At 65.5% G+C, this 56830-nt stretch carries 51 protein-coding genes and 1 riboswitch (1 of these 52 cut by a window edge); of the genes, 30 read left to right on the top strand and 21 right to left on the bottom strand.

Annotated elements, in window-relative coordinates:
• The 9 genes in view from AAHB16_RS26495 to AAHB16_RS26455 are tightly spaced (at most 56 nt apart) and all read left to right on the top strand, a layout consistent with a single transcriptional unit that may run on beyond the window.
• Positions 1–1232: the 3' portion of an ABC transporter substrate-binding protein gene (locus tag AAHB16_RS26495; protein WP_150375329.1), read on the top strand. 376 nt of this gene lie to the left of the window's left edge; only the last 1232 of its 1608 coding nucleotides appear in the window; the start codon falls outside the window, past its left edge; its stop codon occupies positions 1230–1232.
• A 9-nt stretch (positions 1233–1241) separates the two neighbouring features.
• Positions 1242–2216, top strand: a complete 975-nt coding sequence (locus AAHB16_RS26490; protein WP_342052416.1) for an ABC transporter permease — start codon at positions 1242–1244, stop codon at positions 2214–2216.
• Positions 2217–2272: 56 nt separating this feature from the next.
• Positions 2273–3154 (top strand): ABC transporter permease, encoded by an 882-nt coding sequence (locus tag AAHB16_RS26485; RefSeq protein WP_342052434.1) that lies wholly within the window; start codon positions 2273–2275, stop codon positions 3152–3154.
• A gap of 2 nt (positions 3155–3156) precedes the next feature.
• Positions 3157–4194, top strand: coding sequence for an ABC transporter ATP-binding protein (locus AAHB16_RS26480; protein ID WP_342052415.1), 1038 nt, complete (start codon positions 3157–3159; stop codon positions 4192–4194).
• Entirely contained in the window at positions 4191–5204 is a 1014-nt protein-coding gene (locus AAHB16_RS26475) for an ABC transporter ATP-binding protein (RefSeq protein WP_342052414.1), read from the top strand. Before AAHB16_RS26480 ends, AAHB16_RS26475 begins: the two co-directional genes overlap by 4 nt.
• A gap of 22 nt (positions 5205–5226) precedes the next feature.
• A complete protein-coding gene (locus tag AAHB16_RS26470) occupies positions 5227–6897 on the top strand; it encodes an amidohydrolase (protein ID WP_342052413.1) in 1671 nt (556 codons plus the stop codon).
• Complete coding sequence (locus AAHB16_RS26465) at positions 6894–7961, top strand: CobW family GTP-binding protein (protein ID WP_342052412.1); 1068 nt, start codon at positions 6894–6896, stop codon at positions 7959–7961. The genes AAHB16_RS26470 and AAHB16_RS26465 overlap by 4 nt, the downstream gene beginning before the upstream one ends.
• A gap of 35 nt (positions 7962–7996) precedes the next feature.
• Entirely contained in the window at positions 7997–8383 is a 387-nt protein-coding gene (locus tag AAHB16_RS26460; RefSeq protein ID WP_150375322.1) for a nuclear transport factor 2 family protein, read from the top strand.
• A 15-nt stretch (positions 8384–8398) separates the two neighbouring features.
• Positions 8399–9850, top strand: coding sequence for an NAD(P)/FAD-dependent oxidoreductase (locus tag AAHB16_RS26455; protein ID WP_342052411.1), 1452 nt, complete (start codon positions 8399–8401; stop codon positions 9848–9850).
• A 7-nt stretch (positions 9851–9857) separates the two neighbouring features.
• Here AAHB16_RS26455 and AAHB16_RS26450 read toward each other — a convergent pair whose 3' ends face one another.
• A complete protein-coding gene (locus AAHB16_RS26450) occupies positions 9858–11162 on the bottom strand; it encodes an aminotransferase class I/II-fold pyridoxal phosphate-dependent enzyme (protein WP_342052410.1) in 1305 nt (434 codons plus the stop codon).
• 217 nt (positions 11163–11379) lie between these two features.
• Between AAHB16_RS26450 and AAHB16_RS26445 the strand changes: the two genes are divergently transcribed.
• Genes AAHB16_RS26445 through AAHB16_RS26435 form a run of 3 tightly spaced genes read left to right on the top strand, consistent with a single transcriptional unit; the run spans position 11380 to position 13401 of the window.
• Positions 11380–11670, top strand: a complete 291-nt coding sequence (locus AAHB16_RS26445) for a DUF485 domain-containing protein (RefSeq protein ID WP_150375319.1) — start codon at positions 11380–11382, stop codon at positions 11668–11670.
• A gap of 10 nt (positions 11671–11680) precedes the next feature.
• Complete coding sequence (locus tag AAHB16_RS26440; protein ID WP_342052437.1) at positions 11681–11995, top strand: hypothetical protein; 315 nt, start codon at positions 11681–11683, stop codon at positions 11993–11995.
• Positions 11938–13401, top strand: coding sequence for a solute symporter family protein (locus AAHB16_RS26435; RefSeq protein ID WP_342052433.1), 1464 nt, complete (start codon positions 11938–11940; stop codon positions 13399–13401). The genes AAHB16_RS26440 and AAHB16_RS26435 overlap by 58 nt, the downstream gene beginning before the upstream one ends.
• Before the next feature lie 63 nt (positions 13402–13464).
• On the opposite strand, the gene AAHB16_RS26430 is transcribed toward AAHB16_RS26435, so the two are convergent.
• The 5 genes from AAHB16_RS26430 to AAHB16_RS26410 all read right to left on the bottom strand — a co-directional run bounded on the left by AAHB16_RS26430 (position 13465) and on the right by AAHB16_RS26410 (position 21038).
• Positions 13465–14199: a DJ-1/PfpI family protein gene (locus AAHB16_RS26430; RefSeq protein ID WP_342052409.1), complete on the bottom strand. Its 735-nt coding sequence runs from the start codon at positions 14197–14199 to the stop codon at positions 13465–13467.
• 99 nt (positions 14200–14298) lie between these two features.
• Positions 14299–15546 (bottom strand): D-amino acid dehydrogenase, encoded by a 1248-nt coding sequence (locus tag AAHB16_RS26425; protein ID WP_342052408.1) that lies wholly within the window; start codon positions 15544–15546, stop codon positions 14299–14301.
• Positions 15547–15753: 207 nt separating this feature from the next.
• Positions 15754–15858, bottom strand: a riboswitch (glycine riboswitch).
• Between the two features lie 56 nt (positions 15859–15914).
• Positions 15915–18224 (bottom strand): FdhF/YdeP family oxidoreductase, encoded by a 2310-nt coding sequence (locus AAHB16_RS26420; RefSeq protein WP_342052407.1) that lies wholly within the window; start codon positions 18222–18224, stop codon positions 15915–15917.
• 345 nt (positions 18225–18569) lie between these two features.
• Positions 18570–20117 (bottom strand): aminotransferase-like domain-containing protein, encoded by a 1548-nt coding sequence (locus AAHB16_RS26415; protein ID WP_342052406.1) that lies wholly within the window; start codon positions 20115–20117, stop codon positions 18570–18572.
• 240 nt (positions 20118–20357) lie between these two features.
• The gene (locus tag AAHB16_RS26410; RefSeq protein ID WP_342052405.1) at positions 20358–21038 is read right to left on the bottom strand and encodes a type 1 glutamine amidotransferase domain-containing protein; all 681 of its coding nucleotides are present in this window, start codon (positions 21036–21038) and stop codon (positions 20358–20360) included.
• A 171-nt stretch (positions 21039–21209) separates the two neighbouring features.
• Between AAHB16_RS26410 and AAHB16_RS26405 the strand changes: the two genes are divergently transcribed.
• The 5 genes from AAHB16_RS26405 (at position 21210) to AAHB16_RS26385 (ending at position 27601) form a co-directional block, all read left to right on the top strand.
• Positions 21210–21488 (top strand): TFIIB-type zinc ribbon-containing protein, encoded by a 279-nt coding sequence (locus AAHB16_RS26405; RefSeq protein ID WP_150375314.1) that lies wholly within the window; start codon positions 21210–21212, stop codon positions 21486–21488.
• Between the two features lie 43 nt (positions 21489–21531).
• Positions 21532–21873: a cation efflux protein, CzcI family gene (czcI, locus tag AAHB16_RS26400; RefSeq protein WP_342052404.1), complete on the top strand. Its 342-nt coding sequence runs from the start codon at positions 21532–21534 to the stop codon at positions 21871–21873.
• 82 nt (positions 21874–21955) lie between these two features.
• On the top strand, positions 21956–23224 hold the full coding sequence (locus tag AAHB16_RS26395) for a TolC family protein (RefSeq protein WP_342052403.1): 1269 nt from the start codon (positions 21956–21958) through the stop codon (positions 23222–23224).
• Between the two features lie 19 nt (positions 23225–23243).
• Positions 23244–24455 carry an efflux RND transporter periplasmic adaptor subunit gene (locus AAHB16_RS26390; RefSeq protein ID WP_342052402.1) on the top strand — a complete coding sequence of 404 codons (1212 nt, stop codon included), beginning with the start codon at positions 23244–23246 and terminating at the stop codon, positions 24453–24455.
• 14 nt (positions 24456–24469) lie between these two features.
• On the top strand, positions 24470–27601 hold the full coding sequence (locus AAHB16_RS26385; RefSeq protein ID WP_150375310.1) for a CusA/CzcA family heavy metal efflux RND transporter: 3132 nt from the start codon (positions 24470–24472) through the stop codon (positions 27599–27601).
• Positions 27602–27664: 63 nt separating this feature from the next.
• On the opposite strand, the gene AAHB16_RS26380 is transcribed toward AAHB16_RS26385, so the two are convergent.
• Positions 27665–28117 (bottom strand): nuclear transport factor 2 family protein, encoded by a 453-nt coding sequence (locus AAHB16_RS26380; RefSeq protein ID WP_342052401.1) that lies wholly within the window; start codon positions 28115–28117, stop codon positions 27665–27667.
• A 401-nt stretch (positions 28118–28518) separates the two neighbouring features.
• On the opposite strand from AAHB16_RS26380, the gene AAHB16_RS26375 reads away from it, so the two are divergent.
• Positions 28519–30156, top strand: coding sequence for a methyl-accepting chemotaxis protein (locus AAHB16_RS26375; RefSeq protein ID WP_150375309.1), 1638 nt, complete (start codon positions 28519–28521; stop codon positions 30154–30156).
• Between the two features lie 61 nt (positions 30157–30217).
• Here the strand turns inward: AAHB16_RS26375 and AAHB16_RS26370 are convergent, their stop codons facing one another.
• Complete coding sequence (locus AAHB16_RS26370) at positions 30218–31618, bottom strand: carotenoid oxygenase family protein (protein WP_150375308.1); 1401 nt, start codon at positions 31616–31618, stop codon at positions 30218–30220.
• 176 nt (positions 31619–31794) lie between these two features.
• Here AAHB16_RS26370 and AAHB16_RS26365 point away from each other — a divergent pair, with 176 nt between their 5' ends.
• Positions 31795–32877 carry a LysR family transcriptional regulator gene (locus tag AAHB16_RS26365; RefSeq protein WP_342052400.1) on the top strand — a complete coding sequence of 361 codons (1083 nt, stop codon included), beginning with the start codon at positions 31795–31797 and terminating at the stop codon, positions 32875–32877.
• A gap of 3 nt (positions 32878–32880) precedes the next feature.
• Here the strand turns inward: AAHB16_RS26365 and AAHB16_RS26360 are convergent, their stop codons facing one another.
• Both AAHB16_RS26360 and AAHB16_RS26355 read right to left on the bottom strand, forming a co-directional pair.
• Positions 32881–33387 (bottom strand): DUF6630 family protein, encoded by a 507-nt coding sequence (locus AAHB16_RS26360; RefSeq protein WP_150375306.1) that lies wholly within the window; start codon positions 33385–33387, stop codon positions 32881–32883.
• A gap of 96 nt (positions 33388–33483) precedes the next feature.
• Positions 33484–34176, bottom strand: a complete 693-nt coding sequence (locus AAHB16_RS26355) for an ArsR/SmtB family transcription factor (protein ID WP_342052399.1) — start codon at positions 34174–34176, stop codon at positions 33484–33486.
• A gap of 173 nt (positions 34177–34349) precedes the next feature.
• Between AAHB16_RS26355 and AAHB16_RS32805 the strand changes: the two genes are divergently transcribed.
• Positions 34350–34685: a YHYH domain-containing protein gene (locus tag AAHB16_RS32805; RefSeq protein WP_342064772.1), complete on the top strand. Its 336-nt coding sequence runs from the start codon at positions 34350–34352 to the stop codon at positions 34683–34685.
• Here the strand turns inward: AAHB16_RS32805 and AAHB16_RS26350 are convergent.
• Complete coding sequence (locus AAHB16_RS26350; RefSeq protein ID WP_342052398.1) at positions 34682–35344, bottom strand: DUF429 domain-containing protein; 663 nt, start codon at positions 35342–35344, stop codon at positions 34682–34684. The genes AAHB16_RS32805 and AAHB16_RS26350 overlap by 4 nt on opposite strands.
• 164 nt (positions 35345–35508) lie before the next feature.
• Positions 35509–36504 carry a hypothetical protein gene (locus AAHB16_RS26345; RefSeq protein WP_342052397.1) on the bottom strand — a complete coding sequence of 332 codons (996 nt, stop codon included), beginning with the start codon at positions 36502–36504 and terminating at the stop codon, positions 35509–35511.
• A gap of 716 nt (positions 36505–37220) precedes the next feature.
• Here AAHB16_RS26345 and AAHB16_RS26340 point away from each other — a divergent pair.
• From AAHB16_RS26340 to AAHB16_RS26325, 4 genes are all read left to right on the top strand, one after another.
• Positions 37221–37535 carry a helix-turn-helix domain-containing protein gene (locus AAHB16_RS26340; RefSeq protein ID WP_150375301.1) on the top strand — a complete coding sequence of 105 codons (315 nt, stop codon included), beginning with the start codon at positions 37221–37223 and terminating at the stop codon, positions 37533–37535.
• 20 nt (positions 37536–37555) lie between these two features.
• Positions 37556–38809, top strand: a complete 1254-nt coding sequence (locus AAHB16_RS26335; protein WP_342052396.1) for a type II toxin-antitoxin system HipA family toxin — start codon at positions 37556–37558, stop codon at positions 38807–38809.
• 167 nt (positions 38810–38976) lie between these two features.
• Positions 38977–40008: a hypothetical protein gene (locus AAHB16_RS26330; RefSeq protein WP_342052395.1), complete on the top strand. Its 1032-nt coding sequence runs from the start codon at positions 38977–38979 to the stop codon at positions 40006–40008.
• A gap of 10 nt (positions 40009–40018) precedes the next feature.
• Positions 40019–41080: a hypothetical protein gene (locus tag AAHB16_RS26325; protein WP_150375298.1), complete on the top strand. Its 1062-nt coding sequence runs from the start codon at positions 40019–40021 to the stop codon at positions 41078–41080.
• Between the two features lie 15 nt (positions 41081–41095).
• Here AAHB16_RS26325 and AAHB16_RS26320 read toward each other — a convergent pair whose 3' ends face one another.
• Positions 41096–42106 (bottom strand): Bug family tripartite tricarboxylate transporter substrate binding protein, encoded by a 1011-nt coding sequence (locus tag AAHB16_RS26320; protein WP_342052394.1) that lies wholly within the window; start codon positions 42104–42106, stop codon positions 41096–41098.
• Between the two features lie 13 nt (positions 42107–42119).
• Positions 42120–42893: a LamB/YcsF family protein gene (locus AAHB16_RS26315; RefSeq protein WP_342052393.1), complete on the bottom strand. Its 774-nt coding sequence runs from the start codon at positions 42891–42893 to the stop codon at positions 42120–42122.
• Between the two features lie 123 nt (positions 42894–43016).
• Between AAHB16_RS26315 and AAHB16_RS26310 the strand changes: the two genes are divergently transcribed.
• Positions 43017–43946: a LysR family transcriptional regulator gene (locus AAHB16_RS26310; RefSeq protein WP_342052392.1), complete on the top strand. Its 930-nt coding sequence runs from the start codon at positions 43017–43019 to the stop codon at positions 43944–43946.
• Between the two features lie 18 nt (positions 43947–43964).
• Here AAHB16_RS26310 and AAHB16_RS26305 read toward each other — a convergent pair whose 3' ends face one another.
• A complete protein-coding gene (locus AAHB16_RS26305; protein WP_342052391.1) occupies positions 43965–45176 on the bottom strand; it encodes a diaminopropionate ammonia-lyase in 1212 nt (403 codons plus the stop codon).
• Positions 45177–45325: 149 nt separating this feature from the next.
• Here AAHB16_RS26305 and AAHB16_RS26300 point away from each other — a divergent pair, with 149 nt between their 5' ends.
• Both AAHB16_RS26300 and AAHB16_RS26295 read left to right on the top strand, forming a co-directional pair.
• Complete coding sequence (locus tag AAHB16_RS26300) at positions 45326–45787, top strand: Lrp/AsnC family transcriptional regulator (RefSeq protein WP_150375293.1); 462 nt, start codon at positions 45326–45328, stop codon at positions 45785–45787.
• Between the two features lie 90 nt (positions 45788–45877).
• Positions 45878–46792 (top strand): LysR family transcriptional regulator, encoded by a 915-nt coding sequence (locus tag AAHB16_RS26295; RefSeq protein WP_342052390.1) that lies wholly within the window; start codon positions 45878–45880, stop codon positions 46790–46792.
• Positions 46793–46796: 4 nt separating this feature from the next.
• On the opposite strand, the gene AAHB16_RS26290 is transcribed toward AAHB16_RS26295, so the two are convergent.
• Positions 46797–48368, bottom strand: coding sequence for an amidohydrolase family protein (locus AAHB16_RS26290; RefSeq protein WP_342052389.1), 1572 nt, complete (start codon positions 48366–48368; stop codon positions 46797–46799).
• Positions 48369–48608: 240 nt separating this feature from the next.
• On the opposite strand from AAHB16_RS26290, the gene AAHB16_RS26285 reads away from it, so the two are divergent.
• A complete protein-coding gene (locus AAHB16_RS26285) occupies positions 48609–49361 on the top strand; it encodes a 3-oxoacyl-ACP reductase family protein (RefSeq protein WP_150375290.1) in 753 nt (250 codons plus the stop codon).
• Between the two features lie 199 nt (positions 49362–49560).
• A complete protein-coding gene (locus AAHB16_RS26280) occupies positions 49561–51033 on the top strand; it encodes a LamG-like jellyroll fold domain-containing protein (protein ID WP_342052388.1) in 1473 nt (490 codons plus the stop codon).
• A 27-nt stretch (positions 51034–51060) separates the two neighbouring features.
• On the opposite strand, the gene AAHB16_RS26275 is transcribed toward AAHB16_RS26280, so the two are convergent.
• From AAHB16_RS26275 to AAHB16_RS26255, 5 genes are read right to left on the bottom strand one after another with little or no spacing between them, the layout of a single operon-like run.
• Positions 51061–51870 (bottom strand): carbohydrate ABC transporter permease, encoded by an 810-nt coding sequence (locus AAHB16_RS26275; RefSeq protein ID WP_342052387.1) that lies wholly within the window; start codon positions 51868–51870, stop codon positions 51061–51063.
• Entirely contained in the window at positions 51867–52739 is an 873-nt protein-coding gene (locus AAHB16_RS26270; protein WP_150375287.1) for a carbohydrate ABC transporter permease, read from the bottom strand. The genes AAHB16_RS26275 and AAHB16_RS26270 overlap by 4 nt, the downstream gene beginning before the upstream one ends.
• A gap of 4 nt (positions 52740–52743) precedes the next feature.
• Positions 52744–54039 (bottom strand): ABC transporter substrate-binding protein, encoded by a 1296-nt coding sequence (locus AAHB16_RS26265; RefSeq protein WP_342052386.1) that lies wholly within the window; start codon positions 54037–54039, stop codon positions 52744–52746.
• Between the two features lie 47 nt (positions 54040–54086).
• Complete coding sequence (locus AAHB16_RS26260; protein ID WP_342052385.1) at positions 54087–55088, bottom strand: ABC transporter ATP-binding protein; 1002 nt, start codon at positions 55086–55088, stop codon at positions 54087–54089.
• 28 nt (positions 55089–55116) lie between these two features.
• Positions 55117–55884: a DeoR/GlpR family DNA-binding transcription regulator gene (locus AAHB16_RS26255; RefSeq protein ID WP_150375284.1), complete on the bottom strand. Its 768-nt coding sequence runs from the start codon at positions 55882–55884 to the stop codon at positions 55117–55119.
• Between the two features lie 163 nt (positions 55885–56047).
• Between AAHB16_RS26255 and AAHB16_RS26250 the strand changes: the two genes are divergently transcribed.
• Positions 56048–56830, top strand: a 783-nt coding sequence (locus tag AAHB16_RS26250) for a YggS family pyridoxal phosphate-dependent enzyme (protein WP_342052384.1), incomplete at its 3' end; no start/stop codon positions are given.

The following is a 56830-nucleotide window of genomic DNA, read 5'->3' as shown; positions in this document are numbered from 1 at the left end:
TCATGACGATCAAGGCCAAGCATCCGTTCCAGAGCATGCTGGCACCGGTGGAGAAGGTCGAGACGCCGGACCGCTACACGGCCATCATCCGCATGAGCCAGCCGCACCCGGCGATCGTGCTCGCGATGTCGCCCGCGCTGTGTCCGATCATGCCGAAGCATGTCTACGGCGACGGTCGCGATGTCTCGACGCATCCGGCCAACGCGAACGGCGTGGTCGGCTCGGGGCCGTTCAAGCTGGTCGAGTTCGTACCCGGCCAGCGCATCGTGATGCAGAAGTTCGACAAGTTCTTTATCCAGGGCCGCCCCTATCTGGACAAGGTCGTCGTGACGATCAATCCCGACGCGCAGAGCCTTGCGCTGGGCATGGAGCGCGGCGATATCCAGATGATGGCGTTCGCCTCGGTGTCCACGGACCTCAAGCGCATGCAATCCAATCCGAATCTGGTGCTCACGCGCAAGGGCTATGAAGGCATCGGCGGGCTGAACTGGCTGGCGTTCAACCTCGAGAAGAAACCACTCGACGATGTACGCGTCCGTCGCGCCATTGCGAGCGCCATCGACAAGAACTTTATCGTCAAGGCGCTGCATAACGGCTTCTCGACGGTATCGGATGGCCCGATCGTGCGCAGCAGTCCGTTCTACACCGACGATCTGCACCGCTATCCGTTCGACCTCAAGCGTGCCGAAGCATTGCTCGACGAGGCCGGCCTCAAGCGCGGGGCGAACGGCGAGCGCCTGACGCTGACGATCGATTATCTGCCGGGCTCCGACGAGCAGCAGAAGAACGTGGCCGAGTATGTGCGCGCGCAGCTCAAGAAGCTGGGCATCACGGTGCAGGTGCGCGCCTCGGCGGACTTCGCGTCATGGGCCAAGCGCGTGGCCGCGCACGACTTCGACATGACGATGGACAGCGTCTTCAACTGGGGCGATCCGGTCATCGGCGTGGCGCGCACATACATGTCCAGCAACATCAAGCCGATCATCTGGACCAACACGCAGTCGTACCGCAACCCGAAGGTCGACGAGGTGCTCGACACCGCCGCCAGCACGCTGGACGCCACGCGCCGCAAGGCCTACTACGCGACATTCCAGAAGCTCGTCACGGATGACCTGCCCATCGTCTATATCAACGAGATTCCGTACTACACGGTGGCGAACAAGAAGCTCGGCAATGTGCCCGCCTCGATCTGGGGTCCGGCCTCGCCGCTGGACGAGGTCTACTTCAAGTAGGGCGGGATCATGAACGCGTTGCTCAAGTTTGGCCGCAAGGGCTGCCATGCCGTGCTGCTCGTGCTCGCGGTGGTGGTGCTCAACTTCCTGCTCATCCGCATGGCGCCCGGTGACCCCGTCGAAACCATCGCCGGGACGATGGGCGGCATGAGCGATCAGCTGCGCGCGCAGCTGATCGCCGAGTACGGACTCGATCAGCCGTTGTGGAAGCAGCTCGCGGTCTACGTGGGCCGCATCGCGCACGGCGACCTCGGCATGTCGTACTTCTTCAACCTGCCGGTGACGGACCTGATTCTCGACCGCCTGCCGGCGACGCTGCTGCTTGTGGTGGCGTCGGTGGTCGTGGCCTTCGTCCTGGGCACGACACTCGGCGTGCTGGCCGCGCGCAAGCCCCACGGCCTGCTGTCGCAGGCGATCACGGTGCTGTCGATGATGGGGCATGCCGCGCCCGTGTTCTGGAGCGGCATGATGCTCGTGATCCTGTTCGCGTCGGTCTGGCCGATCCTGCCCGTCTCCGACATGCGCTCGATGGCCGCCGACAGCACGGGACTGGCGGGCGTGCTCGACGTGGCGTGGCATATGGTGTTGCCGACGGTCACGCTGAGCCTCGTCTATCTCGCGCAATACAGCCGTCTGTCGCGCGCGAGCGTGCTCGACGTGCTCGGTGCCGACTATATCCGCACCGCGCGCGCCAAGGGTGTTTCCGAGACCGCCGTGCTCTACGTGCACGCGCTGCGCAACGCGCTGCTCCCGGTGGTGACCGTGCTGGGCCTGCAGTTCGGCAACGTCATCGCGGGCGCCATCCTCGTGGAGACCGTCTTCAACTGGCCGGGCCTCGGGCGGCTTGCCTTCGATTCCATCCTGCGCCGCGACTATCCGACGGTGCTCGGCATCCTGCTCGGTTCGGCGGTGATGGTCGTACTGATGAACCAGGTCACCGATTTCGTGTACCGGCTGATCGATCCCAGGATCCGTACCGCATGAACCCCTCTCCGAATCTCTCGCCGAATCTCTCGCCTAACCCCGTGGCCGCGCCGGCCATGTCCGCGGCGCCGGCGACAACCGGCGCGCCGCCCAAGGCGGCTTCGCCGCTCGGCGACGCCGCGCGCATGTTCGTACGCAGCCATGCGGCAGTGGCTGGCACGGTGCTATTGCTGATCATCGTGCTCGTCGCGATCTTCGGTCCGATGGTCGTTGATGCGGACCCCTTCGAGATGGTTGCCGCACCGCAGAGCCCCGTCGGCACGCCGGAGGCATGGCTCGGCACGGACCAGCTCGGGCGCGACGTGCTCGTAGGCCTGATCTTCGGGGGCCGCGCGAGCCTTGCGGTTGGCGCGGTTGCCGCGCTGCTGTCCGTGATGATCGGGCTCGGTGCCGGTGCGATGGCCGGCTACTACGGCGGCGTGGTCGATGAAGCGCTGACGCGCGTGATGGAGTTCTTCCAGGTGCTGCCCGCGTTGCTGTTCGCGATGGTGCTGGTCACGTTGTTCTCGCCGAGCCTGACGACGATCTCGGTTGCCATCGGCCTCACGACGTGGACGGCCACCGCGCGGCTGACGCGCGCCGAGTTCATGCGCTTTCGCGATCTGGACTTCGTGCGCGCGGAGCGTTCGATCGGCGCGGGCAACGCCCGCATCATCTGGCGCGTGATCCTCCCCAACGCGCTGCCGCCGCTCGTGGTGGCGGCCACGATGGCGATTGGCGCCGCGATCCTGTTCGAGGCGGGGCTGTCGTTCCTGGGGCTCAGCGATCCCAACCGCATGAGCTGGGGCCTGATGATCGGCTCCGCGCGCCCCTACCTGCTGAGTTGCTGGTGGGCCGTGGCCTTTCCGGGCCTGGCGATCTTCCTGACCGTTCTCGCCATCAGCCTGATCGGCGACGGCCTCAACGACGCCTTGAACCCCAAGCTGAGGGAACGCTGATCATGCGCGATACCACCGCACAACAGAAGGCAAAGGTGCTCGACGTGGAGGATCTGCGGCTCGAGTTCCGCACTTCGCGCGGCGCCGCCACCGTGCTCAACGGGGTGAGCTTCCATGTGAACGCGGGCGAGACGCTCTGCATCGTGGGCGAATCGGGCTGCGGCAAGAGCATGACGTCGCTGGCCGTGCTGGGCCTGATTCCGTCGCCGCCCGGACGCATTACGGGCGGCGCGATCCGTCTGGATGGCGAGGATTTGCTGCGCGCCACGCCCGCGCGAATGCGCGAGATCCGTGGCAACCGTATCGCCATGATCTTCCAGGAGCCCATGACCTCGCTGAATCCGGTCATGACCGTGGGCCGCCAGCTCGTGGAGACGCTGCGGCTGCATCTGGACCTGACGCGCGAAGCGGCGCGAGGCCGCGCGATCGACCTGCTGCGCGCGGTGGGGATTCCCGCGCCCGAGACGCGCGTCGACGATTTCCCGCATCAGATGTCGGGCGGCATGAAGCAGCGCGTGATGATCGCCATGGCGCTCGCCTGCGAACCGAAGGTGCTGATCGCCGACGAGCCGACCACGGCGCTCGACGTGACCGTGCAGGCGCAGATCTTCGACCTGCTGCGCGAGCGGCAGGCGCGCGAAGGTACCGCGATCGTATTGATTACGCACGACATGGGCGCGGTGTCCGAGATGGCCGACCGCGTCGCCGTGATGTATGCAGGCCGCGTGGTGGAAGAGGGCACGACGAACGATGTGCTGCGGCAGCCCGCGCACCCTTACACGCGCGGCCTCATTGCCTGCCTTCCGGAGCTGGAAGGCGAGGCGCGGCGCACGCGCCCGCCGCTGCCGGAGATTCCCGGCATGGTGCCCTCGATCTGGGAACTGGGTGGCGGCTGCGCGTTCCGTTCGCGTTGCGCGCTCGCCAGCGCGCGCTGCGCGGCGGAAGTGCCGGCGCTCGCCACCGTCAGCGGCACGCAGCGCGCCGCGTGCTGGGCGCTGACGGAACAGCCGGCGCGTGTCGCCGAGGAGGTCACGGTATGAAACTGCTCGAAGTCGATGATCTGAAGGTCCATTTCCGTGGCCGCGGGGGCAGCATGTTCAAGCCCGCACCCGTGGTACGCGCCGTGGATGGCGTCTCGTTCTCCGTGGAGCGCGGCAAGACGCTCGCGCTCGTCGGCGAGTCGGGTTCCGGCAAGTCCACCACCGCGCTCGCGGTGGCCCGCCTCGCGCAGGCCACGGCAGGCACGGTCCGTCTTGGCGGGCGCGACCTGACGCTGATGTCCGGCGACACGCTGCGCCATGCGCGCCGCCGCGTCCAGATGGTGTTCCAGGATCCGTACTCCGCGCTCAATCCCCGCCAGCGCGCCGGCGATGCCGTGCGTGCGCCGCTCGAGCTCATGGACGTGGGGGAGGCCTCGCAGCGCGATGCGCGCGTTGCCGAGCTGTTCGAGGCGGTCGGCCTGCGCCCCGAGCAGCGGCATCTGTTCCCGCATCAGTTCTCCGGCGGGCAGCGCCAGCGCATCAATATCGCCCGCGCGCTTGCGAGCGAGCCGGACCTCGTGATCTGCGACGAGCCCGTTTCCGCGCTCGATATCGCGGTGCGCGCGCAGACGCTGAACCTGCTGCGGCGCCTGCAGCAGCAGCGCGGTATCTCGTATCTGTTCATCTCCCACGACATGTCCGTGGTCGAGTATCTGTGCGACGAGGTGGCGGTGCTGTACCTCGGGCAGATCGTGGAGCGCGCGCCGCGCGAAGCATTCTTCGCGCAGCCGCTGCATCCGTACAGCGTGGCGCTGAGCTCCGCGGTGCCGACCGTGCGCGGGGGCCGTGCCCGCGCGGCACAGCGTATTCGGCTCGAAGGCGATCCGCCGAGCCCGCTCAACCCGCCGCCGGGGTGCCGGTTTGCCACGCGTTGCCCGGTGGCCGAGGCACGTTGCCACACCGAGCCGCCCGCGCTGCGCGAAATCGCCGGCGGCCGCGCGGTGCGCTGCCATCTGGTGACCACGCGCGACGGCGCGTCCGTCGCACCGCTGCCGATGCCCGTCATCTGAACCCATTTATTGTCCACGCCTCATGTCCACGACCACCACGCCTTCGACCACGGTCTTCGTTGCCCGCAAGATCCTCACCATGAACGCCAACCAGCCCACGGCCACACACGTCGCCGTGCGCGACGGCCGCATCCTCGCGGTCGGCGATGCCGCCGCCATGGCGGCATGGGGACCCTGCGACCTGGACACGCGCTTTGCGGACAAGGTGCTGATGCCCGGCCTCGTCGAAGGCCATTCGCATGCGATGGAAGGCGGCCTCTGGCAGTTCCCGTATGTCGGCTTCCATGACCGGCGCAGCCCCGATGGCAAGCTCTGGAAAGGGCTCGACAGCTTCGACGCCGTGGTGGCGCGGCTGGTGGAGGCCGATGCCGAGATGACGCGGCAGGGCGTGTCCGTCGAGACGCCGCTGCTGGCGTGGGGCTTCGACCCGATCTTTTTCGGCGAGTCTCGCATCACGGTCAACGAGCTCGATCGCGTGTCGATGACGCGCCCGATCGTGATCACGCATGCGAGCATGCACCTGATGAACGTCAATACGGCGACGCTGCAGGCGGCCGAGATCGACCGCCATACGGACATCGAAGGTATCGCGCGCTTCGCCGATGGCGAGCCCAACGGCGAACTTCAGGAGTTCGCGGCGATGTTCCCCGTCAACCGGCTGATCGGCAATCTGTTCCGCAAGGTCGGCATGTCGGAACTCGGCCTGCGGATGTTCGCGCAGTCGGCGTTGCTGGCGGGCGTGACCACCGCGACGGATCTCGTCAACGAACTCGCCGACGAGAGCATCGAGACGATGCAGCGCGTGTGTGGCGACGAAGCGTATCCGCTGCGCCTCGTGCCGGCATTCCGCCCCAGCGAATCGGTGTTCGGGGAGTCGGGCGTGGCGCGCGTTCGCACGGCCATCGCCGCGAACCATGACAAGCTTCACGCAGGCATGGTCAAGCTCGTGATCGACGGGTCGATTCAGGGCTTTACCGCGCGCGTACGCTGGCCGGGCTATTTCAACGGCGCGCCGAATGGCATCTGGGTACTGTCGCCGCAGACGGTGCACGATGCCGTGATGGCCTTCCACGAGGCCGGGTTCCAGCTGCATATCCACACGAACGGTGACGAGGCGACCGACGTGGCCCTCGACGCCGTGGAGGCCGCGCTGACCGCGCATCCGCGTCCCGACCATCGCCACACGCTGCAGCACTGCCAGATGGCCGACGAAGCGCAGTTCCAGCGCATGGCGCGGCTCGGTATGTGCGTCAACCTGTTCGCGAACCATATCTTCTACTGGGGCGACGCGCACCTGAACCTCACGATGGGGCCGGACCGCGCGCATCGCATGGATGCGTGCGGCACCGCCGCGCGTGTCGGCGTGCCGTTCGCGATCCATTCGGACGCGCCGATCACGCCGCTGGGCCCGCTGTTCACGGCGTGGTGCGCGGTCAATCGCCGTACGTCCTCCGGAGTCGTGCTCGGCGAGTCCGAACGCATCACGGTGCCGCAGGCGCTGCATGCGATCACGATGGGCGCGGCCTTCACGCTGAAGCTCGATCACGAGATCGGCTCGATCGCCGTGCGCAAGCGCGCGGACTTCTGCGTGCTCGAGGCCGATCCGCTCGACGTGCCGGCCAGCGAACTCAAGGATATCGAGGTCTGGGGTACCGTCGTGGGCGGCCGTGTGTTTGCCGCGCCGCGCGCATGACCACCGCCGTGCGCCTCGCGCGCGGCCGCGCGCGCATTCCGCTGACGGTCATCGGCGGGTTCCTCGGCGCGGGCAAGACCACGCTGCTCAACCGCATGCTCGCGCAGATGGACGGCGTGCGCATGGCACTGCTCGTCAACGACTTCGGCGCCGTCAATATCGACGCCGCGCTCGTGCAGAGCCGTTCCGCCGACACGATCAGCCTGACCAATGGCTGCGTCTGCTGCCAGATCGGCGACGCGCTCGTCGATACGCTGGCCGCGCTGATCGAGGCGCCGCAGCCGCCCGAGTGGATCGTGATCGAGGCCAGCGGCGTGTCCGATCCCTGGCGGCTCGCGCAGGCCGGGCTGGTGGACCCCGCGCTTACGCTCGACGGCGTGGTCGTGATGGCGGATGCGCAGGCGATCCGGTCGCATGCCGAGGACCCGCGCATGACCGATGTCGTCACGGGGCAACTCGCCGCGGCCGACGTCGTCGTGCTCAACAAGATGGACGGCCGCCAGCCCGATCCGGAGCTCGATGCCTGGATTGCCGGGCACGCCGGCAAGGCGCCGATCTTCCACGCGACGAACGCCGAGGTACCGCTGACGCTCCTGACGGGCATCGCGTCGGCGTCGATGGGCAACCCCTGCGCGCGGCATGGCGCTGGCTGCGCGTGCGACGCACCGGATCACGGCGGGCTGTTCGAGAGCATGCAGCTCGACGTGGCCGATGCGGTCTTCGATGCGGGCGCCGTGCGTGCGTTGCTGCGGGACATGCCCGACGGCGTGCTACGCCTCAAGGGGCTCGTACAGACCAATGATCTTGGCCGCTGCGAGGTCCAGTTCGCGGGCAAGCGCGGCAGCGTGCGCCGGCGCGCCGGACCGCCGCCGGCCGATGCGCGCGATACACGCGATACACGCGTTGCACAGGACGCCCTTGTCGCCATCGGCCTGCGTGGCACCTTGCCGCGGCACGCGCTTGCGGCGGCGTGGCAAGCGTGCCGCGTCGATGTCATCGGCGCTGGCCCGAACGATCGTCATGCACTGGCCCTACCTGAGATGGCGGCCGCGGGCGTACCTTGACGAACATCATCCACCGAGTTTACTGATTCCGCACCATGTCCCAATCCGTCACTGTCGAAGTCCTGCAAGCCTTCTCCGATGCGTGGAACCGCCACGATATCGACGCGCTCATGACGTTCATGACCGACGACTGCGTTTTCGAAACCGTTGCCGGCGACGAAGCGTTCGGCACGCGCCACGTGGGCCACGATGCCGTGCGCGCGGCGTTCGCCGCGGCATGGCTGAATTTTCCCGATGCGCAGTGGAACAACGGCCGCCATCTCGTGGCCGGCGACCGCGGCGTGTCCGAGTGGACGTTCTTCGGTACCGATCGCGAAGGGCGTGTCCTGGAAGCCGATGGCGTGGACATGTTCACGTTCCGCGACGGCAAGATCCACGTCAAGTGCGTCTATCGCAAGCAACGCCCGTTGCGTGCCGCCTGACCGCCGGAGCGCACCATGACGATCATCCAGCTTGACGGGCACACGCTCGACGATATCGAGTCAGGCCGCGGGGCACCCGGCACACCGGCTCCCGCGCGCAAGCCGAGCCAGCCGTACGATCCGCGCTACGACCCGCTCGTGTCGCCGGGCGTGGGGCAGGATCGCGCGTACGCGCCCACGTACTGGGTCGCTTCGGCGGGCGAGGCCCCGCCCGACGACGGTCCCGTCTCGCACGACTTCGATGCGGACGTGGTCGTCATCGGCTCGGGCTTCACGGGTCTGGCGACGGCGCTGTTCCTCGCGCGCGAGCACGGCATCAAGGCGACCGTGCTGGAGGCGAATCAGGCCGCCTGGGGCTGTACGAGTCGCAATGGCGGGCAGGGACAGAACGCGAGCGGCCGGCTGTATCGCTCGCAGTGGATCCAGCGCTGGGGCATCGATACCGCGAAGCGGCTCGATGCGGAGATCCGCAACGGGTTCGAGACGTTCCGCGGCCTCGTCGCGCAGGTCGATTGCGACGCGCAGGACGGCGGCCATCTCTATACCGCGCATCGTCCAAAGAAGCTGGCTTTCCTCGAGAACGAGGGGCGCGTGATGCGCGAGGTGTTCGGGTACGACACGCGCATGCTGTCGCAGGCGGAACTGCGCGAGCGCTACTGCGACGACCGCGATGCGTGCGGCGCGCTGCTCGAACCCGATGGCGTCGGCGTGCATCCGCTCAAGCTCGCCTACGGCTACCTGCGGATGGCGCGCGCGCTCGGTGCGCGTGTGCATCCGGCGAGCCCGGTCGTCGGCTGGGAGTCGCGCAACGGCAGCCACTATCTGCGCACGCCAGGCGGCACGGTCCGCGCGCGCGCCGTGGCGATCGCCACGGGTGCTTACACCGCGCCCGGCCTGACGCCGCTGCTGCGCGGCCGTTGCTTCCCGGTGCTGTCGAACTCGATCGTCACGCGGCCGCTGACCGACGCCGAGATCGAAGCGACGGGATTCCGGTCGACGACCTTCATCACCGATACGCGCACGCTGCGCTTCTACTACCGCCTGCTGCCCGACCGGCGCCTGCAGATCGGCAGCCGCAGCGCGATTACCGGCGCCGACGCGCCGGCGGAGAAGCACTACCAGCTGCTGGTGGATGCCATCGCGCGGAAGTTTCCGCCACTGCGCGGCATCCAGATCGACTACTCGTGGTGGGGCTGGGTGGACGTCAGCCACGACATGATGCCCCGCATCGTGCAGCCGGATCCGTCGCAATCGGTGTTCTACGCGTTGGGCTATGGCGGCAACGGTGTCTCGTTTTCCGCCCACGCGGGGCGCCGTATGGCCGACCGCATCGCCGGCCGCGCGGACAGCGCGTTCACGCTGCCGATCTACGATTCCCCGCTGCCCCTGCACTGGGCCACGCCATTCCGGCGGCTCGGTCAGGCCATGCTGTACCGGTGGTACTACCTGCGCGACGAGATCCTTTGAGACGTCGTCATGCCAGTTGCGGCGGCCGCACGGTCATTGCCTGGGCGAGCGCCGCGACGAATGCATCGGCGGCATCCTTGTCCAGCGCGGCCGTCGTCACGCGGAAGCCGGGCGCGGCCTCGAGCGTGAAGTCGGCGCCGGTGCGGATGCGCCAGCCGCTGCTGATGAGGCTTTGCGCGACAAGCGCTTCGTTCTCGCAAGGCACCCAGATATTGAAGCCCGCGGTGCCGACCGTTTCGATGCCGATGCCGCGCAGCGCCTTTTGCATATACGCATACCGCTCGCGATACACGGGGCCCGCCTCGCGCACGAGCGATAGCACCGCCGGTTGCTGCAGGAGGCCGCCCACGAGCCGCTGCAGCAGCGAACTGACCCATCCCATCGCATAAGCCTGCGCGCGCGCGATGCGCGCGACCGTCAGCGCATCGCCGGCCGCGACGGCCACACGCATGTCGGGCCCCAGAAACTTGGAGACCGAACGCGTCACGAGCCAATGCTCGGCGTTCGCCGAGACGAAGTTACGGTAGGGCGCGAGTTCGAGCAGGCTCGAGTGGTCGTCGTCGAGGAACAGGGTCTGCCTGGCCTTCGCGACGATGGGCGCCAATTGCTTCGCGCGCTCGGCGGAGGTACAGATGCCGGTCGGATTCTGCGCGCGCGTGCTCAGGACCACGGCCTTGCAGCCGGCCTGGATCGCGGCCTGCAACGCTTCGGGCCGCACGCCCTGCGCATCCATGGCCATCGGCACCGGCTTGAGGCCGATGGACCGCACCAGCCCGATGGTCGTGGCATAGGCGGGATCTTCGAGCGCCACCGCATCGCCGGGTGACAAGCAGTTCCGCAGTACCGTGTCCAGCACGGCCATCGTCCCGCTACCGACGAACAGCGATGCCGCAGGTACGCCATCGCCGCCGAACGATTCGCGCGCCCATTCCATCAACGGCACCGCCTCGTCCGCCTCGCCATAGAGCAGCGGATCGGTCGAGACCTTCTGCAACTGCGCGCGCACCATCAGCGCGCTGGGCAGTAATGTGCGGTCCGGGTTGCCGCCATTGGCCGCGATCACCCCGTCGTACGACGGCGTCCAGCCCGTTGCCGCGTGCGGCGCCACCGGGCCGCCGACCACCGAGCCGTTGCGCCCGGAACTGAAGATCAGCCCCGCGTTCTGGAGCATGCGGTATGCCGCGGCCACGGTGTTCTTGTTGACCTGCCACAGCTCGGCAGCCTCGCGCACGGTCGGCAAGGCATCGCCCGCGCGCAGCTCGCCGCGAACGATCCGGTCTTCCAGGCTGCTGAAAATCTCTGCTGCTTTCATCGTGAGTGGTTTGTCCCGTCAGGGACATCCAAAAAAATCATACGAAAAATTATAGCGTCTGGGACAAAACTGCACTGTCGTTGTGCACTTTCGCCGCGCCAGGACGGGACATAGGGAAATCCCTAGGCTTGCGTTTCTTCCATACCGGTTTATTGTACTAGGACAAAATAACGAGTACAAACCGTCGAGCCATCTTTTCCACTGCAAGGGGAACACCTTGAAACCCACAGACGACACCGGTATCGCCGCGTTATACGCATTCGAAGCCGAGGCGGCGCGCCACCGGCGCATGCTGACCACGCTGTTCTGCGCGTTCGCGCTCTACTACTTCGGCCTCCTGATCATGGCCGCGTACTTCCAGCCGCTGTGCGCTATCCGCGTCATCGGCCGCGTCAACGTGGGCATGCTGCTCGCGGTCTCGCAGTATCTGTTCGGCGGCATCGTCGCGTGGATCTATGTCGTGCGCATGCGGGCCACCGACGACGTCATGCATTCCCTTCCCCTCTGAGGCGACGAACGTGAAATCCCCCCTGAAACATCCACGCGCGATGTCGCGTCCGCTGGCGCTGTGCGCCGCCGCACTGGCCATTTTCGCGCCCGCCGCCCAAGCCGCGGGCGCGGGCGTGGTCGCCCCGCAGTATCGCTGGCTCGCCTTTGCCGTCTTCGCGGCGATGATCTCGCTGACATTGCTGGTCACCTACATTTCCGCGCGGCGCGGCCAGTCCGCGGCGGAGTTCTACACGGCCGGCGGCGGCATCAGCGGAATGAAGAACGGATTCGCGATCGCCGGCGACTATCTTTCCGCGGCCGCATTCCTCGGCGTGTCCGCCTGATCGCCATCTACGGGTTCGACGGCATTCTCTACCTCACCGGCTTCTTTATCGCGTTCATACCGATCCTGCTGCTCGTCGCGGAGCCGTGCCGAAACCTCGGCCGCTACACCTTCGGCGACGTGCTGGCCTCCCGCAACGGCTTTCGCGCCTCGAAGCTGGTGGCCGCGCTGTCCAGCGTGATCGTGTCCATCTTCTACCTGATTCCGCAGATCGTCGGCGGCGCGGTGCTCGTGCGCGCGCTCATCGGCATTGACTACGAGGTCTCCGTCATTGCCACCGGTTCGCTGATGATGGTCTACGTGGTGTTCGGCGGCATGCGGGCCACCACATGGGTGCAGATCATCAAGGCCGTGCTGCTGATCACGACATGCTTCGTGCTCGTGGTGCTGTCGTGGTCGCCGTTCGGCTTTTCGGTGAATGCATTGTTCGATGGCCTCGCGCACAGCCCCGACATGCAGGCGCACGTCGCGAGGCTCGCCGGTGCGGGCATGGACGTGCAGCGCTTCTTCGAACCTGGCCTGTTCCTCAAGAACCCCGTCGAGCAGATCTCGCTCGGCCTCGCGCTGATTCTCGGCACGGCCGGCATGCCCCATATCCTGATGCGTTTCTTCACGGTGCCGGATGCCCGCGCGGCGCGTTCGTCCGTGCTCTGGGGCATGCTGCTGATCGGCGGATGCCATCTGCTGATCATCGCCATCGGCTTTGCCGCGGCCTTTCACGTCGGCGCCGAGCAGATCACCGCGCTCGACAAGGGGGGCAACCTCGCCGCGCCGCTGCTCGCGCAGATGATCGCGGGCGGCGCCAATACGGCCATCGGCAGTCTGGCCATGGCCGTCGTGGCGGCGGTGGCGTTCGCGACGATCGTCGCGGTGGTGGCCGGTCTGACGCTCGCGGCATCGTCCGCGCTGGCGCACGACGTGTATGTCGGCGCCATCAAGGGCGGCACCGCCACGCCGCGCGAGCAACTGATCGCGGCCAAGTCCGCCGCGGTCGGCGTGGGCGTGCTCAGCATCTGCATCGGGCTGCTGGCCAAGGGCCAGAACGTCGCGCAGCTCGTCGGCCTCGCACTGGCCGTGGCCGCTTCGGCCAACCTGCCGGCATTGCTCCTGACGTTGTACTGGAAACGCTGCAACACCACGGGCGTCGTCTGCGGCGTGCTGGGCGGCACGCTCTGCGCGATCGGGCTCGTGCTCGTTTCGCCGATCATGCAGTACCCGAGTTTCCTTGGCCTGTCGGAGCCGTTGTTCAGCTTCCGCAATCCTGGCCTCGTCTCGATTCCGGTCGGCTTCCTGCTCGTGATCGTCGGCAGCCTCGTCAGCGCCAAACGCACCGATGCGCAGTTGTGGCAGCAGTTGCGTCTGCGGCGCTATACCGGGCGCGGGCGTGCGGAGGCGACGTCGCATTGATGTACCCGAACTGAAAAAAGGGCCGCCTTGCGAGCGGCCCTTCTTGTTTGCGCCGGGCAATAATCAGGCCGTTGCCGATGCGTCCTTGCTTGCGTCGCTGGCGACCTTGTCCTGATAGGCCTTCGCGGTGGCGAGCCGCTGCGCCGTGATCGGTGCCGCGCGTTGCGTGACCGTTTCCAGGATGGGTGCCGGCGCCGTCTTCGGCGAACCGGCATTGAACGGCGGCTTCGGGTCGTAGTTCATGTACAGCTGCAGCTCCTGCGCCACGGTCTCGCCGCGCAGCAGCGACACCATGATCAGCGACCCGTCGATGCCGGATGTCACGCCGCCCGCGCTCACATACTTGCCGTCGATCACGACGCGGTCGTCGCTGGGAATCGCGCCAAAGAACGGCAGCGTTGCCATCGCGGTCCAGTGGGTGGTCGCGCGCTTGCCTTGCAGCAGGCCCGCCGCGCCGCAAAGCAGCGCGCCGGTGCAGACGGAGTACACATAGCGCGCGCCGGCGGCCTGGCGGCGGATAAAGCCGATCACCGCCTCGTCGGCCATCAGCGCTTCCTGGCCATGGCCGCCGGGCACGAGCAGCACGTCCAGCTGCGGGGCCTCGTCGAAGGTCGTGTCGGCCACCAGTTGCATGCCGGCCATATCGCGCACGGGTTGCTTGTCCTTCCAGATGGTGAAGAAGGTCGAGTTGGGCACGCGCGCGAGCGCCTCGAACGGGCCGGTAAAGTCGCACTGGTCCATCTTCGGGAAGATGAGGCCGCCGATCTTCAGGGGAATGTCGGTGGGAATTGGGGTCATGGTGCCTCCTGTAAGCAGAAATCGATAACGTCCTAGTTCAAACAATGTTTGAACTAGGACAATCGCACGATAGGACGATCCCGGACCCCTGTCAACCACCTACGCCACGGCCAGCCGCACCGCCGTGCCCGCCGCGACGCCGGCCACCACGTCGCCGATCATGTCGGCGGTCGCCGCGGACAGCGTCCAGCCCAGATGCCCGTGGCCGGTGTTGTAGAACACGTTCGCGGCGCGGCCGCGTCCCACACGCGGCATCATGTCCGGCATCATCGGCCGCAGTCCGGCCCACGGCACCACGCTGCGCGTGCTCACGCCGGGGAAGCACTGATGGACCCAATCGACGAGCGGACGGATGCGATCCGCGCGGATATCGCGGTTGATGCCGTTGAATTCGGCCGTGCCCGCCACGCGAAACCGGTCGGCGCCCAGCCGGCTGGTCACGAGCTTGGTCTCGTCGTCGAGCAGGCTGACGGTCGGCGCAGCGGACTGGCTCGCGGCATCGTTGAGATTGACCGTGATGGAATACCCCTTCACCGGATAGATGTTCACGCGATCGCCGAGCTGGCGCGCAAAGTCGCGGCTGGCCACGCCCGCGCAGACCACCACCGCGTCGAACTCGCGCGTGGCGGGCAGTCCGTCGCACACGGACGTGACGCGGGCCGATGTCCCATCGGTGTTCACCGCCGTCACCTGCTGGTCATAGAGCGTGGTCACGCCATGCCGCGCCGCCGCGGCGGCAATCCCCGTCGTGAACTTGTGGATATCGCCAGTGGAATCGCTTTCTGTGTAATAGCCGCCGTAATACGTGCCGGCCAGCGTCGGCTCGATCGCGCGCATTTCCTCGGGCGTCACGGCGCGGCGCTCGAGCCCGCCCTCCGCCAGCATCGCCGACACGCGTCCCGCATGGTCGAAGCCAGCCTTGTTGCGGTAAATATGCAGGATGCCGCGGCGCTTCAGGTCGAAGTCGATGTTTTCGGCTTCTGCCCACGCAAACAGATGGGCGCGCGCGGCGATGGCCAGCCGGGCCGTCTCCACGGTGTTCGCGCGGTAGCGGGGCATCGATGCGATGAACTCGGCAAACCAGCTCAGCTTGTGCCACGACGGGCGCGGATTCACGAGCAGCGGCGCGTCGTTGCGCAGCATCCATTTGAGGCCCTTGAACAGCGTGGACCAGTGCGTCCAGGTTTCCGCGTTGGACGCCGATAGCTGCCCGCCATTGGCGAACGATGTCTCCATCGCCGCATAGCGGTGACGTTCGAACATCGTGACGGAGAGGCCGCGCCGGGCGAGGGCGTAAGCGGTCGTGGCGCCGGTAATGCCGCCGCCAATCACTGCAATGGTTTTCATGGAAAGGTCTTCCGGACGTCAGGGAAATGGCAGTCCGTGCGCAGGATTGCGCAATGCGGACGCCCCCTCTGTCCTTGACCTGAGAGATTCGCGGATGCGCCGCCTCCCAACGGCCGCCCAACAGGGCAGGGCGGGGCAGGGCGGGGCGCATCGCTTGCTCCTTCGGTACCGCCGGCGGACGTACGCGCCGTGGTTCTTCAGAGTGCAATGGTGACACCGGTCCGTGGTACCTGAGAGATTCCGGGGCGGTTGCTCCTTCGGCGCCGCGCCCTCGCTGCTGCGTGGGGGCGCGGACTCTCCCGATGTCGCGGGCTACTATGCCTATCAACCCGTCAGGCTGTCAAGCACCGCCGTTGCTGGCGTGTCCCTCAGGCGGCGGCCGTCAGCAACACCGGCACGGACTTCGACGTCGGCGTGCCGCAACCGTCGCCGGTGCTCTCCAGCGGCACCAGCGGGTTGGTCTCCGGATAGTAGGTGCCGATGCAGCCGGCCGGGATGTCGTAGGGCACGAGGCGGAAATCCTGGACATGCCGCGTCACGCCGTCTGCCCACACGCTCGTGATATCGACGTGCTGCCCCGCCTTGAAGCCCAGGCGATCCATATCGGACGGATTGATGAACACGACGCGGCGCAGGCCGAACACGCCGCGATAACGGTCGTTCAGGCCATAGATCGTCGTGTTGTACTGGTCGTGCGAGCGCGTGGTCATCATCACGAGCAGCTTGTCCCCGTGCTCGGCGCGCGCCTGGCGGATCGGCGTGTCCTTGACGATCGGGTGCACGAGGAACTCGGCCTTGCCCGACGGCGTATCCCAGATGCGGTCCCGCGCCGGCGGCGTCAGATGAAAGCCGCCCGGCACGGCGATGCGCGCGTTGTAGTCCTCGAAACCTGGCAGCACCTTCTCGATGGCATTGCGAATGCGCGCGTAGTCCTGTGCGTACCAGAGCCAGTCGATCTTGCGATTGCCGAGCGTCGCGGCGGCCATGTTGGCGATGATCGCGGTCTCCGACATCAGGTCCGGGGACGCGGGCTTGTTCATGCCGTACGACACGTGCACCATGCAGACCGAGTCTTCCACGGTGACGCCCTGCGGCACGCCATTCTGCATATCGATCTCCGTGCGGCCCAGCGTGGGCAGGATCAGCGCGTCGCGGCCGTGGATCAGGTGGCTGCGATTGAGCTTGGTCGCGATGTGCACGGTCAGGTCGCACTGGCGCAGCGCCTGCTGCGTGCGCGGCGTGTCCGGCGTGGCCGCCGCAAAGTTTCCGCCCAGGCCGACAAAGACCTTCACCTTGCCTTCGAGCATCGCCGAGATCGTGTTGACCACGTCATAGCCGTGCTTGCGCGGCGGCTCGAAGTTGAACGCCTTCTCCAGCCGATCGAGAAACGCCTCGGTCGGTTGCTCCTCGATGCCGACCGTGCGGTTGCCCTGCACGTTCGAGTGGCCGCGCACCGGCAGCAGGCCCGCACCCGGGCGGCCGATATTGCCGCGCATCATCATCAGGTTCGTGAGGATCTGGATCGTCGGCACCGAGTTCTTGTGCTGCGTCAGGCCCATGCCCCAGCAGGCAATCACGTTCTTGCCGCGCGCATAGACGCCGGTCAGCGCGTCGATTTCCTCGAACGTCGTGCCCGACTGCTCGACGATGTCGGCCCAGTTCTCGGCGCGCAGGTCGGCGACGAACGCATCGTAGCCATGCGTATGACGGCGCACGAAGTCCTCGTCGATCAGCGATGGCTCGCCGCGTTCGCGCGCCGCATCGTCCATTTCGATCAGGCGCTTGGCCATGCCCTTGATCAGCGCGAAATCGCCGCCGAGCTGCGGCTGCACGAACATCGACGCGATCTTCGTGCTGCTGCCCGTGATCATCTCCGAAGCATGCTGCGGGCTCGTAAAGCGTTCCATGCCGCGCTCGCGCAGCGGGTTGATCGACACGATCATCGTGCCGCGGCGCGCGCATTCGCGTAGTTCGCCGAGCATGCGCGGATGGTTGGTCGCCGCGTTATGGCCAAAGATCAGGATCGTGTCCGCATGTTCGAAGTCGTCGAGCACCACGGTCGCCTTGCCTACACCGACGGTCACGGGCATGCCGCGGCTCGTGGCCTCGTGGCACATATTCGAGCAGTCGGGAAAATTGTTGGTGCCGTAGGCACGCACGAACAACTGGTACAGGAACGCGGCTTCGTTGCTTGCGCGACCGGACGTATAGAACGCCGCCGCATCCGGCGTGTCGAGCGCGCGCAGATGGCGCGCGATCAGGGCGAACGCTTCATCCCAGTCGACCGCGACGTAGCGGTCCGCCAAGGCGTCGTAGACCATCGGATGCGTCAGGCGGCCGTGCTGCTCCAGTTCGTAATCGGTCTGCGTGAGCAGCGACGTGACGGAATGTTCCGCGAAGAATTCGGGCGTGACGCGCTTGCTGGTGGCTTCCGCCGCCACCGCCTTCACGCCGTTCTCGCAGAACTCGAAGGTCGAGCCATGTTCGCGATCGGGCCATGCGCAGCCGGGACAGTCGAAGCCGTCTGGCTGGTTCTGCCGGAACAACGTCACGTACTTGCCGCCGGCCACCTTCTCTTTCACGAGATTGATGGCCACGTACTTGAGAGCGCCCCATCCGGCTGCGGGGTGGGTGTAGGGGGCGATGTAACCGTCTTCGGGGGTCGGCTTGCTGCTCATGACTTTGTTTCCTTCAGGTCTTCAGGGGGCGTGAATCGCAGTGGTTCCAAGATTAGGTCTCGCGTCGCGATGCAAACGGATACAACCCATTCGACGATCCGGGGGCACAGTGCCGGCGCAAGCTGTATTGCATGACGTGGCGATGGACTGTGTCCCTCGGCGTAGCGCATTCGCACTACAGTGCATGCGGACGATGCTTGTATCTCGTCGCTTGCTCCTCATATAAGAGACGAGCGAGTCGTTTTTCACCTCGGCGCATTGGCTGCACTGGTGCCCGGAGTTCCGCCGGGGTGAGGCGTTTCGGCGGTTGCTGCACGCAGCGGCTCCGGGCACTTTTTTTACGGATCAATGCAGGGCTTGCGAGCGATCGGAAGTCGCCATCGATGCGGTGGCAAGCTGGCCGAGCGTCTGCATCGCGCGATCGGTTTCGCTCGTCCATTCCCCGCTGAAGTTCAGCCGCAGGAAATTGGCGAACCGATGGTCGCTGCTGAACAGGCGGCCCGGCGCGATGGAGATGCCGCACGCGAGCGCGCTGCGGTACAGGGCCAGCGTGTCGATGCCCTGCGGCAGTTCGATCCACATCAGGTATCCGCCCTCCGGCGCATGCGCGCGCGTTCCCGCGGGGAAGCAGCGACGGATCGCCGCCATCGCGATGCTGGCGTTCTGGACGATGCGCCGGCGCAACCGGCGAAGGTGATGGTCGTATCCGTCGTGCTGCAGATACTCGGCAATCGCGAGCTGCACGCTCGGCGGCGTCGTGATCGCGCTCAGGAACTTGAGCTTCTCCACCTGCTGGCGGAAGCGGCCCGGCAATGCCCAGCCGATGCGGTGGCGATGCGTGAGGCAACGCGAGAACGAGCCGCAATGCAGGACCATTCCGCGCGTGTCGTACGTCTTCAGTGACGTGGGATGGTGCGCGCCGACGTGCAGTTCGCTGTATTCGTCGTTCTCGACGATGGGAATGTCCCTGCCCGTGAGCAACTCGACGATCTCGCGCTTCTTGTCTTCGGGCATCTGGCGGCCCACGGGATTCGGGAAGTTGGCGGTGATCACGCAGGCGGCCACGGTCTGCGTATCGATGGCCTCGCGCAGCAGGGCCATGTCGATGCTGCCCGACGCATCGCTCGGAATCTCGATCGCGCGCATGCCCAGGTGGGTAATGGTCTCGAGCATGCCGTAATAGCAGGGCGACTCGACGACCACCGCATCGCCGGGACGCGCCACCGCCTGCAGGCACAGGCGCACGGCTTCCGTCGCGCCGCATGTCACGATGAACTCGTTGGGATCCGCCGGCTGGCCGCGCTCGACGTAACGGCGCGCGAGCTGGCGGATCAGTGCCGGATGCCCGGGCGGCAGTCCGTCGAGCATCGCGCTGTCGCCGCAGCGCCGCGCCTGCACGCCCACGTATTGCGCGATGCGTTGCGAGGGCAGCAGCGCGGTATCGGGATACGGGGAGCCGAGCGGCATCGCGTTGTCCTGCTGGATCGCGCGCAGCGTGCCGAGTACGAGCGAGGTGACGTCGATGTCGTCATCGACCGCGGGCGCCGATCGTGCGGCCGTGTCATGCATCGCGATCAGGCGCTCGGTCGATACCGGCGACGACGTTGCCGAGAAATCCAAACGCGGCCGCACGAAGAATCCCGACTGCGGCCGGCTTTCGATCACGCCGCGGCTTTCGAGCAGCAGATACGCGCGCACCACGGTGTTGATGCTGATGCGATGCTGCTGGCTTGCCTGCCGCACCGACGGAATGCGCTCGCCGGCGCGGAAGATGCCCTGATCGATCGACCGCTCGATGGCATCGGCAATACGGTGATAGAGCATCGACGAGATATCGGCACCAGCCTGGCTGGGCATGACGTCGTGGACGGGTTCGAGCGTGGTCGCGATCATCGGGGGACTCCGGGTGGCCGCATGCGGCGTTGGCACATGGCGACACAGTAAGGAGCCGAGCCCGACAAATTCCGCTCAGAACAATGACAGATCCGTCATTAACATTGACTTATTGAGCAGACAAAAGCGCAAAGCGCCCGATACCGGGCGCTTTTTCGTGAAAGGGCTTAGGCGAATTCGAAACCGCTAGTACCTTGGTCTCACCGACGCCTTACCTTCGTCCACGACGTCGTTCCCGTTCTATTTCCGCAGCAGCTTCAGCAACGCGCGCGCACCGTCGGCCGACGATCCCGGATTCTGGCCCGTGACCAGCAGTCCATCGGTCAGTACATGGGAGACCCAGTCCGGTCCGCTCGAATATTTGCCGCCGTTGGCCTTCAGCGCATCCTCGACGAGGAACGGCACCACGTTCGTCAGTTGCACCGCCTCTTCCTCGCTGTTGGAGAAGCCTGTGACCGACTTGCCGTTCACCAGTGGCTTGCCGTCGGGACCCTTCACATAGCGCAGCGCGCCTGGCGCGTGACAGACGAGCGCCAGCGGAATCTTTGCCGCGTAGGTGCGCTCGAGCAGGCCGATCGAATCCTGATCGTTGACGAGGTCCCACATCGGCCCGTGTCCGCCCGGATAAAACACCGCGTCGAACCTGTCGTTCGCGACGTCCTTGAGCTTGTGCGTCTGCGCGAGCTGCGCGCGTGCCTCGCTGTCGGCCTCGAAGCGCCGCGTGTCGTCGGTCTGGAACCCCGGTTCATTGCTTTTTGGGTCGAGCGGCGGCTGGCCACCTTTCGGCGAAGCAAGGACGATCTCCGCGCCGGCTTCCTTGAATACGTAGAAGGGCGCGGCCAGTTCCTCGAGCCAGAAGCCCGTCTTCTTGCCCGTATTGCCAAGCGTGTCATGCGAGGTCAGCACTATCAGGATTTTCATCTCGTCACCTCATATCGGTATGGTTCGCCGCGGTCCGGGGGGAAGGGCTCAATCGTTGTAGGCGACCCTGCGGATATGTCCATCAACATTACATTTAGGTCAGAAACGGCACGGTCATGGAGCCCGCCCATAAAATGTTCGCGTCGCAACGCTTTCGAACGGAGACGCTCCATGAAATGTCCGGTCTGCCCCGATGCCGTGCTCACGATGACGGATCGCCAGGGCATTGAAATCGATTACTGCCCGCAATGCCGCGGTGTCTGGCTCGATCGCGGGGAACTGGACAAGCTGGTCGAACGCGCGACCGATGGGAGGGCGCCGCGCGCGGCGCGCGAGCGTCACGAGTCGTCGGACTATCGTTATCCGCAACAGGGCTCGCGCGACCATGACTACGGCCATGGTGGCCACGGCAAGCGCCGCAAATCCTGGCTCGAAGAGATTTTCGATTAAGCTACCGGCTTTCCGCATTGTTCTCACCACTTTCCCCGACCCCTTGCGCCGCGTCTTTCTGATCTTCCTGCTGCTCGTCCTGCCGTTCCAGTTCGCCTGGTCTGCGGCGGTACCGTATTGCCAGCATGAACAGCAGCCCGCGCGGTCGTGGCATCTGGGGCATCACGAACACGAGCACGAAGCCAAGAAGAAGCAGGACGCGAAGACGCTCGTCGACGCCGACTGCGACTATTGCCACGTGGCGTCGACACCGCTTGCGTCCATCGCCCCGTCGGGCGTGACGCTTCACGAACGGGTGCCGGCGTCGATGCCGTCGATCGACCGCAAGATCCGCTCGCATGTGCCCGAGGCACCCGAACGTCCCAACTGGTCCCGTCTCGCCTGACCCGGCGAGACGTCTCCTGTCTATCTGATTTCCAGCCAGCCGTCCCGCCGGATTCTCCTGCTATTTATTCAGGTGCAATTCGATGCGAACCTTTTTGTTGCCGCTCGGGCTGGCGGCCGCTATCTCCAGCTCATTCGCTTTATCTTTCGCCGCGTACGCGCAGGTACTCCCTGTGGCGTCGGGGTATGCCAACGCCGTCACCGAACCCGCGGGTCCGCTGACGCTCGATGCTGCGCTCGGCTTTGCAGCAGGCGGTAACTTCACGCTGTCCGCGGCGGGCCGCGAGGTCGATGCGAGCGAAGGCGCCGTCATCCAGGCGCGCGTGATCCCGAACCCCGAGATCGCGACGCTGATGGAAGACACGCGCCGCTCGTCGCGCACGTCGACCGCGCAGATCAATATGCCGATCGAACTCGGCGGCAAGCGTTCGGCGCGCATCAGCGCCGCCGAGCGCGGGCGGGAGGCCGCGCAGGCATCGCTGGGCAGCATTCGCGCAGACCTCCGTGCGGCGGTGATCGAGCGATTTTTCTCGGTCCTGATCGCGCAGGAGCGCGTCAAGCTTGCGCAGGGCTCGCTCGAGATTGCCGCACGCGGGACGGACGTGACCGCCAAGCGCGTGGCCGCGGGCAAGATATCGCCGGTCGAGGAGACCAAGGCGCGCGTGGAGCAGGCCAACGTCGAGCTCGAACTGAACGAGGCCACGGCCGAATTGCGGAGCGCGCGGCAGGCACTGACCGCGCTGTGGGGCAACGATGCCCCGCAATTCTCGGACGCGCAGGGCGACCTCGACGCGCTGCCGTCGCGTCCCGCGCCCGATGCGCTGCGCGCCGCGCTCGACGAATCGCCGGACATCGTGGCCAGCCGCGTCGAGATCGAGCGCCGCCAGGCGCTGATCGGCGTCGAGCGCAGCCGCCAGTATCCGGACCTGACCGTCAGCATCGGCGCCAAGCGCGACAACGATGCCAATCGCAATATGGCCGTGATCGGCGTATCCATTCCGCTGCCGCTGTTCGACCGCAATCAGGGCAACCTGTACGAGGCGATCCGGCGCGCGGACAAGGCGCAGGACGAATATCTCGCCGCGCGCATCCGGCTTGGCAACGATCTGATGGTGGCGTCCAACGTGCTGTCCGTTTCGCGCGCGTCGGCGCAGACGCTGAAAGGCACCGTGCTGCCCGCGGCCGAGCAGGCCTACCGCGCCGCGACCATCGGCTTCGAGTCGGGCAAGTTCAATTACCTCGACGTGCTCGATGCCCAGCGCACGCTGTTCCAGGCGCGGATTCGCTACCTCGGCGTGCTGTCCCGCACGTACCAGTCCGCCACCACGATCGACCGCATTCTCGGCCGCTGAACGCGACCGCGCTACAGACATGAACATGACGAACAAGCAAACGAGAACGATCATCGCCATTCTTGTGGTAGGCGTACTGGCCACGGCCGCGGTGCTGCTGATCGGCCGCGGCGGCGGCGAGGATGGTCATGACGAGGACCATGCCCACGAAGCGCGCGCGCAGGCGCACGGTGAGGAGAAGCCGGCCGCGAAACCCGCTGAAGACACGGTGCGCCTGACACGCGAGCAGATCCATCAGGCCGGCATCACCGTCGCCGAGGCCAGGGCCGGCAGCGTGCAGGGCGCATTGTCGTTCCCCGGCGAAATCCGCTTCAACGAAGACCGCACCGCGCACGTCGTGCCGCGTCTGGCCGGCGTCGTGGAAGCCGTACCCGCCGACCTCGGACAGATGGTGCGCAAGGGGCAGGTGCTCGCGGTGATTGCCAGCACCGCGCTGTCCGACCAGCGTAGCGAGCTGCTGGCCGCGCAAAGGCGGCTCGAACTCGCCCGCACGACCTATACGCGCGAGAAGTCGCTATGGGAGCAGAAGATCTCCGCCGAGCAGGACTATCTGGCCGCGCGCAATGCGCTGCAGGAAGCCGAGATCGGCGTGCAGAACGCGCGGCAGAAGCTCACCGCGATCGGTGCCGACACCGGCAGTGGCGGCGCGCTCAACCGGTTCGAGTTGCGCGCGCCGTTCGACGGCATGATCGTGGAGAAGCATCTGACGCTCGGCGAGGCCGTGGCGGCCGATGCGGCCATCTTCACGATCTCCGACCTGCGTTCCGTGTGGGCGGAATTCGTCGTGGCCGCGCGCGATCTCGGCAGCGTCCGCGTGGGCGAGCGGGCCACGATCCGGTCGACGGCGTCGGACAGCAAGGCGGAGGGCACGGTGTCGTACGTGGGCGCGTTGCTCGGCGAGCAGACGCGTACCGCCAAGGCGCGCGTGACGCTGACGAATCCGGACATGGCATGGCGTCCGGGGCTGTTCGTCACGGTGAACGTGCTTGGCGCGGCCCAGCAGGTACCGGTATCGGTGGTACCCGAAGCCGTTCAGCAGGTGGAGGGTCGCACCGTGGTGTTCGTCGAGACGCCGGACGGCTTCCGCGCGCAGCCGGTCACCGTGGGCCGCACCAGCGACAGCGTGTCCGAGATCGTCTCCGGGCTCGAGCCGGGCCGCCGCTATGCCGCCGCCAACAGCTTCGTGCTGAAGGCGGAGCTCGGCAAGGCCGGCACCGAGCATAGCCACTGAAGCGGGAGGCGCGCATGTTCGAACGTCTGATTCGCTTCGCCATCGAGCAGCGATGGCTGGTCCTGCTGGCCGTGCTCGGCATGGCACTGCTCGGCGGGTACAACTACACACGGCTGCCGATCGACGCGGTGCCCGATATCACCAATGTCCAGGTGCAGATCAACACGCATGCGCCGGGGTATTCGCCGCTGGAGACCGAGCAGCGCATCACGTATCCGCTGGAGACCGTGATGGCGGGCCTGCCTGGCCTCGTGCAGACGCGCTCGCTGTCGCGTTACGGGCTGTCGCAGGTCACGGTGATCTTCAAGGACGGCACCGACATCTACTTTGCGCGGCAACTCGTCAACCAGCGTATTCAGGAGGCGCGGTCGTCGCTGCCCGACGGCATTACGCCGGCCATGGGACCTATCTCGACCGGCCTCGGCGAAATCTACCTGTGGACCGTGGAGGCGGAAGAGGGCGCGCGCAAGCCTGACGGCAGCGCGTACAACACGGCCGATCTGCGCGAGATCCAGGACTGGGTCGTGCGGCCGCAGTTGCGGAATGTGACCGGCGTGGCGGACGTCAATGCCATCGGCGGTTTCGATCGCCAGTATCTCGTCGCACCGAGTCTGGAACGCATGGCGTCGTACGGCCTGACGCTGGCCGATATCGTGGGGGCGCTCGACAAGAACAACGACAACGTGGGCGCGGGCTATATCGAGCGGCGGGGCGAGCAGTACCTCGTGCGCGTGCCGGGGCAGGTGAAGTCGATCGACGATATCGGTCAGGTCATCGTGGGCACCGCCCAGGGCCAGCCGATCCGCGTGCGCGACGTGGCGGCCGTGGAGTCCGGACGCGAACTGCGCACGGGTGCCGCCACCGAGAATGGCCGGGAGGTCGTGCTCGGTACCGTGTTCATGCTGATCGGCGAGAACAGCCGCGCCGTTTCGCAGGCCGTGGCCGCGCGCGTGGAGGCCATCAACCGCACGCTGCCGGAGGGCGTGAAGGTCGTGACCGTCTACGACCGCACGAAGCTCGTGGACAAGGCCATCGCCACGGTCAAGAAAAACCTGCTCGAGGGGGCGGTGCTCGTCATCGCGATCCTGTTCCTGTTCCTCGGCAATATCCGCGCAGCGTTGATCACGGCGCTGATCATCCCGCTCGCCATGCTGTTCACGTTCACGGGCATGGTGCAGTACCGCATCAGCGCGAACCTGATGAGCCTTGGCGCGCTCGACTTCGGCATCATCATTGACGGCGCGGTGGTCATCGTCGAGAACTGCGTACGCAGGCTCGCCCATGCGCAGGCCGCGCTGGGGCGTCCGCTGACGCGGCGGGAGCGGTTCGACGAGGTCTTTGCGGCCGCGAAGGAGGCGCGGCGCCCGCTGCTGTTCGGTCAGCTCATCATCATGATCGTGTACCTGCCCGTGTTCGCGCTGACGGGCGTCGAAGGCAAGATGTTCCATCCGATGGCGTTTACGGTGGTGATCGCGCTGATCGGCGCGATGATCCTGTCGGTCACGTTCGTGCCGGCGGCGGTGGCGCTGTTTATCGGCGAGCGTGTGGCGGAGAAGGAGAACCGCCTGATGGGCTGGGCACGTGCGCGCTATGCGCCGCTGCTCGACCGCACGCTCGTCAATACGCCCGTGGTGTTCGCGCTGGCCGCGATGATCGTGGTCGTCTGTACCGCGGTGGCGTCGCGGCTCGGCAGCGAGTTCGTGCCGAACCTCAACGAAGGCGATATCGCGATCCAGGCGCTGCGCATTCCCGGCACGAGCCTCTCGCAGTCGATAGCCATGCAGGCACAGATCGAGCGTACGCTCACGGCAAAGTTTCCGGAGATCGAACGGGTCTTCGCGCGCACCGGTACGGCGGAAATCGCGTCGGACCCGATGCCGCCCAATATCTCGGACGGCTACATCATGCTGAAGCCGCGCGACCAGTGGCCCGAGCCGCGCAAGACGCATGCGGAACTCGTCGCGGCGATCCAGCAGGAAGCCGACAAGATTCCAGGCAACCTCTACGAGTTCTCGCAGCCGATCCAGCTTCGCTTCAACGAACTGATCTCGGGCGTGCGCTCGGACGTCGCGGTCAAGATCTTCGGCGACGACAATGCGGTGCTGGAAGCGACGGCCAATCGCGTGGCCGGCGTGCTGCAGGGCATTCGCGGTGCGAACGAGGTCAAGGTGGAGCAGACGACGGGCCTCCCGATGCTGACCGTCGATATCGACCGGCAGAAGGCCGCGCGGCACGGCCTCAATATGAGCGATGTGCAGGACGCGGTGGCCATCGCGATCGGCGGGCGCGAGGCCGGCACGTTCTTCGCGGGCGACCGGCGCTTCGATATCGTGGTGCGCCTGCCCGACGCGGTGCGCGACGACGTGGCGTCCCTGCGGCGATTGCCGATACCGTTGCCGAAGGGCTCGGCCGCCGATGCGCGCACGACGTTCATCCCGCTGAGCGAGGTCGCCACGATCGAGGTGGCACCCGGTCCTAACCAGGTATCGCGCGAGGACGGCAAGCGCCGCATCGTGGTCAGCGCGAACGTGCGTGGGCGCGATATCGGCTCGTTCGTCACGGAGGCCGAGGCCGCGCTGCAGCGTCAGGTCAAGGTGCCGGCCGGCTACTGGACCGCGTGGGGCGGCACGTTCGAGCAACTGCAATCCGCTACCGCGCGCCTCAAGGTCGTGGTGCCCGTGGCGCTGCTGCTGGTGCTCGTGCTGTTGTTCGCGATGTTCGGCAACCTGCGCGACGGGCTGCTCGTCTTCACGGGCATTCCGTTTGCGCTGACCGGCGGCATCCTCGCGTTGTGGCTGCGCGGCATCCCGCTGTCGATCACGGCGGCGGTCGGCTTTATCGCGCTATGCGGGGTCGCGGTGCTCAACGGCCTGGTGATGCTGTCGTTTATCCGTACGCTGCGGGAGGCGGGGCATCCGCTCGAGGCGGCGGTCCGCGAGGGGGCGCTGACGCGGCTGCGGCCGGTGCTGATGACGGCGCTGGTCGCGTCGCTGGGCTTCGTGCCGATGGCGATTGCCACGGGCACCGGTGCGGAAGTACAACGGCCGCTTGCCACCGTGGTGATCGGCGGCATCCTGTCCTCGACCGTGCTGACGCTGCTGGTGCTGCCCGCGTTGTACCGGTGGGCGCACCGGAAAGAGGCCTGAAAGGGCGCGCCCCGCACCGTGCGGGGCGCAGTCTCTACATAAGATGTCGTATAACTAAGGCATTCAGGTGGCCTTGACTGCCTGCCGCGCCAGCAGCTTCCACTGGCCGCCTTGCTTCTGCCACACCTGCAGCACCTTGAGCAGCACGGTGCCGGGCTTGCCGCTGTCCAGCGTCTCGCCCGACAGCGTGTGGCGGATCACCGCCACGTCGCCGGAGACATTCACGGTCTGGTCGGTGATCGCGATGCTCACGAAGTCCGATTTCTTGTCGAGCAGGTCGCCGATAAAGCTTGCCTTGGTGTCGAGGCGTCCGCCCGAGTGGCCATAGCTCAGCGAATCGGCCACGAGGCTGGACAGCGTGGCCTGGTCGGGATCGACCATCGCGACGCGCAGCTTTTCGGCATTGGCGGTGACGGCCTGTGCGTCCGCGGACTGGGCATGGACGGGGGCGCTGATGGCGATGAACAGCACGGCGGCGCGCAGGCCATGGGTCATGGCGGCGGTGAATGTGGACATCGGGTGTCTCCGGTTTTATTCGAATTGTCTTCGGTTGGGTTCCTAATCCGACACCGGACCGCTAGCGCCAGACTAGTTGTAAGTCATCGTATCACAAGGATCGTGGCGGGGCAGATGCTCCTCAACCCTTGTCTCCTGTGCGCCACCGCGCCCCCCTGGCCCCCGCGCCCCGCCGTATCCTCCCTCTCACCCCACTTCCGACCGTCCCCCTCTCGCGAGGGGGTTATGTCCGGGCGAATCCGCCGTTAGGGTGCAAACAAAAGAATGTCTGGCGACATTTTGCAGATTTGACGTTTGCATTATTTACGCCGGATGGATATTGCAGGAACGGGCTCATCAGCGGTGCAACGCGTCACTAGGAGGGCGCGTCATTCAACCGGGAAGAGAGAGGGGGTAGAGCCGTGGCATTCCGCAATCTGTCAATCAAGACGAAGCTGCTGGCGGGCTTTGGTGTGCTGGCACTGGTCGTGCTGGTGGTGTCCGGTTTGTCGCTGCATGCCCTCAACCGGGCAATCGATGGTTTCAACGACTACATCAACGGACTCAACGCACGCGCCAACATGGCGATCGAGGTGCGCACGGCGGTGGATCGCCGCGCCATCGCGGCCCGCAATCTCGTGCTCGTGACCACCCCCGCCGATCTCGAACTCGAACGCACCGAGGTGCTGCGTGCCCATGACGACGTCGCGAAGAATCTCGCCAAACTGAAAGACATGATCGCGCGTGGCAATGCAAGCCAGGGCGCGCGCGATCTCGTGGCGGAAGTCGATCGCGTGGAATCGAAGTACGGTCCCGTGGCGACCGCGATCGTCGGCCTCGCGCTGGACAAGCAGCAGAGCGCCGCCATCGCGAAAATGAACGCCGAATGCCGGCCGCTGCTGGCGGCGCTGGTCAAGGCGACAGATGCCTATCTGAGCTTTACGCACGAACGCCAGCGCGAGATGGTGCAGCGACTGCAGGACGATTACGTGACGCAGCGCAATCTGCTGATCATCGCCTCCATCGCCGCGGTGGCATTCGGCCTGATCGGCGGCCTGCTGCTGACGCGCGCGATTACGGGTCCGATCCAGCGCGCGGTGGAGCTCGCGCGCACCGTGGCGCGCGGCGAGCTTGGCACGCGTATCGACGTCACCTCCGACGACGAGACCGGCCGTCTGCTCGGCGCGCTGCGCGACATGAACGATCGCCTGACGGAAACCGTGGCGCGCGTGCGCGACTCGAGCGCGAACATCAGTATCGCCACGGCGGAGATCGCCAACGGCAACATGGACCTGTCGAGCCGCACCGAGCAGCAGGCGGCATCGCTCGAGGAAACCGCGGCCAGCATGGAGCAGCTCACGGCCACGGTGCGTCACAACACCGAGAACGCGCGCCAGGCCAGCGAACTCGCGCGCACCGCGACCGATGTCGCGCAGCGCGGCAGCCAGACCGTCGGCCGCGTGGTGCACACGATGGAAGGCATCAGCGCCAGCTCGGTGAAGATCGCCGAGATCACGGGCATTATCGAAAGCATTGCGTTCCAGACCAACATCCTTGCCCTCAACGCGGCCGTGGAAGCGGCGCGCGCGGGAGAGCAGGGCCGCGGCTTCGCGGTCGTGGCCAGCGAGGTACGGAGCCTTGCGCAGCGTTCGTCGAACGCGGCCAAGGAGATCAAGGAACTGATCGAAACGTCGGTGGAGCAAGTGACGACGGGTTCGACGCTTGCGAGCGAAGCGGGTCAGACCATGAGCGCGGTCACCGAGGCCGTGGGCCGCGTGACGGCCATCGTGCAGGAGATTACGTCGGCATCGGCGGAGCAGGGGCGCGGTATCGAGCAGGTGAACCAGGCGATCGTGCAGATCGATCAGGTGACGCAGCAGAACGCCACGCTCGTGCATGAGGCGGCCACGGCATCGCGCTCGCTGGAAGAGCAGGGGCGCGAGCTCGACGAGGCGGTCTCGTTCTTCCGGCTGCCGAATGCTCTGGCTTCCGCATCGCGGCTGATCGAAGCGCCGCAGACCGGCGGCGCGTGGCAGCCCCGCCGGGCCCTTACGGCCTGACTGGCAGGCGCCCCTGGGGAGCGGGCACCCTAGGTAGCCGGCATCCTAGGTAGCCGGCATCCTAGGTAGCCGGCACCCAGTTCCCGTGGAAACCGTAGGGCACGCGGTGCGATAGCTGCACCGCGGCCACGGGGCCCGCGGCAACATCGTCGGCGTCATACACCACGAGGTCGCTACGATGCTGCTGGCCACGATAGACCGTGGCCAGCAGCCAGCCATCCCCTTCCTCCGCATCGGCCGCGCGCGGCACGAACACCGGTTCCGACAATGCGTCCCCGAGCGGCAGCGTGTGCACGCGGCGCTTGCCCGTGATGTGATCGACATGCACGAGCGTGTCGTAGGTCGAGCGCAGCGAATCCGCATGCATGCGCGACGCGAAGTAGCCGTGCCGATACGGCAGCGTCGCATACCGGTCGTCGATACGCGGAAACTCGCTGCCGAGATCGTCGAGCCACGTACGCTGGAACTGGTCGCTGTCGCTCGCCATGTCGAATGTCCATCGGCATAGCTTCGCGCGTGTGCCCGGACCCGTGGCGCCGGGATTGAACATGCCGGGGTTGTCGTACTGCAGCACGTCCGCATGGATCAGGTCGCCGTCCTCCCAGGCGTTCATCGTGTGGAACACGTAGCAGGACTCGCCGCGGAACCAGCGCAGCTTCGACGTATCCCCGTCGCGCGGCAGGATGCCGATATGCGCGCCACGGTCGGGCTCCCACAGGTACATCGACTCTCCGCGCATCGCGCGTTCCATGCTGCCGACGATCGGCAGGATCGGAAACAGCGCGTAGCGCGGCGTCACCAGGAAGTCGTGGACCATGCTCGAGAACGGCGCGTCGAACGACGCGGTATGCGCAATGCGGCCGTCGCCATCGACGATGCCGAATGCCATGCCGTTGGAAAGGGGCCCCGAAGCAGAGTACGCGAAGTAGATCATCTCTCCGGTGACGGGATCGATCTTCGGGTGGGCGGTCATCGCGCCGCGCAGCTTGCCCCCGTAGCGGTACTCGCCACGCGTAGCCAGCGTGCGCGGGTCCAGTTCGATCGGCGGATCCGCTTCCTCGAGGGCGAGCAGCCGCCCGCCATGCCAGACGACATTCGTATTGGCCAGACTCGACGATTCCTGCCGCACGGACGGATCGGTCGTCGCCGGATTGCCCCAGCTCCCGAACAGTGCCTGTCCCGCCGCGCGCTCGAGTTCGAACTTGCGCGTGCGCACCCAGCGGTTGCGGTATCGCGCCCGGCCGTTCTCGAGTTCGAACGCGTGGACCATGCCGTCGCCGGTGAACCAGTGGTAGTCATTGTCCCGGGGCGCGAACTGTGGGTTGGGGCCGTTGCGGTACAGGGTGCCATGCAGCGCACGCGGCAGCTCGCCGGCGATGGGCAGGTCGTGTGCGTCGCACTCCATCGACAGGGGCGCGAAATTGCCCGACAGGTAGAAATGGGGAGGAAAAGGCTGGCTCATGCGGCACCTCGTGGGCGGGTCGTTCGAGAGCGGTAGCGGCATCTTGACAGGTTACGACGCGCGCGGCCATGGCGTGGTGAGCTTTAACCCTGCCGAGAGCGTGGACTTCATCATTGTTCATGTTGTGGGACAATCGCCGGCGGCGTCCCCATGGGCGTCGAAGCCTGGAGTACCGAATGAAATCGATCGACTGGAAGGACTGGGAAATCTTCTGCCGCGTGGTGGAAGGCGGTGGGTTCACCCAAGGGGCGGAGCTTGCCGAGGTCCCCAAGTCATCGGCGAGTGCCGCGGTGGCCCGGCTGGAAGGGCAGCTCGGCATCCGGTTGTTCGAACGCACCACGCGCCGCGTGCGCGTGACGCAGCGCGGGCAGCAACTGTACGAACGCGTGGCGCCGCTCTTTGGCGAACTGCGCGAGATCAGCGCGGAAGCCGCCTCCGTCAGCGCGGAAGTCAGCGGTACGCTGCGCATCGCCACGCCCTATGAAGTGGGCTCCCAACATCTGTCTCCCTCGCTGTCGCGGCTGCTCAAGCTGCATCCGTCGCTGCGCGTGCAGCTCGACGTCAGCTGGGACCAGCCCGACCTGATCCGACACGGCTACGACCTCGCGTTCGTGATGACCGATACCGGTCTCAACGACAGCTCGTTCGCAAGCAAGCGCGTGGTGCTGATCGAGCGCGCGTTCTACGCGGCGCCGGCGCTGATCCGCGAGCGTGGGCTGCCGCGCGTGCCGCAGGACCTCGATGGCTGGCCGACGCTGGGCAGCATCGACGATGGCCGCTGGGAGTTTCTGCGCGATGGCGTGGAAATGCACACGATGGAAGTGGAGCCGCGCATCTGCACGCACAACGCGGAAGTACGGCTCAAGGGTGCGATCGACGGGCTCGGCGTGGCACGCCTCTCGCCGCGATTCGTGCACGAGCAGCTGGGCCATGGCCAACTGGTGCGCGTATTGCCCAACTACATGTCGTCGCCGCTCAAGGTGTACGTGCTGATGCCCGCGCGGAAGCTGATGCCGGCGAGCGTGCGCGCGTTCCTGGACGTGCTGGAAGAAACGCTGGGCGTGCCCGATGGCCGCAAGCCGATCCCGCGTACGCTGCTGGGGGCCGCGCCCAAGTGGGCGACGTTGACCGCGGACAGCATCGGCCTGCCCGAAGGGCTTTCCGATGTCGGCATCGCGGTGCCGGGTGGCATCGATGGCGCGGTGATGCCCACCCCGGGCGATGCATCGCCCATCGTCACGCTCGACGATGGGGTGTGAGGCTCAGTAGGGCTGATCGCCGGTCCGCAGTTCGATACTGAGCGTCTCGGAGATCTCGATCATCTCCTCGTCGTCCTCGCTGCGCGTGATCCATCCCGCGTAGGCATCGCCACCGGTGTCCCAGTTCCACAGCGTGTAGCCCGCCACGCGCAGCTGGTTGAAGGCGATCTCCATCAGCTCGGGCACGCTGGTGCTCTCGAGGAAGTCTTCGTCCTCGGTGTCTTCTACGCCCCAGTCGATTTCGAGATCGATGCGCTCGCATAGCTGATTCATGCTGCCGATAAACGATTCGGCATCCTTCCAATCGACATAGAAGCCCGACTCCCAGTCGATGATGTCCTTGAGGACCCAGAGCAGTTCCTCGCCATCGGCATCGTCTTCCTCGGAATCCTCCAGCGACTCGTCGAACAGCGCCTGCTGGCGCTCGGTCTGCGCGGTGTCGCCAAGGTTGATCAGCCCGATGAGTCGGCTGACCGCATCGGCTGCGTCGTCTTCCAGTTCAATCGTCATCGTTCGGTCTCCTTGTCTTGCGGCGTTCAGTGATTTGCAGGGACGCGATCATGCCTCAGGCACCCGGTCGAACGCAACCATCGTGCCTGTGGCCGCTCATCGGGCCGCGATGCCTGCTATCGCCCGCTGCCCCCGCGGCGTCACCCGCAACGCGCGCGACGTGGCGGTCGCCTCGATCCACCCTTGCGCCAGCATGCGCTGCAGCATGGCGGCGCCCAGTGCCCCGCCCAGATGCGGCTTACGCTCGCTCCAGTCGGGGCAGGTACAGGCAAACTGCCGCCGCTTGCGCCGCGCGTCGCCCAGATCGATCCCAAGCCCGCCCATCGCGTCGGTGCCATCCGCGGTGAGATCGACGGCCGTGCCGTCCACGACGATCCAGCCCGACTGCCTCATACGATCGAAAACCCCCACCGCAAGTTCACCGGCCATATGGTCATAGCAAGTCCGCGCCTGCCGCAACGCCGGCGGCGCGGTCCGCGACACGGGCACCGCGCGCATCCGCGGCGGCTGGCTGGCCAGAGACGCCGAAGCCAACGCCTCGATCGCCACACCGATCTCGGGCGTGGACAACCGGTAATAACGATTCCGTCCCCGCGACTCGACCGCCAGCAAGCCCCCTTCCGACAACCGATTCAAATGCCCGCTGGTGGAAGACGCCGACAACCCCGCAATCAACGCCAGCTCCCCGGCGGGCCGGGCGCTGCCATCCATGAGCGCCCAGAGCATGGCGGCCCGGCCAGGGTCGGCGAGAAGGCCTGCAAGATGGCTGATGCCGGGGGCGTATTCCATTGTTTGATGGGTGGTGAAGGGTGGATGTTGGGGAGTATAGATGGGTGTTTGGCCAAATCAAGATGGAACCCATTTCCCCTCTCCGGCGGGATAGTGTCTCCATAGCCAACACCCGAAAATCGCTCTCGGCGTCGCGATAGCGATGCTCAATAAGAACAGACCGGAGGGGTCAAATGAAGGGAAGCGACAACGCCGCACTCGCGACGGCGAAGCGTGTCTGCCTGGGCGGCATCCTGTGCGTATCGCTGCTACCCACGGCCCATGCGCACGGCGGCGGCCTGAATGCCGAGGGTTGCCACACGAATCGCAAGACGGGGGAGTACCACTGCCATCGGGGAAGCACGAGCACGAGCACGCGATCCGCGAGATTGATGGATTCCAATGTGCCACACGCCAACGCGATGAAGCCCGACGTGCGACCGTCTGGCGGCCCCACCTGCTACACGGGTCCTCGTGGTGGGACGTACACGATTACTGCGAGTGGGCGGAAAAACTATGGAGGGTGCTAGCGCACTAGAGGTCTGTTGCTCGCCCCCGTGTCTGGCAGGCGAAAGTTCGGCACCACAATGTAGCCGCCTTCAGCATCTCCATAGGCACGCGACCTGCCTTCCAGATGCAACTGCGCCGTCAACGCGCAAAGCGCGGCATCGAGGTCGTCGATCGTGCGCAGGCTGGAGGTGTCAATGCCTGACCTTTCCAATATGTCTCTGCGTTGAGCCCTTTTCTTCTTTGCGGAAGCGGTGTCCGTTCCGAGAAGCGCGCACGTGATCGCATGCGGAAAGGTCTCGAACACGCCCGGCTTGTCCGTATAAGCCTCTACCATCAGCGGGTAGTGAGGGGCGAACAGATCAAAGACTCGACGACCGTTTAGCATCCAGCCATAGAACCCGTCGCGACCAAGTTGCGCCTTCTCTTCCGTTGGCGTAGAAAAGCAAAAGATTTGCTCTTTCATCATCTCTTTCTCCGCCTTCCTCCCAGCCGTCCCAACGCTCCACTGACAGGGAGCGTCGATGCCAACCAGTCGGACGTCATGCTCGATGCAGACGCTGAGCAGATCTGCCGCATCCTTGCTTCTCGGCGCGCAAACAATTTCACGCTCGCGCAAGATCACGAGATGGAATCCCTTGTTGAGATCGCCGACGTCAATACCAGCCACTAAGTTCGCCACAGGTCATCTCGCAAGATATCAAGTATGTCTCTTGAAGCTATCGAAAAAGCCGCAGAAACAACAAAGTCCGCCGGGCGGCGGACTTTGCTTGCTGATGGTAACGCGGCGCGCTCGCCTGAACAACCCCATGAGTATGCGTATAGAGGATCTGCCATGGGAGCGCCTCAACTCAACGGCGTCCAGACCGCCAACCTCCGTTCTCCGTGAACAACCTCCGCGGCCCCGTGTCGTTTGCCAATGCGTCGCAGCTCCCGCTTGAGTTCGCGGAATCTACGGAACGCTCCGATCTCGACAGGGCGCTCGCGCCGATGACCACCGTGCATGCGATAGGCATCTAGCCCGGCAGGAGTGTTCAATGACATGAACCGATGATGACTCTCGGAGACGAGATAGGTCGAGTACATATCGGGAGAGAACCACCGCATCATTTCCAGGATGCGGTTGTAGCTGAGGTGCAGGCGCGTGATGGCCTCGGCAGGGTTTGAAGGGGAGCGTTGAACGGGGCTCTGAGTAAGGTTTCGCCGTGGCCGATCTTCCTCCAGAAGAGGACCCGCTTTCCAGATCGGTTCGAGATGGGCGACGCGGTTTCTCAGGCTATTACAGTAGTCGATTCTTGCGAAAAGGCGGTCGCGATTCTTGCGCGCTACCCAGTAGGCGCTGTTCCTGTAACGGTGGCCGGGAAGAACTTCGACCAAGATGCTTGGCCAATCGATCAGTGCGCCTGCGGTGTCATGGCCCGCGTCCAGCAGATGTGACCAGAACCCGAAGGTTAGCTTGGATACGACATCATCGGGCCACGGCATTGGTGTGCGTGCGACGAGTTGCCAGCGGCCCGAGACCCGGGCGCGTTGGTGTGTCATCTTCTTGACCGCTTCTTCGGAAGCTTTGGTCAGCCTGAGGTGGAGGTACCAATCCCGCGACGTGGCGGAACCATTCGTGCCATAGCGGCGGCTGAGCGCGCCGTGGAATTGATTCCTCATTACGACCTCAGTAATAGCCAGTGCACGCGATACGCACTGTGATATCGATTCGTTCCAACAGTAGAGACCGAACGCTTCACGATCCGTCAGAGCAGTGAAGAACGACCGATAGCTACTCAGCCGTGCTCGTGAGAGGGCGCGCACCGCGCCTGCGACATGTTGTTGCTTGAGAGTGCTCATTGCGTTAGACTTTGCCTGTACGCGCGTGGGGCAAATCTTGGCTGTGCTCTTGGTATCCGATAGGGTGTCCAACAGCCGCCAACATCCACGACGCCAATGAAGCGAAAGGCCACCTTGTGTGGCCTTTCGTTTTTTGCGCTTTCGTTTTTTGCGCTTCCGTTTTCTTCAGTGCATTTGTTCTTAGCACCATCGCTCCGCCGCACGATGCCTGTCTCTATTCGGCGACGGGCGTCATCGCGCATGTGGCCGAAGCTTACGACGGCTTGGCTACCTTGCATCTAGTCGTTTCATGGAATGTATTTCTCGACTTGCCCTTGCCGAGTAAGGGGCTTACGACAACGCGTGCGGTGAAGGCGTGCCGGGCATTTGCTGCATTGAGTCCCGTTGGATCTGGTCCGGCTTGCTCATCGCGGCATTGGGAGTTGCCGTACTGATGGTGAGTGCGGTCTCTCATCTCAGCTATAGGAGGCGGGCTCGAAGCCACCTTTTTTCGTGCGATGGAGAGGTGGAAGATGGACGGGATCGGGCCGCTTGAGGATTCTTGTCCTATGGGTGCGAGCTATCTATGTGCGGTTGATCCTGTGGCTTGTTTGCCACATAAAATGGTCAAGAGAGGTGACTTTGACTAATTTATGTGGAGAAAGCGACGGCGTTAGGTCTCGTTAATACACATAAATTGGACAACTGTAGGTTGATTGCCTAAGATATGTGGCATCATGAAAGCAAGTCTGCCCCCATTCCCCTCCGTCGTTCGCCAACTGAAAGATCTCGGCGAGCGACTCAGGCTCGCCCGGCTTCGCCGGCAACTGACGACGGAGTTATTTGCAGAGCGGATGGGGATCTCCCGCGAGACGCTACGTCGGCTCGAGCTCGGTGATCCGACCATCGCCATGGGGACCTACATGCGCGCCCTGCGCGTGCTGGGTCTGGATAGCGATATCGATGCGGTTGCGCGCGATGACACGCTCGGCCGGAAGCTGCAAGACCTTGCGCTGCCGCAGCCGAAGACTCGGCGTCGTCAAACTTCGTAGCGTGCCGAAGAAGGGCAGACATGGCCAAAGCGCCTGACCGAATGACCTATGACGTGCACCTCGACGCGCCAGAGCTCGGGGTGAACCAGCTCGTTGGCAGGCTTCACCGTCATGCGATTCGCACCGATGTCGCGCCTTCGTTCGAATACGACGGGGATTGGCTTAAGAGCGAATCACGTTTCGCACTCGATCCAAGACTCGAACTTTGGCGGGGCGAGCAGCATCCCCCCGCGGATGCTGCGGCTTTTGGCGTATTCATGGACTCGGCGCCTGACCGCTGGGGCCGCGTTCTGATGGAGCGCCGCGAGGCCGCGGCCGCCGAGCGCGAGGGCCGCAAGATGCGGACCCTCCAGGAGATGGACTTCCTGCTTGGCGTGTTCGATCACACGCGTATGGGAGGTCTTCGCTTTTGCGGAAGTGACGGCGTCTTTCTGGACAATCATCAGAATGCTGCGCCTCCGGTCACTGACCTGAAAGAGCTCGCCTATATCAGCCGCCGCATCGAGGAGCCCGGCGTCGAGAAGCTGCCTGAGTACCAACGCTGGCTTGCGATGCTTATCGCGCCTGGTACGTCGCTTGGCGGCGCCCGGCCGAAGGCCAACTTCACGGACAACAAGCGTTTGTGGATCGCCAAGTTTCCGGCAAAAGACGACCGTTATGACGTCGGCGGCTGGGAATACCTGATGCACGTTCTGTCGAAGAAGGCGGGCATCGTCGTCCCCGATGCCCGGCTCGAACACCTGACGGACAACTATGGCACCTTCTGTTCGTCCCGGTTCGACCGTACGAGCGGCGGGCGGCGCATGTATGCGTCGGCGATGACCTTGCTCGAGCGGCGCGATGGCCAAGACGGTGCGAGCTATCTGGACCTCGTAGAGTTTATTTCCGACCAGGGTGCGGCGGGTCACGTTGCCGAAGATCTGGCGCAACTCTTTCGACGCGTCCTCTTCAACATACTGGTCGGCAACCGAGACGACCATTTGCGCAACCATGGGTTTATTCGCGAGCCGACTGGGTGGCGCCTCTCTCCCGCGTTCGACGTCAACCCGAATACCTCGAAACAGGAACACGCGTTGGCCATCGACAGCAAGAACGCGTCGCCAGACACAACGGTGGCCATGCAACAGGCCGAGCTTTATCGACTCGGTCATCGGGACGCTCAGCGGGTGCTCGACGAAGTGCGCGCCGCGATCGCAGGCTGGCGCATCGAAGCAGAGAAGCTGAGGCTCTCCGCTCTCGAAATCAAGCGTATGGCGACCGTCATCCAGGCGTAGCACGAAGTCGCGGACTCTCCCCAGAATAGCCAACCTTCGCCAGCCCCGCCCCTCATCCAGAAGTATGAGAAGCGCAAGAAATATCAGATCGAGAAATCGCGCCTCGTTATAACTTTACTTTCCCAAAGGCCGTCCTATTCTGCCGCTCATGTCGAGGGGGAGGGCCTATGCCATCGCTACGTGTATTCACGCCCACGGAGTGGGCGAGGGCCTTTCCGGATCCCAGCATCGACTTCTTCCACAAGTTCCTGATGCAGGGCGACTCATGGTTCTCCATCGGCGCATTGCCGCCGGCCGCGTTGACGACGAATATGCCGAGCAATATGTCGTTCACGTCGTCGGCCTGTGCGGTGAACTTCGCGCAGCCCGGTGCGGAGCTCGCGCAGCTGGTGAACGTCGCGCCGACCTCGAAGTGGGTGTTCAACCCCGCGTTCGAAGCCGCGCTGCATGGCCGGCTTTGCGAGCGGTGGGATGCGCTCCTGTTATCGGCCGGTGGCAACGACCTGATCGCCGCGCTCAACACGCCACCGCAGGACGAGAGCGGGCAACCGGTGCCGCTCGCCATGCGTCTGCTGCGGCTCGCCAGCGAATGGGGACCACAGTCAGATCCTTCACGCTTTGTTTCGGAAGAAGGCTGGGCCACGTTCGAGGCCCACCTCGACGCCGTGTTCGACGTGCTGGTCGGCTGGCGCGATGCCAGCGACAGCAAATCGCGATTCGCGCCCATCGTCATTCACAGCTATTGCCGCGCCCAGCCGCGCCTTGCCGGCACCGGCGGGGTGCCGGGCCACTGGCTGGCCGGGCCATGGCTTGCGCGCGCGCTGCAGACCTACGGCATTCCCGATACCGACGGCACCTGGCACGCACTCTCCGCGCATCTGATCGACCGCCTCTTTACGTTGCTGACGAAAATCTGTGGGCGCTTTCCGCACGTGTTCCTCGCGGATATGCGCGGCGCGCTGCGCGATGCATCGGCCGATGCCACCGGCGTGGACGGCGACTGGGTCAACGAGATTCATCCGACCGACGGCGGTTACCAGGTGCTCGCGCGCGTCTACTGCGCCGTGGTCGAGCAGGCCTTGCTGACGGTGCAGGCGCCACCGCTCGTCCTGCCCGCATCGCCGCGCATGACGGCGCGACGTCGCCGCCGCGTCCCCGCGACATCGCCGTCGCCGGTGACCCGCGGCGCCTCCACCTGAGGGAGCGATCATGACTGCCGAGTACACGCAGAAACCGCTTTGCAGTACCCCGCGGCGTTTCCCGGTCACGCCCATGTCGGAGGCGGCCAGAAACGACACCGACCGGCGCGCGGCAATATTGACCAGCGGCACCAAATGGGCCAACGGCACCATCCTGCATTACTGCTTCTTCGGTGGCGATTCCCGCTATGCCGTGCCGAAGGAGCAGGCCGACGTCATCCGCGCCGCGTTCGATAGCTGGAAGGCAACCGGCATCGGGCTGGAGTTCCGGGAAGTGGATCAACTCGGCGACGCGGAGGTCCGCATCGGATTCTCTCTGGCCGACGGCGTGTCGCAATCGGCCGTCGGGCGGGACGTCCTGCGCATGCGGCGTGACGAGCCGACCACGGTCTATGGATGGGACCTGACCACGCCCTACGGCAACGGTACCGCGCTGCATGAACTCGGCCACGTCCTTGGCATGGAGCACGAGCACCAGAATCCGTTCACGGGCATCCAGTGGAACGAGGACAAGGTCTATGCGTCGCTCGGACGGCCGCCCAACAGCTGGTCGCGGGAGAAGACGTTCTTCAACATCCTGCGCAAGCTCGATCCCCACGACGTACAGGGCTCGAGCTGGGACCCGGACTCGATCATGGAGTACGAGTTCGAGGCCGGACTGATTGCAGTTCCCGCCAAGTACCAGACCGGCCTCGTGCCGTCCGGCACGCTGTCCGGCCCTGACAAGACCTGGGTGCAGCAGTGGTACCCGGCCGGTGCGTCCCCCGACCGGGTGCTGGAACCGTTCGACTCGGCCACGGTGCACCTCGGCGCGGGACAGCAGGCGGACTTCGTGATCCGGCCGACGGAGTCGCGCAAGTACACCATCAGCACCAAGGGCGCGTCCGACGCGCTGCTGGTGCTGTTCGAGCAGGCGGATGGCGAGCCGCGCTATCTGACGGCCGACGACGATAGTGGCGAAGAGCGCAATGCCAGCATCACGCACAAGCTGTTCAAGGGCCGGTCGTACGTGCTGCGCATGCGGGTCAACTACCCGGGCGACTCGTCGGCGGTCGCGGTGTTGATGATCTAGGCGCGTCCATCCACCTCAATCGGCCTTGATATTCGCCTGCTCCACCACCTTCTTCCACTTGACCGACTCCGCGCGCATAAAACTGTCGAAAGCATCGGGCCCCATCTTCGTGTAAGTCAGCCCCTGCGCTTCGAGCATCGTCCTGACCGTCGGCGACTGCATGGTCTTGTCGACCTGCGCGGCCAGCTTCTCCCGAATGGGCAGGGGCGTGCCGCCGGGCGCTAGCACCCCGGTCCAGTTGCGCACCTCGACACCGGGGAGGCCCGCTTCGGTGAGCGTCGGCGTATTCGGCAGCGCCTGCGCGCGCGCCTTGCCCAGCGTGGCAATGGGCACGAGCTGCCCGCCCTTGATAAATGGCAGCGCGGGCGCCAGCGTCGCGAATGACATGGCGACCTGGCCGCCCACGACATCGCTGAGTGCCGGCACATTGCCCTTGTACGGGACATGCGTCATGGACACGTGCGCGGTGGACTGAAACAGTTCCCCCGCCAGCTGGCTCGTGGTGCCCGTGCCGCCCGAGGCGAAGGTCATCTCGTTCGGCCGCGTCTTCGCGAGGGCCACGACCTGTGTCAGCGTTGTCGCCGGCACCTTCGGGTTCACGACCAGCACGGTTTCCGCATCGGCCACGAACGCCACGGCGGAGAAGTCCTTCGTCGCGTTGTACGGGATGTTGCGATAGATGAGCGGGTTCACGACCTGCGTGCCGATGGTCCCCATCACGAGCGTGTGCCCGTCGGCGGGGCTCTTGGCCACGATATCGGCTCCGATATTGCCGCCCGCGCCGGGGCGGTTCTCGACCACGACCGGCTGGCCGAAGGCGCTGGACATGTCCGTCGCGATCAATCGCGCGAGCGCATCCGAGTACCCACCGGCGGGGAACGGCACGACGATGCGCATGGGCTTCGACGGAAACTTGCTGGCAGCTTGGGGAGCAGCTTGGGGGGAAGCGTCAGGGGCAGCAACGGCATGGCCGAGGGCGGCAAGGGAGAGTGCCGCGGCCACCAGCATGCGGGGGAACAGTGTCATGATCCGTTTCTCCTCAGAAGGACATCTCGGTAAGCGGCACCACGCGCACGCCCTGTCGCTCGAGTTCGGCGCGCACCAGCGTTGCCAGCGCCACCGCGGTCGGTTCGTCCCCGTGCGTGCAGAACGAGCGGATGGCCGACGGCAGCCGCTTGCCGGAGGCCGTGACGATGGCCTGCTCCTCGATAAACGACAGGACCTGCCGCGCGGCCACCTGTGCGTCCTTGATAACGGCATTGGCTTCCGTGCGCGGGGTCATCAACCCCGAGTCCGTATAGGTACGATCGACGTAAGCCTCCTCCGCGACCTTCAGCTCGTTGGCGTGCCCCGCCCTGACCATCTCCGAACACGCGTTGGCGACGAAGATCAGCTCGCGGTCCGCCGCGCGGATGCCGCGCGCGATCGCATTGGCGATCTCGAAGTCGTGGTGCGCCATATTGTTGAGCGCGCCATGCGGCTTGACGTGCGTGACACGCGTGCCTTGCGCGGCGGCAATCGCCTGGAGCGCACCGATCTGGTACGTGATCATGTACTCGAGGTCCTGCGCGTTCATGGCGATCTGCCGGCGGCCAAAGCCCCAGAGATCGTTGAAGCCCGGGTGCGCGCCGATGGACGCGCCGCATTCCAGCGCCAGACGAACCGTCTTTGTCATCACCGTCGCATCGCCCGCATGGAAGCCGCATGCAATGTTCGCGGACCGGATCACCTTCATCAGTTCCGCGTCATTGCCGATCGTGTACTTGCCGAAGCTCTCGCCCATGTCGGCGTTCAGGTTGATCTCGTGCTGCATCCCGTTTGCTCCTGTCGTGGGGGTATGACATTGAATGTAGAATCGGCCGGAAACTGTGTCCAATGCATTTATGGAGCGTTCATCGATGCATGTTGTGCATAAGCAGGAGCGGGAGGGGCTACCGTGGTCGATCTGAAGGCATTGCGCTGCTTCGTGGTCGTGGCGGAACTGCTGAGCGTGTCGAAGGCGGCGCCGTTGCTGCATATCAGCCAGTCGGCGCTGTCGCGGCAGATCCAGGGCCTGGAGGAGGCGCTCGGCATCCAGCTGTTCGACCGCGTGGGCAAGCGCCTGGTCCTGACCGCGGAGGGCGAGGACCTGTTCCCGCGCGCGGCGAGCCTCGTCGATCAGGCACTCGAACTGTCGTCGCGCGTGCAGTCGATGGTCAGGGGAGAGGTGGGGTTACTCAGGATCGGGGCGACGCCGCAGACGATCGAGGGGCTGCTGTCGGGCGTACTCGTTTCCATGCGGAAGAAGTATCCGTCGATCGAAACATCGCTGGTCGAAGGACCGAACGACTATCTGCTCGAACAACTGCAACTGGGCACGGCGCACGTGGCCATCGCGGCCCTGCCGGAGCGCCATGACTTCGAGTACAAGGAGCTTTTCATGGGGCGGCTGTTCGCCGTCGTGCCCGCGCAGCACAAGTTTCCGGCGGGGGAGACGGCCGACATCCGGACGCTTGCCACGCATCCGGTGCTGCTGCTGCGCAGGGGTTTCATGACGCGTAGCCTGTTCGACCGCGCATGCCTCGCGGCCGCCGTGAGGCCGCATGCGCTGCTGGAGAGCGATAGCACGCAGACGATCCTGTCCCTCGCGGACGCCGGACATGGCGTGGCCATCGTGTCCTCGACCGCGATCAATCACCGGGCGCCGACCGACAAGAGCCGGATCGTGTCGCTGACGCTGGACGGCAAACCGCTCGGTCAGATGATCTGCGCGGTATGGAATCCCCGGCGGTCGCGCTCCTCGATCCTGAATCCGTTTCTGCGGGAGCTCGACCAGCACGTCGCGTCGTCGCCGGTGTACCGGCAGCCGCGCGGCAGGCGAAAGTAAGCAACCAGCGAGCGAACCTCAGAGACTGCGGCGCAGGTGTGCCGTCTGCCGGGCCATGACGGCCTCCGCGGATTCGCCGACCAGATCGCGATAGACCCGCGGCGCGGTGGCCCCTTCGGTGCTGACGAGCAGGATGCGCGCCTCGGCGCCGAGTCCGACGTCCGCAAACAGGTCGCGATTCGCGCATAGCACTTCCAGCCCCGCAAAGCCCGCCGCGCCGGATTCCCCGGAGACCATGGGCACATCGCGCTCGCCGCCCTTCGCCAGCCGGATCATCGCCGCGATGGCGTCGTCATCGGAGATGGTCATGAAGTAATCGACGCTCTCCGCAAGAAATTTCCACGCAAGGGGCGACGTCTCGCCGCACGCCAGCCCGGCCATTACCGAGTCCACCGAGCCCGTGGCCACGGCCGGATAGCCGAGCCTCGCGCTCTGGTAGAGGCAGTCGGCCTGCTGCGGCTCGACGACGATAAACGTCGGGCGATCTTCGCCATAACGCTCCCAGAGATAGCTGATGATGCCGGCGGCCAGTCCGCCGACACCGCCTTGCAGGATGACATGCGTAAAGGGTGCGGGTGCCTGCCGTACCGCCTCTGCGGCGATCGCACCGTAGCCCTGCATGACGTCACGGGGAATGTCTTCGTAGCCATCGTACGACGTGTCGGACACCACCTCCCAGCCGTGCTCGGCGGCAAGGCGTGCGGCTTCTTCCACGGACGCGTCGTAGTTGCCGGCAATGCGCACGATCTTCGCGCCGTATGCGGCGATCGCTTCCTCGCGTTCGAGACTCACATTGGCGTGCAGTACGATCACGCACGCGCAGCCGATAGTCTTCGCCGCGGCGGCCAGGGCGCGGCCATGGTTGCCGTCCGTCGCGCTGATGACGGTGAAATCTTTCACGAGGTCGGCGTACGCGCCCCGGATCAGCTGGCTGGGGTCGATATCCATCTCCGGCCAGCGGCGCAGGATCAGCCGAAGCAGCGCCACGGGCGCGCCCAGCGCCTTGAAGCTCCCGAGCGGCGAACGGACCGATTCGTCCTTCACATGGATCTGTGCCACGCCCAGACGGCTGGCCTGATCGGGCAGGGCATGAAGCGGCGTCGCGGCGTCGGCCAGTTGGTCCCATGCCGATAGCCAGCGCAGGCTCTCGTCGGCGGCGGCCATGTTCATGATCTGGCGCAACGCGGTGGGGTACGGCTTCAGCGAAGCATGGGGATTGGCGATAAGCATGGTCGAAAGTATCCGGCGGCAGAGCGAATTGGCGTGGAGCTACCGTACGGATGGTAGTGCCGTCACCGCGCACGACCGAATCGTTTTATCGGCGGGAAACGGGACAAACGTGCAAAATCGCAGGGTCGAGACTTCTTCCTCATTGCGCCATGGTTCTGGATTCCTATGACATCAAGCTGCTGAGCCTGCTCCAGGCAAACAGCAAGCTGTCGCAGCGGCAATTGTCGGAAGCGGTCAATCTGTCCCCGTCGGCCGTGAATCGAAGAATCGCCGCGCTCGAGGCGGAGGGCGTCATCACGGCGACGGTCGCGGTCGTCGACCCGACGGCCGTCGGGCGTCCCATCACGATACTGGTGGAGGTCAAGGTCGAGAGCGAACGGCTCGACCTGCTCGACGAGGTCAGGCATCGCTTCGTCGCGTGCCCGCAGGTGCAGCAGGTCTACTACGTGACGGGAGACTTCGATTTTCTGCTGATCATGAACGTCAGGGACATGACCGAGTACGAGGGGCTGACCCGGGAGCTGTTCTTCAGCGCGGGGAACATCAGGCAGTTCAAGACGTACGTGTCCATGCAGCGGTCCAAGGTCAGCCTCGCGGTGCCGCTGGCCTGATGTTTCCAGCGCGCCGAGCATCGCGAAGCATATCGACGGTGCGCTGGATTCAAAATAGAATTCCCGGAGACGCATCATTGCAAAAATGAAATGAGCAAGTTTCCGGATTTCGAGGGCATCGCGATGTTCGCCAAGGTGGCGGAAGAAGGCTCGTTCGCCGCGGCCGCGCGGTTGATGGGCGTGTCGGTGCCAACCGTCTCGCGCGCGGTCGGCCGGCTCGAGGAGCGGCTCGGGGGACGTTTGCTCAACCGTACGTCGCGGCAGCTATCGCTGACCGAATTCGGCCAGAACGTGGCCAGCAGGGCCGGCGAAATCTATCGGCAGGCCGAGGAACTGGAAAGCGAGGCCATGGAGCTTTCCGTGAGCCCGCGCGGTCAGGTGCGCCTGGCCGTGCCGATGGCCTTTGGCCTGCGCTGGGTCGCGCCGCTGTTGCCGAAGCTGATCGAGCGGTATCCGGAGCTGTCGGTCGACCTGCACCTCTCCGATGCCACCGTCGATCTGATTGCCGACGGTTTCGATGCGGCGTTACGAATCGCCGTGCTGCCCGATTCGTCGATGGTCGCGCGGCAGCTCTGTTCGGTGACGCAATACCTCGTTGCATCCCCGGCGTATCTGGCGCGGCACGGACGTCCGCAGCACCCGCGCGATCTGGCGGGCCGCGCGTGCCTGAGCTACGCGTACCGGGCCCGCACGCAGGAATGGAAGTTCACCCACGACGACGGCACGCAGGAGAGCGTCGTCCCGCGCGGTCCGCTGCGCGTGACCAACTCGGAAGCGATGATCCCCGTGCTGCTGGAGGGGCTCGCCATCTCCGAGTTGCCGGAGTTCATCGCCAGCGAGTACCTCGCCGACGGACGCCTGGAACGCATCCTGCCGGCGTGGAACATGGCGCGGGGCGGACTGTACTTCGTCACGCCGTCCGCCCGCGCCAGACCGGCAAAGATCCGCGCGCTGTCGGATTTCTTCGCCGAGCATCTGTCCACACCGGTCTGGCAATGGCCTTGATGGGTCAGGACCACTTGTTCGGCGTACGCCCGTTCCGTTCGATGGCGCTCTGGAGTTCGGCCAGATCCTGCTTCATGAGGCCGCCTTCGTACTTGCGGCTTGCGGTCTGCGCATCGGTCAGCAGCGTGTCGAAGTTTCCGGAGAGCACCCTCGGATAGTCGCCGTCCGGGGCCAGATAGTCGAACAGGCCGAGCTTCTCGGGCTCCTGCGTACCGCGATTGGCGTAGAGGTCATACGTGGCACTGATCGACTTGGAATTCCGGGAGATCAGCGCATCGCTGCCCATGATGAAGCGGGTCGGATACTCCCTGATCAGCGCGGCCATGTCCTCGATGCGCGTCTTGCGCGCAGCCTCGTCGGCGGCCTTGCGCACGGGGTCCGTTTCCTTCGAAACGGGAGAGTAGTTTTCCGCCACGACGTCCCAGGACATGTCGATGCTGTAGTTATCGTGCTTCCTCAGCAGCTCGCGCAACTGCGCGACGTGGTTCTCCCCAGGCGGGGCGAACTTGCCGATGCCGCCCATGTGGGCATGCACGATCTTCGTGTTCGGATGGCGCGCGACCAGTTCATCGATCTCCTTGAAGTACTCGCCCTTTCCCGGAGACTTGGTCTTGATGCACGTTTCCGCGTCGCTGGAGTCGCAATGCAGCACCACCGGCATGCCGGAGCGGGCAGCGAATTTCAGGATGTCGTTGATGGGGGCCTCGGGACCGAAGCCGGCCTTGTAGTCGAGGTTCTGCTTCCCGACGAATTCCTTGTGCATCGTGATCTCGCCGATGATGTGGAACGTGTCGGGATATTCGCTCTTCAGCCTGAGCATCGACTGCACCGAGTTGGCGTCGCCGAGGTTGATCCCGGTGATCGCGGGAAAGATCCGGGGCGCCAGTTGCTCGTGGGGAGGCAGATCCTTGTCCGCTGCCCGGATTTCCGCATAGGCCTTGCCCACCTGCCAATCGACGCTGGTGTTGTAGTGCTGCTTCCCTTCCGTCGTGATGGCATCGTATGCCTCACCCGTCATGGGCTCGCCGTCGCGGTACTTGTCGTCCATGTAGTACGTCTTGCTCTTGTCCAGATGCGCGGAGCCGTCGGTGCCGCAGCAGCCAGCGTTCACCGCTTCGCCCTGGATGATCACGGACGGAATCGGAGCCCAGACGAATTTGTCCACGCCTGCCTGATCGAACAATGCAATCTGCGTGCGAACGTTCTCCGACAGGGTGCGCGTGACATCGGCGATCTGGGTCGCCGCGTAGCCCGGGCCGGGCGAGTGATTGTGGATGTCGTGACGCATGGTTTGCGAGCCGACCTCGGCAAACTGGCGCGGCGCCGCAGGCGTGGATCGTTCCGGTCCCTGCAGATGCCCCTTGATAGCCTTGAGCCGGCGCGTCGCCGTTGCCCCGGCTTCTGATTGTCCCGCTGCGTCGCTGCGTTTGTCGACGCGCGCGGAGAGTCCATCGTTGCGCTCGCTCGCAAGGCTGCGCGATTTGCCCGGGGTGGGGGGGGTAGTGGTCGGCCTCTTGGCCAACGGAAGAGGATCATGCCATTCCGTCTGCGTGCCAGCGTTTGCGTACGTCTTCATGGTGGTGGTCCTTATGGTTGAACATGCGCGGTGTCCGCGCTCGTATGGACCTTAGTGCAGCGGTCGCGCCGGTCACGCGCGAACAGCGAACAAGCCGAGCCAGGAACGAAATCGCGCGGCTCGTCGGAATCTTCAACATTCCATTGAAAATCATTCCATCCACCGGCCACTAATCATTTGGTATCGGGCCACCCATACTCCGTTCACACCTTCTGATTCATCTCAACCGGAGTAACAGCCATGACCCAGCAAACGCTTCCCCTCGCCGGCAAGACCGCCCTCGTCACCGGTGGATCCCGTTCGATCGGGGCCGCCATCGCCCGGCGTCTTGCGGCGGATGGCGCGACCGTGGCGCTGACCTACAGCGCTTCCCCCGACAAGGCCGCCACGGTAGTGCGCGAGATCGAGGCCGCGGGAGGCCGGGCCCTCGCGATCGCGGCCGATGCGGGCGACCCGGCGGCCGTGCGTGCCGCGGTGAGCGCGACCGTTGCCGCGTTCGGCGGCATCGATATCCTCGTCAACAATGCGGGCCTTGGCCTCGGCGGCGCCATCGAGGACATTCCGTTCGAGACCTACGAGCGGATGATCGCCGTCAACGTGACGGGCGTATTCGTCGCGACGCAGGAAGCCGTGCGGCATATGAAGGCCGGCGGCCGCGTGATCCATATCGGTTCGTCGATGACACGCTATGCCGCATTCGCGACCGCATCGCTCTACACGTTGACCAAGGGCGCCATCACGGGCTTCAACCGCAGCCTCGTGCGCGACCTCGGCCCGAAGGGCATCACCGTGAATACCGTGCATCCCGGCCCGATCGACACCGACATGAATCCGGATGGCGGCCCCGTGAGCCAGATCCTCACCCCGGGCATCGCCATCGGCCGCTACGGCCAGTCGCATGAAGTCGCCGGTGTCGTGGCCTTCCTCGCCGGTCCCGACGCGAGCTTCGTGACGGGCGCCGACATCGTGGCCGATGGCGGCCTTACCGCGTGAGCAAATGAAACCAGAGAAGCTTCATATCGCCGTCACCTCTCTGTCATACCGCTGTCCCGATTGCTGACGACAATCGGCGGCGTCACATGGGCGGGTGCGGGAATCCCGAGCCGGGGCTCGTGTGGTGGCGGGCCTGCTGATAGTGGCTGCATCGCGTCAGGGTCCGTGTTCTCATTCCTCTAACACGACGAGATCCTGAATGCTTCGAGCCATCCAGTTGTATCGACGTTTCATTCGCGCATCGCTGCTGCTTCCTCTTCTTGTTGCGCCGGTCGCAGCGCAGGCGAGCACTTACTGGAGCGGCGTTACCCGCGCGCTCCCCACCTCGCCGCTGGGCAATACCGTGGCACTGTCGTGCCACAACTGCTACGGCAGCAGCACGGCGGCGACCGGCGCGCAGGTGGCGACTGCGCTGTCGCGTGGGTTCGACCTGATCGAGTTCGATCTGACCTCGCATGCCGACGGCCAGGTCTACGTCGAGCACGCCGATAGCGAAAGCGCCGTCGGCAGCTTCGTCGATGCGCTGTCGAATACCAATCTGCAGCAAAGCGACCGCCTGCTGTTTCTCGAGATCAAGGAAAAGTACGCGACGGCCGCCGCCAGCGACGCGATGATGCTCGCCGTGCTGCGCGCCATCCGCGATTGGGGCTATGCCAAGGCCGGCCGCCCGGTATTCCTGCGGGCGTTCATGGATGGCCGCCACAATCACCTCGTCCGTGCCAAGGCCCTGCTCGCGCAGTCGGAATTCGCGGGCATTCGCGATTACGTGCGATTCCATACGCTGATCGAGAGCGATATCCGCAACAACATCCGTACGACCAGGAGCCTCGGGTTCCATGGCGTGGAGCTCGAGTACCGCATGACCAGCCTGTTCGGCGCGCTGATGCAGGCGAAGATGCTGGGCCTGGGCGTCGGCGTCTACACCACGCCGGCGAGCATGGGCGAGCTGTATCTGTCGGCCCTGCGCGAGGATGTCGACTTCATCACGAGCGACTACGACCGCGGCGCGACGCCGTTGGCCACCTCGGCCCGCGCGCTGATCGCCGAGCCGACCTCGCTCGTGCATATGAACACCGCGCAGCAGACCGCATGGCCGCTCACGTACGCACGTACCAACGGCACGCGTTATGCAATCAATCAGAGTGCGTCCACGCCGACGCTGGAACAGCTGTCCGTGGCATCGGACGAAGATCGCGTGGGCGGCAGCATGGTGTTCGCGGGCGCGCAGTCGGCCACGACGTGGCAGGCCGACAACGACACGAACGGCGGCTTTATGGTCAGCGCGGTGGTCAATTTCGACGACCTGACGTCCGGCGCCACCGCGGCCATCGTCGCCAAGAGCGATTCGGGCGGCTTCGCGCTGGAGCAGGCCGGCACGCTACTGCGCTTCGGCGTGTACGTGAACGGTGGCTACCAGTACGCCACCGCGCCGCTGTCGCTGTTCAACGGCACCGATTCGTACTTTATCGTCGGCGCCTATGACGGCAACGGCGCGGTGCGCCTGTGGGTGAACAACGTCGAGCGGACCCCGTCGGTGTCGGTTACGGGCGGTGTCGGCCTCAATACGAGTCCGATCGTGATCGGCGCGGATCCGCAAGGCGCAACCGATCGCCGCTACTTCTTCCAGGGCAAGATCCAGCAGGTGATGGTGCAGCGCTGGCGCGATCACTGATCGCGTCAACCGCGACGGGCTGGCGTGTCACTTGACGCCAGCCTGCATGAACGACTGCATGAACTGCCGCTGGAACAGCAGGAACGCCAGCACGAGGGGGCCGACACAGAGCAGCGTGCCAGCCGACAGCACGCCCCAGTCGACCCCGGTCTCCGGCGCGGCGAACAGCGCCATGCCGACGGTCACGGGACGGCTGGCCTCGGTCTGCGTGGCGACGAGCGGCCACAGGAAGTTGTTCCAGTGATAGCTGATGGATACCAGCGCATAGGCAAGATAGGTCGGCCGCGCGAGCGGCACATACACCTTGAGCAGGATGCCGAGGCGGCTCAGGCCTTCGATGCGCGCGGCATCCTCGAGCTCCTGCGGCACCGTCATGAACGTCTGCCGCAGCAGGAAGATGCCGAACGCGCTGGCAATGTAGGGTAGTGCCACGCCAAGATAGGCATCCACCTGACCGAGCCGCGCGATCGTGAGGTAGTTCTCGGCGATCAGCACCTCGGGCATCACCATCAACTGCAGCAGCACGAGTCCGAAGACGATGCCACGCCCGGCGAACCGCATGCGCGCCAGCGCGAACGCCGCCAGCGTGCAGACGGCCAGCTGCAGCACGAGCAGCAGCGTGACGATGGCAACCGTGTTCAGCAGATAGCGCGCGAACGGCGCCACGTGCCACGCCTGCGGAAAGTTATCGAGCCCCCAGCGCGTATCGAAGCTCAGCCGCATGGCCTCGCCCCCGGGATGAAACGCCCCCCAGCACAGCAGCAACAGGGGCGAGATCCACAACAGGCCGGCCGCGAGCGCGGCCGCGGGTATCAATGCATGGCGAAGAGCGTTCATCGGTAGTGCACGCGATTGCGGGACAGCCAGAATTGAATGGCGGAGCAGAGCGCAAGCAGGGCCAGCAGCACTACAGTCAGTGCGCCGGCATAGCTCGCGTCCTGGAACTTGAACGCGATTTCGTAGAGGTAATACAGCAGCAGCGTGCTCGCGTTGTTGGGGCCGCCACGCGTCAGCACGAAGATATGGTCGACGAGCTTGAACGCGTTGATCAGCGCGTTGACCACGACGAACAGCGTGGTCGGCGCCAGCAACGGCAGCACCACGCGCCGGAGCCGATACCATGCGGAGGGGGACTCGAGCCGCGCGGCGTCGAGCAACTCTGTCGAGATCGATTGCAGCGCGGCGAGATAGAAGATCATGAAGAAGCCCGCCTCCTTCCAGATGGTGACCACCATCAGCGCGGGCAACGCGGTATCGGTATCGCCGAGCCAGTTGCGGCCGGTCACGCCGACGCCCGAGAGCAGCCGGTTCAGCAGGCCGATGTCGGGTGCGTAGAAGAACAGCCAGACGTTGGCGGCGGCCACCATCGGCAGGACAGTCGGCGTGAAGAAGGCGAGCCGCAGCAGTCCGCGGCCCGCATAGCGTTGATTGACCCAGAGCGCCATGGCGAGCGCCAGCACGACGGAGACCGGAACCGTCACCAGCGCATACCAGAGATTGTTGCGCAGCGCCTGCCGGAAGACGGGGTCATCGAGCAGCGCGGCAAACTGCTCGGCGCCCGTGAACGACGCCGGCAGCCCCGGCGCCTGCGTATGCAGGCTGTGCCAGAGGCTGCCCGCGATGGGCCAGTAAGTGAACGCGGCAAGCAGGACCAGCGCAGGCAGCAGCATGAGCCACGCCTGCGCGGCTTGACGGGAATGGCCCATGCAATCAGCGCTGGTAAGGCTTCAGCACGCGCTCGGCCTGCGCCTGCGCACCGGTCAGCGCCGCGCGCGGCTCCTGCTGGCCCGTGATGGCCGACTGCAGCGCATCTTCGAGCATCTTGCGCACGCGGCCCGACTGGTGCGTCGAGAGTTCGGCGGTGGCGACCGACAGCTGGTCACGCGCGACGAGGGTCTGCGGCACCTTCGCGGCGTATTCCTTGAGCGTCGGCGTGTCGTAGCTCGCGGCGCTTACGCCCATGTAGCCCGTGGCCACGCTCCATTGCGCCGAACGCTCGGGCGCGGTCAGGAACTTGACCAGACGGAACGCGGCACGCTGTTCGGCATCGCTGCCGCTCTTGAACAGGTAGAAGTTGCCGCCGCCGGTGGGCGAGCCCGGCTCGGTGTTGCCGGGCAGCGGCGCCACGCCGACGTCGAACTTGGCTTCCTTGAGCACGGCCGTCAGGTTGCCGGTGGAGTGCCACATCATCGCGGTCTTGCCCTCGACGAAGTTCTGGCGCAACGTGCCCCATTCGATCAGACCCTTCGGGCTCAGGCCGTCCTTCGACAGCGAGGTCCAGAACTCGAGCGCCTGCACGGCCTTCGGGCTGTCGAACATCGTGCGCGTGCCGGCCGGGTTCATCAGCGTCTGGCTGTTCTGCTTGGTCAGCGCGCCGAACATCCAGTAGGCGTAGCCCGTGGAGGGGATCATCACGCCCCAGCGATTGGTGTTGGCGCCGTCGCGCTGTACGAGCCTGGCGGCGGCTTCACGCATCTCGGTCCACGTGCGCGGCGGCTTGTTCGGGTCCAGCCCGGCCTGGCGGAACGCATCCTTGTTGTAGAACATGACGATGGTCGAGCGCTGGAACGGAATGCCCCAGGTCTTGCCGTCGGCGCGGCCGTTGTCCATCAGGCCCGGGTAGAAGCTTTGCAGCCACTGCTTGTCGTCGGGCGAGGTGGCAAAATCGTCGAACGGGCGAATGACGCCCATGTCCTTCAGTTCATGCAGGTCGATCGAGAACAGCACGGACGTCTGCACCGGCGTGCCGGCCTTGAGCGCGGCCAGTGCCTTGGTGCGCGCGTCGTCGTAGTTGCCCGCATAGATGGCGTTGACCTTGACGTCGGGGTTCGACTGCTCGAACTCGCCGACGAGCTTGTCCACGACCTGCGTGAGCGGGCCGCCGACGGACACGGGGTAGTACATCGTGACTTGCGTCTGCGCGGCGGAAGCGGCAAGCGGGGTTAGACCGGTGAGGCCCGCGAACGCGCCGAGCGCAAGCGCCAGGCATCGGGTTTTGAACGACATGATGGCTCCTTGAGGACGATGGGGGAAAGACAGGGCAGGTCGGCAGATCAGGATGGTGTTGCCGCGACGGGGTCGATGGGGAAGCGATGCTCGTGCTCGGCGGACCATTGCAACGCGAGCCCGCTGCCCGGCACCACCGCAACGCGGCCCGGATGCCGCACGAGCAGCGGCTGGCCATGCAGTTTCACTTCGATCAGCGTGTCGGCACCGTGATATTCGGCGCGCATGACGACAGCATCATGTCCATCGCCGGGTTCTCCGGGTTGGCCGACATCGATATGTTCGGGACGCACGCCGAGCCACGCGCCGCTGCCCGGCATGCGAATCAGGTTCATCGGCGGCTGTCCGATAAAGCGCGCCACCACGGGCGTCGCGGGTTTGTCGTAAAGCTCGGCCGGTGTGCCGACCTGCGCGATCTGGCCCTGATGCATGAGCACGATGCGGTCGGCCATGCTCATCGCTTCCACCTGGTCGTGCGTGACATAGACCACGGTCAGGCCGAGTTGCTGCTGCAGCTTGCGAAGCTCGGCGCGCATCTCCGCGCGTAATTGGGCATCGAGATTGGACAGCGGCTCGTCCATCAGGCACATCGGATGCTGCGACACGATGGCGCGCGCCAGCGCCACGCGCTGCTTCTGTCCGCCGGACAGCGCGCCGGGCTTGCGGGCGAGCAGCGCGCTCAGGCCCAGCAGGTCCGCCGCATGGCGTAGCCGCTTGTCCTGCTCGTCGCGTGCCACCTTGCGCGCGCGCAGGCCGAACACGATGTTGTCCGCGACGCTCAGGTGCGGAAACAGTGCGTAAGACTGGAACACCATGCTGAGCAGGCGCTGCGCCGGATCGAGCGCGGTGACATCGCGGCCGTCGAGGTGGATGCTGCCGTCGGTCGGGCGGTCGAGCCCGGCAATCAGCCGCAGCAGCGTGGTCTTGCCGCAGCCCGAGGCGCCGAGCAGCGCGATGAATTCGCCGCGTTCGATATCGAGGTCGATGCCGCGCAGGACGTCGTGATCGCCAAAGCGCTGGCGCAGCCGTTCGAGTCGCAGGTATGCCATGGAATGTCGTTCAGGGGGAGCGGGCGGGTTAGCAGAGATGCAGCGCGACATCCGCGCGTTCGCACAGCAATGGCAGGGCGGCCATCGCGTCGGTCGCCTCGTGGTCGGTAAAGAGGTGATCGACGTCGTGAAGCGTTCCGACGCGGCACGGAGCGTGATGCAGGTACTTGCTGCTGTCGAGCAGCAGCATGCGCACGTGGCTGTTCGATAGCAGGACGCGGCTCAGCTCGGCTTCCTCGGGCTGGAACTCGTAGAAGGTGCCGTCTTCGTCGAAGCCCGCCGCGCTGCACACCGCGACGTGCGCGCGAAAACGGCGCAGGAAGTCGAGCGACGCGCTGCCCATGACGTCGAGATCGCCGGCGCGCAGCCGCCCGCCGGCCACCCATGTCTCGATGCGCGGCTTGTCCGCGAGCGCGTGCACGGCACCGAGGTTGTTGGTCACCACGCGCAGCGGCAGATCGGCCGGCAACGCGCGCGCGAAGTCCGCGACCGTGGTGCCGTAGCCGAGGAATACCGTCGCGTCGGCCTCGAGCATGCCCACGGCGGACATCCCGATGCGGCGCTTGCGTTCGACGTGGTTCGCGCTGCGTTGCAGGTAGCTAAGGTTGTGCTGGCTCGCGGACAGGCTCAGGCCGCCGTGGGTCCGGCGCGCGAGCCCCTGCACGCTCAGCTCGTTGATATCGCGGCGAATCGTCTGGGTGCTGACGCCAAAACGGCTCGCAAGCTGCTCGGTGCTCAGGTAGCCAGCATCGTTGAGCCAGCCGAAGATCTCGCGCTGGCGCGGGGTTAAGCTCATGGCTCATTCGATCATGTCGTGTGTTCGAATGAAAATGTAAGCGGGCAATATGTCACTTCCATGACTTTCCCGTGGACGATTGGGTAGGTAATCTGGACGAATGGATCGATTGCGGCGCATCGGGCGCGCGATACTGCATCCATCGCATCCAACGAGGCTCGAGATGTCATCGCCAACTTCTTCTCCGACGGGCACCCTTCATGCCCTGCATAACCAGTGGCCGCAGGCCACGTCCGTCGATGACTTCCGCGCCAATCTCGCGGCCGTGCACGCGCGCATCGCGGCGGCCTGCCAGCGCGTGGGGCGCGACCCCGCGGACGTGCGGCTGCTGCCCGTCAGCAAGACCAAGCCGGAGGCGACGCTGCGGCTCGCGTACGCGGCCGGCTGCCATATGCTCGGCGAGAACAAGCCGCAGGAAGCCCACGGCAAATGGGAGGCCATGCGCGACCTGACGGATCTGCGGTGGTCGGTCATCGGCCATCTGCAGACCAACAAGGCAAAGCTCGTGGCGCAGTTCGCGAGCGAATTCCAGGCGCTGGACAGCCTGCGCGTGGCCGAGGCCCTCGACCGGCGGTTGCAGGCGGAGGGCCGCGCGCTCGATGTGTTCGTGCAGGTCAACACCTCGGACGAGGACAGCAAGTATGGGCTGGCGCCCGATGACGTTGCCGCATTCCTGCGCGAATTGCCGGCATTCTCCGCGCTGCGCGTGAAGGGGCTGATGACGCTGGCGATGTTCTCGGCCGAGGCCGATCGCGTGCGGACATGCTTCGTGCAGTTGCGCGAACTGCGCGACCGGCTGCGTAACGACGCCCCGGCGGGCATTGTCCTCGACGAACTGTCGATGGGCATGTCCGGCGACTTCGAGATCGCGATCGAGGAGGGCGCCACGGTCGTGCGCGTGGGACAAGCCATTTTCGGCGCGCGCGCGACGCCGGACCATCACTAC

Origin of the sequence: Cupriavidus sp. OTU4054 (assembly GCF_038440175.1) — a bacterium.
Lineage (GTDB): Bacteria > Pseudomonadota > Gammaproteobacteria > Burkholderiales > Burkholderiaceae > Cupriavidus > Cupriavidus pauculus_D.
This window is presented reverse-complemented; position numbering and strand designations above follow the sequence as displayed.

Bases quoted from the DNA above. Each gene is read 5' to 3' on its own strand.
- AAHB16_RS26415 (WP_342052406.1), bottom strand. From the start codon at position 20,117: ATGATCGCGACCACGCTCGAACCCGTCCACGACGTCATGCCCAGCCAG.
- AAHB16_RS26280 (WP_342052388.1), top strand. From the start codon at position 49,561: ATGCTTCGAGCCATCCAGTTGTATCGACGTTTCATTCGCGCATCGCTG.
- AAHB16_RS26275 (WP_342052387.1), bottom strand. From the start codon at position 51,870: ATGAACGCTCTTCGCCATGCATTGATACCCGCGGCCGCGCTCGCGGCC.
- AAHB16_RS32805 (WP_342064772.1), top strand. From the start codon at position 34,350: ATGAAGGGAAGCGACAACGCCGCACTCGCGACGGCGAAGCGTGTCTGC.
- AAHB16_RS26365 (WP_342052400.1), top strand. From the start codon at position 31,795: ATGAAATCGATCGACTGGAAGGACTGGGAAATCTTCTGCCGCGTGGTG.
- AAHB16_RS26345 (WP_342052397.1), bottom strand. From the start codon at position 36,504: ATGAGCACTCTCAAGCAACAACATGTCGCAGGCGCGGTGCGCGCCCTC.
- AAHB16_RS26420 (WP_342052407.1), bottom strand. From the start codon at position 18,224: ATGAGCAGCAAGCCGACCCCCGAAGACGGTTACATCGCCCCCTACACC.
- AAHB16_RS26475 (WP_342052414.1), top strand. From the start codon at position 4,191: ATGAAACTGCTCGAAGTCGATGATCTGAAGGTCCATTTCCGTGGCCGC.
- AAHB16_RS26465 (WP_342052412.1), top strand. From the start codon at position 6,894: ATGACCACCGCCGTGCGCCTCGCGCGCGGCCGCGCGCGCATTCCGCTG.
- AAHB16_RS26450 (WP_342052410.1), bottom strand. From the start codon at position 11,162: ATGAAAGCAGCAGAGATTTTCAGCAGCCTGGAAGACCGGATCGTTCGC.
- AAHB16_RS26315 (WP_342052393.1), bottom strand. From the start codon at position 42,893: ATGCAGCACGAGATCAACCTGAACGCCGACATGGGCGAGAGCTTCGGC.
- AAHB16_RS26340 (WP_150375301.1), top strand. From the start codon at position 37,221: ATGAAAGCAAGTCTGCCCCCATTCCCCTCCGTCGTTCGCCAACTGAAA.
- AAHB16_RS26480 (WP_342052415.1), top strand. From the start codon at position 3,157: ATGCGCGATACCACCGCACAACAGAAGGCAAAGGTGCTCGACGTGGAG.
- AAHB16_RS26300 (WP_150375293.1), top strand. From the start codon at position 45,326: ATGGTTCTGGATTCCTATGACATCAAGCTGCTGAGCCTGCTCCAGGCA.
- AAHB16_RS26455 (WP_342052411.1), top strand. From the start codon at position 8,399: ATGACGATCATCCAGCTTGACGGGCACACGCTCGACGATATCGAGTCA.
- AAHB16_RS26270 (WP_150375287.1), bottom strand. From the start codon at position 52,739: ATGGGCCATTCCCGTCAAGCCGCGCAGGCGTGGCTCATGCTGCTGCCT.
- AAHB16_RS26260 (WP_342052385.1), bottom strand. From the start codon at position 55,088: ATGGCATACCTGCGACTCGAACGGCTGCGCCAGCGCTTTGGCGATCAC.
- AAHB16_RS26325 (WP_150375298.1), top strand. From the start codon at position 40,019: ATGACTGCCGAGTACACGCAGAAACCGCTTTGCAGTACCCCGCGGCGT.
- AAHB16_RS26290 (WP_342052389.1), bottom strand. From the start codon at position 48,368: ATGAAGACGTACGCAAACGCTGGCACGCAGACGGAATGGCATGATCCT.
- AAHB16_RS26370 (WP_150375308.1), bottom strand. From the start codon at position 31,618: ATGAGCCAGCCTTTTCCTCCCCATTTCTACCTGTCGGGCAATTTCGCG.
- AAHB16_RS26255 (WP_150375284.1), bottom strand. From the start codon at position 55,884: ATGAGCTTAACCCCGCGCCAGCGCGAGATCTTCGGCTGGCTCAACGAT.
- AAHB16_RS26385 (WP_150375310.1), top strand. From the start codon at position 24,470: ATGTTCGAACGTCTGATTCGCTTCGCCATCGAGCAGCGATGGCTGGTC.
- AAHB16_RS26410 (WP_342052405.1), bottom strand. From the start codon at position 21,038: ATGAAAATCCTGATAGTGCTGACCTCGCATGACACGCTTGGCAATACG.
- AAHB16_RS26405 (WP_150375314.1), top strand. From the start codon at position 21,210: ATGAAATGTCCGGTCTGCCCCGATGCCGTGCTCACGATGACGGATCGC.
- AAHB16_RS26360 (WP_150375306.1), bottom strand. From the start codon at position 33,387: ATGACGATTGAACTGGAAGACGACGCAGCCGATGCGGTCAGCCGACTC.
- AAHB16_RS26330 (WP_342052395.1), top strand. From the start codon at position 38,977: ATGCCATCGCTACGTGTATTCACGCCCACGGAGTGGGCGAGGGCCTTT.
- AAHB16_RS26265 (WP_342052386.1), bottom strand. From the start codon at position 54,039: ATGTCGTTCAAAACCCGATGCCTGGCGCTTGCGCTCGGCGCGTTCGCG.
- AAHB16_RS26430 (WP_342052409.1), bottom strand. From the start codon at position 14,199: ATGACCCCAATTCCCACCGACATTCCCCTGAAGATCGGCGGCCTCATC.
- AAHB16_RS26390 (WP_342052402.1), top strand. From the start codon at position 23,244: ATGAACATGACGAACAAGCAAACGAGAACGATCATCGCCATTCTTGTG.
- AAHB16_RS26485 (WP_342052434.1), top strand. From the start codon at position 2,273: ATGTCCGCGGCGCCGGCGACAACCGGCGCGCCGCCCAAGGCGGCTTCG.
- AAHB16_RS26305 (WP_342052391.1), bottom strand. From the start codon at position 45,176: ATGCTTATCGCCAATCCCCATGCTTCGCTGAAGCCGTACCCCACCGCG.
- AAHB16_RS26335 (WP_342052396.1), top strand. From the start codon at position 37,556: ATGGCCAAAGCGCCTGACCGAATGACCTATGACGTGCACCTCGACGCG.
- AAHB16_RS26320 (WP_342052394.1), bottom strand. From the start codon at position 42,106: ATGACACTGTTCCCCCGCATGCTGGTGGCCGCGGCACTCTCCCTTGCC.
- AAHB16_RS26460 (WP_150375322.1), top strand. From the start codon at position 7,997: ATGTCCCAATCCGTCACTGTCGAAGTCCTGCAAGCCTTCTCCGATGCG.
- AAHB16_RS26470 (WP_342052413.1), top strand. From the start codon at position 5,227: ATGTCCACGACCACCACGCCTTCGACCACGGTCTTCGTTGCCCGCAAG.
- AAHB16_RS26285 (WP_150375290.1), top strand. From the start codon at position 48,609: ATGACCCAGCAAACGCTTCCCCTCGCCGGCAAGACCGCCCTCGTCACC.
- AAHB16_RS26490 (WP_342052416.1), top strand. From the start codon at position 1,242: ATGAACGCGTTGCTCAAGTTTGGCCGCAAGGGCTGCCATGCCGTGCTG.
- AAHB16_RS26295 (WP_342052390.1), top strand. From the start codon at position 45,878: ATGAGCAAGTTTCCGGATTTCGAGGGCATCGCGATGTTCGCCAAGGTG.
- AAHB16_RS26355 (WP_342052399.1), bottom strand. From the start codon at position 34,176: ATGGAATACGCCCCCGGCATCAGCCATCTTGCAGGCCTTCTCGCCGAC.
- AAHB16_RS26380 (WP_342052401.1), bottom strand. From the start codon at position 28,117: ATGTCCACATTCACCGCCGCCATGACCCATGGCCTGCGCGCCGCCGTG.
- AAHB16_RS26395 (WP_342052403.1), top strand. From the start codon at position 21,956: ATGCGAACCTTTTTGTTGCCGCTCGGGCTGGCGGCCGCTATCTCCAGC.
- AAHB16_RS26425 (WP_342052408.1), bottom strand. From the start codon at position 15,546: ATGAAAACCATTGCAGTGATTGGCGGCGGCATTACCGGCGCCACGACC.